Here is a 56,519-nt window from a genome sequence, read left to right on the forward strand (position 1 = left end):
CGGCTTCTTCCAGGGTGCGGCGCATGCGCCATTCCTGTCCGTAGGCGCAGTCACCCGTCACCCAGGCGAGCGGCAAGGGTGAAGCAAGAGCTCGCGGGATCATCGCGCGGGCCAGTTCTCCCTTGGTCGCGAACCCACGGCTGGCAGGGACTTTCGCGGCCCCGCACCGGTCCGTGTCCCCGGTCCAGGACTTGGGCAGGTAGAGGCCCTCGGGGAGTAGCCGAACGGAAATCAGCGGTAGCCGCTGACCCGGATCATGGTCCGGTCGGGATGAGGGCACTGACCCGGTTCTCGTACTCGCAGCCGGTGGTTCTTCATGGTCTTCGCCGCCCGGTACACCGGCAGCGTGCCCTCCGGCAGCTCCACCACCCGCCGCACGAACTCCGCCACCGCCTCCGGGACGTCCTCCACCTTCGGGAAACACCCCATGCGCTGATACGACTTCAGCGTCAGCAGCAGGGCCAGCAGATGCTCATCGCTGTCCGTACGGCCAGCGGCCCACTGAAGCTCATCGCGAGTCGGCGAGAAGAACAGATGCAGCTCATGCGCGGTGATCAGCCGCTTGAACCGCGGATACGCGGTCCGTTCGATCGAGGTCACAACCCACCCCAGGCCCCAGATGACGGTCAACATCACCACCAACGACACTGAGCCGAACGGGTGACGGGCCGGGCCCTCACAGCTTCTAGATCATCCCACGGCCCCTTTTGGGCTCACCTCGGCGATACCCCTTCGCCGAACTCGTCTTCCGAGGACTGGGCAAGCTGCCCGCCGCAGAGATCTGGAGCGAATTGGTGGTTGTGGACCTTGATTTCTACCAGTCGGACTTCATGAAGAAGGCACTGGCGAAAGCGCGCACCGAAGGCCTCGCCAAAGGACACGCAGAAGGCCTCGCCCAAGCGCGAGCCGAAGTACGCGCAGAAGCACGCGCAGAAGCACGCGCCGAAGGCGAAACCCGACAGGCGGTCAAAGACGTCCTCGACGTCCTCGCCCAGCGCGGCATCGACGTCCCGCCGGAGGCACGCGAGCGCATCACCCACTGCGGTGATCCCGAGCTGCTGCACACCTCGCTCCCGCGAACCGTGACCGCGACCTCCCTCGACGAGGTCATCGACTGACAGTTCCGAGGAACGCGCCCAGCCGGGGCGGAGAGCCACCATGCCGGCCCTCCGCCCCGGACGCGAGACCACCAAGACGCCCCGAGGGTTCCCGCGCTCCGCCTGCCGCGCCACAGCCCACCCGGATGAACCCGCGGTGAACTCTGCCCGCAGACTCCGGGACACGGCGCAACCCTCGTCTCCTCTCCCCGGTCCGAAACCACACCGCGAAGGGAGCGGTACCACACGCCACAACGCCACAGAGGAGCAGCACGATGCGCAGCACGCATGTCCCGCCCAGTGCGTCCGGCACCCCCGTGAGACGGAGGGCCGCCACCGCGACGGCCGTCCTGCTGACTCTCGGGGCCACCCTCACCGCAGGTGTCACTCCCGCGACCGCGACCACCCCGGCCGCCCCCGCGTCCACCCCCGCTGTCCACGACGACTTCAACGGCGACGGCTACCCCGACCTCGTCGTCTCCGCCCCCGGCGGCACCGTCAGCGGCCAGAAGGGCGCCGGTTACGTCGCCGTGCTGTACGGCTCGGCGGACGGTCTGTCCACGGCCCGGCGGATCACCTTCAGCTCCAGCACCCCGAACGTCCCGGGCACCGCCCAGACCGACGACGGCTTCGGGCAGACCACCGCCTCCGGCGACCTGGACGGCGACGGCTACGCCGACCTCGTCGTCGGCATGCCGCACAAGGACATCGGGACCACGGCCGACGCCGGCGCGGCCGTCGTGCTGTGGGGCACCGCGACCGGGCTCCAGTCCGCCGGCGCCACCTGGCTCCAGGACACGACGCCCACCGCCAATGGCCACTTCGGCCTGGGACTGGCCACCGGCCGCTTCACGGGGGCCGGTGTCGAGCTGGCGATGCTGACGCGGAGGAACATCTCGACCTACGCCTTCCAAGGCATCGCCGCCGGCCGCCCTTGGCAGGTCACGCCGGTGAGCTGGAGGTGGCACGAGGACTTCACCCCCTTCGGCTTCACCGCCGGGGACTACGACGCGAGCGGCGCGGACGACCTGGTCCTGCTCGGCACGTTCACCGAGACCGAAACGATCGTTCCCATCGAAACCCATGGCTCGTCCAGCTTGCTGTCCGGCGGTCCCGACGGACTGACGTACGGCCACGGATTGCAGGGCGGCCCCGCCGGTTCCTCCGGTGACATCAACGACGACGGCTACACCGACCTCGTCCTCGGCTCGTCCGTCGACTGGCACCACTGGTACGACGACGCGCAGAACAGCGGAAGCGTCAACGTCTTCTTCGGCGGACCCACCGGCCCGGCCAGCCCGGAACCCGACCAGCACTGGACCCAGACCACGGTCGGCACCACCGGTGAGGACACCACAGGCGACCGCTTCGGCGCCGCCGTCTCCGTGGGCGACGTCGACGGCGACGGGTACGCGGACGTCGCCGTCGGCGCCCCGAACAACGACATCAACACGCTCACCGACCCCGGCACCGTATGGGTGATGCGCGGCACCGCCGACGGCCTCACCCCGCGCGGCCTGGCCAGCTTCAGCCAGAGCACCCCGTCCGTGCCCGGCGACAACGAGAGCGGCGACCGCCTGGGCAGCGCCGTGCGCCTCATCGACGCCGACCAGGACGGCACCGCCGAACTGGTCGCCTCCGCCCCCGGCGAGGACACCGGCGACGGCGCCGCCTGGTACTTCCCCGGCACGAGCACCGGCCCCACCGGCAAGGGCTCGTGGAACTTCAACGGCGGATCACTGGGCGCCCCCGTGCCGGACGCCCGCTTCGGCCAGACCCTCGGCGGCACGATCGAGGCCGAGCCCCTCAGGTTCCCGTGACCTTCCCGCAGGTCATGTCCCGCTTCGCCGTCAACGGCTCACTCCGGTCGTAGGGATCAACCTCCGGCCCCGTCGCCGGTGACCCCGTCGCGGACGCGCCGGAGAAGGACGGGTGCAGGTACCCGTCGTACACCTCGCACGCGGTGTTGCCGAAGTCGGCGTAGTACGACTTCGGCAGCAGCCGCCCCTCGGTGGCCTCCCACCGCTCCGGGTCGGCCAGCATCATCGTCACGTCCCGGCGGACGATCGTACGGTCGACGGCCTCGTCGCCCCCGACCCGCTCGACGGCGTAGACGAAGGTGTAGTCGGCGTGCACCTCGACCGAGCCCGGGTCGCCGGCTTCGTACGTCATCTCCCCGCGCACCTTCACCGCGCCCCCGATGACCCTGGCCCCGTCCGGGTCGAACCGGGTGAACAGCGTCAGCGGGTCGTCCTCCCGGCTCGGGTCGCTCAGCGACCGCTCCACCTGGTCCGTCAGGCCGGGACTCTTCGGGTCGAGCAGACCGATCGCCTTCTCCGGGCGCCCACCGCTGAGCACATCCGGGTCGAGGTGGGAGGCGACCAGCAGTTCCTTGGTCATCCGCAGCGCGGACGCCACGTCCGCCTCGCTCATGCCGCCGACCGCCTTCGCCTTCGGCAGCTCGATCCCTTCCGCGCCGTCGGCCCAGCTCAGCGCGGGCGACCCACGGAACGGCTGCTCGCGGGTGGGCAGCCCGGAGTCCGGGGACTTCGCCTCCGTCGTTCCCGTGTCACCGAAGCGGTCCAGCAGCAGCGAGGGCCGTACGGCCACGACGGCCACGGCCGCGGCCAGCACCACGCCGACCACGGCGAGGACACGGCGCCGGCGCGTGCGGCGGCCGTTCATCCCCTGCCACGCGGGGCCGGTACGCCACCCGGGCGGGTCGGCCTGCCGGCCCTTCCCCTGCCGCCGGGCGGCTTCCTCCTCCTCCCGCAGCCGCCGCGCCACCATCCGCGCCCGCGCCGAGGGCTCCTTGGGCGGCGGCGTGCCCCCACCCGGGGAGCCCTCGACGGCGTCCTTCAGGAACGCCTCCAACTCGGCGTCGGACAGGGAGGGTTCGTCACCGGACGAGGTACTCACGGTTCACTCACAGGCAAGAGACGGGACATGTCGCGGGATCAGTTTTCCTCCCGGCACCGACAATGCCCATACCTGTGGGCGACCTGTGATCAAATCGGACCCCGCGCGCCCGACTCGCCTCGCGCGCCCGACTCGCCTCGCTCGCCCGGCTCTCCCCGCTCGCCCTACTTGGACGCGACCCGCCCCACCGGCTCGGCCTCCGCCGCCAGCTCGTCGCACGCCGCCTCCCAGGCACCGTCCCCGGGGACGAGCGCACCGCGCAGGTACGCCGCGGCGAGCCGGGCGATGTCCGCGACCCGCGCCGGGTTCTCGTCCGTCGTCTCCGCGGCGTCGTACCCGGCGATCCCGCCGAGGCCGTGTCCCGCGCCGAACACGGTGAGCAGGGACTTGGGACCGGGAGCGAGGTGGTAGGGGTCGACGTGCCACTCCGGGCCCAGGTCCGTGAAGTGCCGGGAGTCGTCCTCGTCGCCGGCGACGACCAGGGCGGGCGTCGTCATCGTGGAGAAGTCGATGGACCGGAAGACCGGGACCACCTCGGTCATCGGGCCGGTCAGCACGTCCCCGCCCCGGCCGGGCGCGGCCAGCAGCACACCCGCCTTGATGCGGGGTTCGAGCAGGCTCACCACCTGGCCGTCGTCGGGGTCGGTGGCCCGCGCCCCGAGCAGCAGGCTCGCGGTGTGGCCGCCGAGCGAGTGCCCGGCGACGGCGACCTTGCCGTGGTCGAGACGCCCGGCGAGCCCCGGCACCGCGGCCTCCACCGCGTCGAGCCGGTCGAGGACGTGCGTCATGTCCTCGGCGCGGGAGCGCCAGAACAGGGACCCGGAGCCGGGGCCGCCGTGCAGGTGGCTCAGCGTCCGGGAGCTGAGGTGGGTGGGCTGCACGACGGCGAAGCCCTGCGCGGCCCAGGCGTGCGCGAGCGGCGCGTAGCCGTTCAGCGAGGACAGGTGGTTCGAGGGGCCGTGACCGTGCGAGAAGAGGATGACGGGCAGGCCGGCCGCCCCGGTCGCGGGCACGGTGACCCGCACCTGGAGGTCCACAGGACGTCCGGGTACCGGCAGGACGACGGGGCTGTACGAGAGAACAGGGGTCGGTGCGTTCATGACGCGCCCTCCACTAAGCGGAACCATGTTCCGTTACTATACGGAACATGGTTCCGCTTAGTCAACGCACCCGCACCCGCACCCGCACACAGCGAAGGGGCCCGCACGACCGAAGTCGTGCGGGCCCCTCCGTGAGACCAGGCTGGAAGCCCGGATCAGGTCACTTGTTGATCTTGGTGACCTGGCCGGCGCCCACGGTCCGGCCACCCTCGCGGATGGCGAACTTCAGGCCCTCTTCCATGGCGACGGGCTGGATGAGCTCCACCTTCATCTCGGTGTTGTCACCCGGCATGACCATCTCGGTGCCCTCGGGGAGGGTCACCACGCCGGTCACGTCCGTCGTACGGAAGTAGAACTGCGGACGGTAGTTGTTGAAGAACGGCGTGTGGCGGCCACCCTCGTCCTTGGACAGGATGTAGGCCTGCGCCTCGAACTCGGTGTGCGGGGTGACCGAGCCCGGCTTGATGATGACCTGGCCGCGCTCGACGTCCTCGCGCTTGATGCCGCGGAGCAGCAGACCGACGTTCTCACCGGCCTGGCCCTCGTCGAGCAGCTTGCGGAACATCTCGATGCCGGTGACCGTGGTGGTGGTCTTGTCCTGCTTGATGCCGATGATGTCGACGGTCTCGTTGACCTTGAGGACACCACGCTCGATGCGGCCGGTGACGACCGTACCGCGACCGGTGATGGTGAAGACGTCCTCGATCGGCATCAGGAACGGCTTGTCGACGTCGCGCTCGGGCTCCGGGATGGACTCGTCCACGGCCTTCATCAGGTCGAGGACGGACTGGCCCCACTCCTTGTCGCCCTCCAGGGCCTTCAGGGCGGAGACCTTGACGACCGGCAGGTCGTCGCCCGGGAACTCGTACTCGGAGAGGAGCTCACGGACCTCGAGCTCGACGAGCTCCAGGATCTCCTCGTCGTCCACCATGTCGGCCTTGTTCAGGGCGACGACGATGTACGGGACGCCGACCTGGCGGGCCAGGAGCACGTGCTCCTTGGTCTGCGGCATCGGGCCGTCGGTGGCGGCGACCACGAGGATGGCGCCGTCCATCTGCGCCGCACCCGTGATCATGTTCTTGATGTAGTCCGCGTGACCGGGGCAGTCGACGTGGGCGTAGTGACGCGTCTCGGTCTGGTACTCGACGTGCGCGATGGAGATGGTGATACCGCGCTGGCGCTCCTCAGGAGCCTTGTCGATCTGGTCGAAGGCCGAGGCCTCGTTCAGGTCCGGGTACGCGTCGTGCAGCACCTTGGTAATGGCGGCCGTGAGGGTCGTCTTACCGTGGTCGATGTGACCGATGGTGCCGATGTTGACGTGCGGCTTAGTCCGCTCGAACTTCGCCTTCGCCACTGGGGTCCTCCTGTGGAGTGGTTCTGAACGCCTTGCTTCATCGGCGCCAGGTGATCTTTGCTGGATAGCCCGGGCCCGGGGGGCATTCCGCCGGCTGCACGGCGGCTAGCCGATTCGCGGCGGAATGCCCTGATGCAGGCTCCGGAGTCAAGCCTAAAGCGTGGGAACGTGGTCCGTTAAACGGAGCCTCGTTACTCGCCCTTGGCCTTCGCGATGATCTCCTCGGCGACGTTCCGCGGAACCTCGGCGTAGGAGTCGAACTGCATCGAGTAGCTTGCGCGACCCGACGTCTTGCTGCGGAGGTCGCCGACGTAGCCGAACATCTCCGACAGGGGCACGAGACCCTTGACGACGCGGGCACCAGCCCGCTCCTCCATGGCCTGGATCTGGCCACGGCGGGAGTTGATGTCGCCGATGACGTCACCCATGTAGTCCTCGGGCGTGGTGACCTCGACGGCCATCATCGGCTCCAGGAGCACGGGCGAAGCCTTGCGGGCGGCCTCCTTGAAGGCCTGCGAACCGGCGATCTTGAACGCCAGCTCGGAGGAGTCGACCTCGTGGTAGGCACCGTCGAGCAGCGTCACGCGGACACCGGTCATCTCGTAACCGGCGAGGATGCCGAACTGCATGGCCTCCTGCGCGCCGGCGTCCACCGAAGGGATGTACTCCTTCGGCACACGGCCACCGGTGACCTTGTTGACGAACTCGTACGAGGCGTCGCCGCCCTCGATCGGCTCGATCGCGATCTGCACCTTGGCGAACTGGCCGGTACCACCGGTCTGCTTCTTGTGCGTGTAGTCGACGCGCTCGACGGCCTTGCGGATCGTCTCACGGTACGCGACCTGCGGCTTGCCGACGTTGGCCTCGACCTTGAACTCGCGCTTCATCCGGTCGACCAGCACCTCGAGGTGAAGCTCGCCCATACCGCCGATGACGGTCTGGCCGGTCTCCTCGTTGGTGGACACCTGGAAGGAGGGGTCCTCCTCCGCGAGACGCTGGATGGCGACACCCAGCTTCTCCTGGTCGCCCTTGGACTTGGGCTCGATCGCGACCTCGATGACCGGCGCCGGGAAGTCCATGGACTCCAGGATCACCGGGTTCTTCTCGTCGGACAGCGTCTCACCGGTGGTGGTCTGCTTGAGACCCATCACCGCGACGATGTCGCCGGCGCCCACCGCGTCGATCTCCTCACGCTTGTTGGCGTGCATGCGGTAGATCTTGCCGATGCGCTCCTTGCGGCCCTTGACGGAGTTCAGCACGGAGGTGCCGGACTCCAGGCGGCCGGAGTACACGCGGACGAAGGTGAGCTTGCCGAGGTGCGGGTCGCTCATGATCTTGAACGCCAGCGCCGCGAGCGGCTCGTCGTCCGACGGCTTGCGCGCGATGACCTTCTCCGGGTCCTTCACGTCCTGGCCCTCGATGGCCTCGACGTCCAGGGGGGAGGGGAGGTAACGCACGACCGCGTCGAGCAGGGGCTGGACGCCCTTGTTCTTGAACGCGGTGCCGCAGAAGACGGGGGTGACGGTGGTGCCCTCACCCTTGCCGGAGGCGATGGTGATACGGCGGATCGCCGCGTACAGCTGCTCCACGGAGGGCTCCTCGCCCTCCAGGTACAGCTCCATCAGCTCTTCGTCGTTCTCGGCGACGGCCTCCAGAAGCTTGCCGCGGTACTCCTCGGCAGCCTCGGTGTGGGTGTCCGGGATGTCGACGATGTCGTACATCTCGCCCTTGCTGGCCTCGGCGGACCAGACGAAGGCCTTCATCGTGACGAGGTCGACGACGCCCTTGAAGTCCGCCTCCGCACCGATCGGCAGCTGCATGACCAGCGGCTGCGCGCCCAGGCGGTCGGAGATCATGTCGACGCAGCGGTGGAACTCGGCACCCGTGCGGTCGAGCTTGTTGACGAAGCAGATGCGCGGGACGCCGTAGCGGTCCGCCTGACGCCACACCGTCTCGGACTGCGGCTCGACACCGGCGACGCCGTCGAACACCGTCACGGCACCGTCGAGCACACGCAGCGAACGCTCCACCTCGACGGTGAAGTCGACGTGGCCCGGCGTGTCGATGATGTTGATGGTGTGGTCGACGTCTTCCATCGGCCAGTGACAGGTGGTGGCAGCAGAGGTGATCGTGATGCCACGCTCCTGCTCCTGCTCCATCCAGTCCATCGTGGCGGCGCCGTCGTGGACCTCACCGATCTTGTACGACACACCGGTGTAGAACAGGATCCGCTCGGTGGTGGTCGTCTTGCCCGCGTCGATGTGGGCCATGATCCCGATGTTGCGGACCTTGGCCAGGTCAAGTGAAGTGGTAGCCATAAGGCTTCAGTCTTCTCTCGGTCTCGATGTGGGTAGCGACTACCAGCGGTAGTGCGCGAAGGCCTTGTTGGACTCGGCCATCTTGTGCGTGTCCTCGCGCTTCTTGACGGCCGCACCGAGGCCGTTCGAAGCGTCGAGAAGCTCGTTGAGCAGACGCTCGGTCATGGTCTTCTCGCGACGGGCGCGGGAGTAACCGACGAGCCAGCGCAGCGCGAGCGTGTTGGCGCGACCGGGCTTGACCTCGATCGGCACCTGGTACGTGGCGCCACCGACACGGCGGGACTTGACCTCGAGGGTCGGCTTGATGTTCTCCAGCGCGCGCTTCAGCGTGATGATCGGGTCGTTGCCCGTCTTCTCACGCAGACCTTCCATGGCGCCGTAGACGATGCGCTCGGCGGTGGAACGCTTGCCGTTGAGCAGCACCTTGTTGATCAGGGAGGTCACCAGAGGAGAGCCGTAGACCGGGTCGATGATGACCGGACGCTTCGGGGCGGGGCCCTTACGAGGCATTCTTACTTCTCCTTCTTGGCGCCGTAGCGGCTGCGAGCCTGCTTGCGGTTCTTGACACCCTGGGTGTCGAGGGAGCCGCGGATGATCTTGTAGCGAACACCCGGCAGGTCCTTCACACGGCCGCCGCGCACGAGCACGATGGAGTGCTCCTGCAGGTTGTGCCCCTCACCCGGAATGTAAGCGGTGACCTCGATCCCGCTGGTCAGACGCACACGCGCGACCTTACGCAGGGCCGAGTTCGGCTTCTTCGGGGTGGTCGTGAACACACGCGTGCAGACGCCGCGACGCTGAGGGGAACCCTCGAGTGCGGGCGTCTTGTTCTTCTCGACCTTGTCCTGCCGGCCCTTTCGGACCAGCTGCTGGATCGTAGGCACTACTTCTCCGGTCTCTTGTGCCGATGGGTACAGCTAACCTGGAACGTCGCCGACCCACGCGGTCGGGTGTGTCGAATCCGGCGGACTCCCGCCGCGAGGCGAAAAGAGCACAGATTACGGTGGCCGCGCTCGGCCCCCGTACGGTTCACAGGCACGCACAGGAGCCAGGGCACACCCCAGGCACAAGGTCTGAGCGTACCTACCGCATTCGCTGTGGTCAAAACAAATGGGACCGGCCCGCATCCCCGCACGGCCCCTGTCAAGCCCCCGCACCGGAGTTGATCTTCAGGTCCGCCTCGCCGGAGGCCGTCCGCTCCTCCGGAAGGTCACCCCGCCTCCGGGCGTCACCCCGACGAGACCAGCCCCGCCGCGATGAGGAGCGTGACGAAGAACGCCCACCCTGCGACCGACAGCCAGCCCAGCACCAGCCCGGTCATGGCGAGCCCGTCACCGCGCTCCCCGCTGCGCCGCATCTCCCCGCGGGCGGTGTGCCCGAGGATCACCGCGGGGATGCCGGTGAGACCGCCCGTGGCGAACGTGAGCACCCCGCAGACCAGGGCCCCGACCGCCTTGCCGTTGGTGGCCGGCGGGGGCGGCAGGAAGGCCGCCGGCGCCACGGCCCGCCCGACCGGCGCGGGCCCCTGCGGCAGATCCGCGACCAGCAGCGCCAGCTCCCCGACGGTCCGCGCCTCGTAGGCCCGCGCGACCCGCTTCTCGAACTCGGCATGCTCCAGCCTGCCCTCCCCGTACCCGGCCCTGAGCACGTCCACGGCCCGCTCGCGCTCGGCGTGGGAGGCGAGGACGGACGGGGGGTGGGAACCCGTCGGCGGTTGCCATGCGGGGTACGACACGGGCCGGCACCTCCCGGGGCGAGGGTTGGCTTCCATCATGCGCCCGAAGCCGCCCGTCCGGCACCGGTGCGTGCGGTGTGACCGGTTTACCGATCTGCCGTTCATGACAACGACAGGTTCAGTACGTTGAACGGTCGCTGGGGACGGACCGAGGGGGACGGGGGCTCATGACCACGGCAGACCTGATGGGAGAGGCGGGCTTCGACGACCAGGTGCCTTTCCTGGCGCGGCTGGAGAAACAGGACCGCGAGGCGCTCCTCGACCTCGGCCGTGAGCTGCGCTTCCGGCTCCGGGACGTCCTCCTCCACCAGCACGAGCCGTCGTCGTACGTCCTGTTCGTCACCCACGGGTGGACGAAGGTGACCGCCGCCGCCGTCAACGGCTACGTGGCCCTGCTCGCGGTGCGCGGACCCGGCGACATCATCGGGGAGTCCGCCGCGCTCACCGGACGGCCGCGCTCGGCGACGGTGACCGCGCTGGAGCCGGTGCGCGCGGTGGCGGTCGAGCGGACGCGGTTCACCGAGTTCCTCTCCGGCTCGCCCGCCGTGTCGTACGCGCTGCTCGGGCTCACCTCCGACCGGATGCGGGCGGCCGACCAGCGGCGGGTGGAGTTCGCGGCGATGAACGTGCGGGAGCGGCTCGCCGCCCTCCTCCTGGAACTGGCCCGCACCAACGCGCGCTACACGGAGGCGGGGGTCGAACTGCTGGTCCCCCTCACCAAGCAGGAGCTGGCCGGGTCGGTCGGGGCGTCGCGGGAGATGGTGCAGCGGGAGCTGAAGGACCTGCGGTCGCGCGGCGTGGTGGTGACGGGCCGACGGGCGCTGGTGATCGTCCGGATGGACGTCCTGCGACGCATCGCCCGCGCGGACGGCTGAGCCCCGGCCGGGAGCCGGGCGCCTGAGCCGCGGGCCGCTGGGCCTCTCGCCCGCGGCCCGCTGCGCACCGCCGTGAAGCGACCGCCGTGAAGCGACCGCCGTGAGGCGCTGCGCGCCGGCCGTGCAGCGCCGTGCCTCGGCCGCACGGGCACATCGCCCGCCGAACCCTTGCCGTCACGCGTCGCCGGCACCCGGCACCCGCACAGGCGGGCACCCCGTCTCCCCCACTGTGCACACGGTCACAGTTCGAGTGCGTCATCCGCCCTCTTCCCACCGCCACCCGGGACGCCACTCTTCTCACCAGGCGACACTCTCACCGGAAGGCGACCATGGCGGACCCCGTGAGCCGGACGATCCTCCTGCTCGACATCGAGAAGTACAGCGACCGGGACGATGTCGAGCAGGCGTACCTACGGCGCATGCTCTACGACATCACCGACCGCGCGCTCGAACGCGCCGGCATCGACGAGACCCGGCGGCTGCGGGCCGACCGCGGCGACTCGGTGATGGAGCTGATCGACGCGAACGCGTCACTGACCGCGCTGCTGCGGGCCCTGCTCACCGAGGTGCCCGCCGAGTTGCGGGCCGTCAACCGCATGGCGTCGCGCTCCGCCCAGATCCGGCTGCGCGGTGTCGTCGCGTCGGGCTACGTCGCCGTGGACGGACACGACGGGTGGGTCGGCTCCGACCTCAACCACGCCTGCCGGCTCCTCGACGCCCAGTTGCTGCGCGCGGCCCTGCGGGAACGCCGCGACGACTTCGCGCTGTGCGTCTCGGAGAGCGTGTACTCCGGCGTCGTACGGCACGACCACCCCGGCATCCCGGCGGACGACTTCCGCGCGGTGACGGTGGACAGCAAGAACGGCCCCCTGCGGGCCTGGCTGCACGGCCCGGTCCCCGGCGGCGAAGACTCGGCCGCAATCCATGACCACAGTGGCACGGGGGTGGGGGGAGCCCCGGTGCCGGACGGCTCGGGGGAGCGTCCGGCACCGGGGCATCGACCGGCCGCTCCGCCACAGGCCGACGCCCGGCAGCAGACGCCCCCGGCCGCGGCACCCGCGGGCGGTGCCGTCTTCCACTTCACCGGGGGCGCCCCCAGCTTCGGCGGCAGCCTCGTGGGCGGGAATCAGCACGGCGTGTCCGGCGGGCAGGTCTCCGGAGGTGTCCACCTGGGCGGGACGAACGGCCCGGTGACAGAGGGCGCCCCGCGGACTCCGTCCGGAGGTGAACCGGCATGACGGCGCCCCCGCTCCAGGAACCCTCGGCGGACTCCGCGCCGCGGCCGTCCGAGCCCCCGGCCCCGTCTCCCCCGACTTCGACCTCCCCCTCCCCGCCCCCGGGCATCACCGGGAGCGAGGAGCCCCAGGAGCTGACCCAGGAGGCGCGCGCCGCCCAGCGCGAGCTGTTCACCCACGCGCCGGGCTTCATCCTCGGGTCGGCCGCCTCCTTCGGCGGCAGTCTCGTCGGCGGGTCCCAGCACGGCGTGTCCGGCGGCCACGTGACGGGAGACGTCTTCCTCGGCGGCAAGACCGAGGTCCACCACCACGGGCCGGCCACGGACCCGTACGTCTCCGGCCAGATCCCGGGCGAACGGCTGGCCGCCCTGGCCGCGGTGTTCGTCGAGGGCCCCGTCTTCGCGGGTGCCCTGGAACGGCTGCGCCGGGAGCGCGTCCTGGTCCTGTCCGGCGCCCACGCCGGCGGACGGTACGCGGCCGCGCGCATGCTGCTGCACCGACTGGGCGTGCCCGCCGTGCACGCCCTGCCCGCGGAGACGACCCCGGCCGCCCTGCCGGGCCTGCTCGGGCAGCCGGGCGGCTACGTCCTGCGCGACCTGCCGCTGACCCGCAACCGGCCGCTGCGCGACACCCACCTGTACGCGGCCCGCGACCGGCTCGAACAGGCGGACGGATACCTCGTGGTGACCGTCGAGAACTCGCCGTTCCTGCTGGGTGTCACCCCCACCCGGTGGGAGCCTCCCGAGACGGCGGACGTGCTCCGGGCCCATGTGGTCCGGCGGCGCGCGGACGACGCCGACCGGCTGCTGGACCTCACCCCCGTACGCGAGTTCCTCGCCCGGCACGCCCAGGGCCCCCGCCACCCGGCGGAGGCGGCCGAGTTCGCCGAGGCGCTGGCCGCGTACGACGGCAGCGACCGTGCGGAAGCCCGGCTCACGGACTTCGGCCAGGCGGCGGTGGAGAAGCAGTGCCGCGACCGGCTCGGTGACACCGGCACCGATCTGCGCGACAAGGCGTTCCTGATCGCGCTCGCCGTCTTCGACCGTGCCCCGTACGTCCTGGCCGCCGAACTGGCCGACCGGCTGTTCGTCCATTTCCAGCGTCTCCAGCAGCCCGAGGAACCACCGGAGATTCCGGTGTTCGGGCTGTCCGCCGAGACCCGGCTGGAGCGCGCGGGCGCCGAGGGCGAGATGCGGGACGAGGCCACCGAATGGGGGGTGGTTCCGCAGTTCACGGCGTTCTTCCCCCGGGAGGACGCGCCCCGCGCGCTGCTCGCCGAGGTGTGGACGGGGCACCCCTCGGCCCGGCCCGCGCTCGTGGCCTGGCTGAAGGACCTGGCCCGCGACGCGCGTCCCGTCGTCCGCACCCGCGCCGCGGCCGCCGCCGCGCTGCTCGCCCGCGCCGACCTGCCCTCCGCGATCGCCCTGCTCATCGGCGACTGGGCCGTCTCGCCCTCCTTCGGCCCGCGGGTGACCGCGGCGAACGCGCTCACCCTCGCGCAGTTGCTGGACGCCCCGGTCGTCCTGCGGCTCCTCACCCAGTGGTGCACGGACACCCACTGGGCCCGCCGCTGGACCGCCATCCGTGCCTTCGGGCTGCTCGCGCCGCTCCGCCCGGACCTGGCCGCGCCGGCCCTCGCCGCGCTCGCCGGCCGGGCCCGGGCCGACAACAGCAGCCCGGCCGAGAGCGCCAACCTGATCGAGTCGACGGCACTGCTGCTGTCGGTGGGCGCGCGCCGGGGCGAGATGCTCTCCGAACTCGTCCGGCTGCTCCACCACGACACCCCGGCCGTCCGCGCCCTCGCCCTGAACGCGTTCGTGCGCGCCTGTGACAACGCCGAGGAGAGCGCGCTCGTCGAGTGGTACGCCGACACCGGCATGTACGAGGCGGCCACGGCCCGCGACCTGGCCACCCTGTGGCGCACCGCGCTGGGCGACCGCGCCCACACCCGGCAGGCCCTGAGCGCCCTGCGCACCTGGGTGCGGGTGGCCCAGCACCGCGCCGACACGGCACGCGCCCTGGAGCTGCTGCTGCCCGCGCTGGTCGTCACCGCGGCCGACCGCGACCGGCTCTGCCACGAGCTGCGCACCCTGCGCGCCGAGGACGGCGGCCCCCGCCCGCCCGTGGCGGACCACCTGCTCGCGCTGCTGCGACCGGCCGCCGCGACCCCCTGATCCACCAGGACCCGAAGCAACACGAGGAGTTGACCCCATGGCGGACTTCTTCCGTCAGCCGGAGTGGCAGCAGGACGTCGACCGGCACAGCACGCTGAAGGACCCGGTCCTCACGGTCCGGCCGATCTCCCGGTTCGACTACACCGGCCGCCGCCCGGTCATGGCGATCGACCACGCGCTGGTCTTCGCCACCAAGGACGGCGCCTACGACCCGTACATCCCGCCGCACCGCCCGAGCCGCACGGACGCGGCCACCCGCCGTTACGTCTCGGTGTACGAGGTGGACATGGGCAGCCACCCAGTGGTGGCGGAGCTGGAACTGCCCAGCGACGACGACGCCTTCCCGTTCGCCGTCACCGCCGAGCTGACCTGGCGGGTCACCGATCCCGAGGCGTACGTGCGCAGCGGTGAGCGCGACGTGCCCGCGCGGCTGACGCGTGAACTGCAGCAGCTCGCCCGGCCGGTCAGCCGCCGGTTCTCCGTCGAGGACAGCGCCGCCGCCGAGGAGGCCGTCCAGAAGACGGCCGACAGCGACGGCTTCGCGGCGGGCACCGGGCTGGCGGTCGACTGCGTGGTGCGGCTGCGCCCGGACGAGGAGGCGCTGGAGCACCGGCGGCGGCAGCGCTCGCTGCGCTACGAGTCCGAGATGCTCGATCCCGAACACGAGCTACAGCTCCGCAGGGCGCGACAGCAGTACGAGCTGGAGGCCCTGCACCAGCAGCAGCAACAGCAACTGGTGGCCGAGAAGATCAACTTCTACCGCTACCACCTCCAGCACGGCGGCGTCGGCGCCTGGGCCCTCCACCTGGCCCAGCACCCCGGGGACACCCAGCTGGTCATCCACAGCATCCAGCAGGACCAGCTGGTCTTCATCCAGAACCAGTTGCAGCTCATCGGCGGTGACGAGCTGGAGGACTACCAGAAGGCCGAGGCGATCCGGCAGGTGCGCCACGCGGTCGACGACCTGGTCCGCCGCCGGAGCACGGGGTCCGACGGCCGGCAGGCGCTCCCGGCCGGGACGCTCCCGGCCCAGGGCGGGCACGACGGCCGTGCGGCACCGGGCCCGGACGAGCGGCAGACCCCGCGGGCACCCGGGCAGCACCAGCCGCCCGGCCCGGACACACCGCCGCCCGCGGACGCCCCCGCCCCCGCCACGCCCCCGCCGCCGTACGCCGTCGACGGCCCGGCGCCCGGCACGCCCAGCGTGCCCGGCATGCCTCCGGCCGAGCCCGCATGACGACTCCGGACGCGGCGCCCGGGTCTCCGGCCCGGGCCGTGCCGCCGCCCGGCGCGCAGACCGGCGAACGGCTGCTCACCGAGATGCGCGGCGAGATCGCGCGCGCCGACAGCAAGGCGGCCGTCCTCGTGGCGGCGCTCGGCATGACCGCCGGCGTGTTCAGCGGCCTCATGGCCGGCCGGGACTGGAGCCCCGGCTCCCTCTCGGCAGCGGGATCACTCCTGTGGTGGGCCGGAACACTGGCCCTCGGCCTCTCCCTCTTCGCGCTTCTGCTCGCCGTCCTGCCCCGCTTCGGCGGCGACCGCTGGGTGCCCGGCGAACCGCTGTGCTACTTCGACGACGTACGGCAGGCCGCGTACGACGGCACGCTGGCCGGCGCCCTCGCCGACACCGAACGTGACCCCGTGGCCGGGCTGACGGCCGCGCTCACCGACACCAGCCGCATAGCCGCCCGCAAGCACCAGTGGATCCGCGTCGGCCTGATCGCCTTCTGCGCGGGGACGGTCCTGCTGCCCGCCGCGCTCCTGGCCGGCTGACGTCCCCGTCCTGAAGGAACTCCCACCATGCCCCAGCACCCGGACCAGCCCCACCCGCACACCCCGCCGACACCTTCGAACCCGACGACCGCACCGACCTACCCGGAAACCCCGCCGGCCTACCCGGAAGCACCCCCCGCACATCCCCCGACCGCACCGGCGTACGAGGAAGCGCCGCCCCCGTATCCCACGACCGCACCCGCCTACCCGGGAATCCCGCCGGCCTACCCGGAAGCACCCACCGCGCACGCCCCGGCCGCACCGGCATACCCGGAAACGCCCCTCCCACGCCCCCACCACATCGCACCGACGTACCCGGCAGCCCCACCCCCGGACCCCACACCCGCACCCACGTACCCCGAGGCCCCGCCCCCGTACCCGTACACCCCGCCGGCCACCACCGGCTCACCCGCCCCGCGAGCCGACCACGCGGGCGCACCGCCGCAGTACCCGGAGGACACCCGCCCCCAGCACCCCGCCGACGCCCCACCCCGCTACCCCACCGACACGGCGCCCCCGTACCCCACCACCCCGGCACCACCTGCCTACCCGACCACCCCGGCACCACCTGCCTACCCGACCACCTCCGCACCACCTGCCTACCCCACCACCCCCGCACCCCGTACCCCGCACCCCAGCGACACGGCGCCCCCGGCCCACCCGGCCCCCGTGCCACCCCCGCATCCCGCCGGGGCATCCACCGCCCCGCCACCCGAAGCCGCAGCCCCAACCACTCCAGCCCCAGCCCCGGCCCCCGCCCCGGCCACCGCCGAGAAGCCCCCCGCCCCCGACGACCTCGACTACCGCCACGCGGGAGCCCGCGTCCACATCGCCGCCCAGCAACGCGGCGCGGACGCCACGGCCTGGGGGCGCCTGCTCGTGCACGTACCCGGCTTCGTGGCGAGCCTCGCCCTCGTCGCCTCGCTGGCCGTGGCCCTGGCCGGCCCCGTGGTGGGCTGGACGGTCGTGGCCGCCTGGCTGCTCTCCGGAGCCCTCGCCTTCCACCGCCCCACCGAGCGGCTCTTCGCCCGCCACATCATGAAGCTGCGCCCCCCGGAACCGGAGGAACAGGCCCGCCTTGAGGTCGTATGGCACGAGGTCACCGCCCGCGCGGGCATCGAGGCCCACACGTACGAGCTGATGGTGGAGAACCGCGACACCTTGAACGCGTCCGCCATCGCCTGCCACATCGTCGGCGTCACGACCTACGCGCTCGACAACGTCCCCAGCAGCCACCTCGCCGCCGTCCTCGCCCACGAGCTGGGCCACCACACCGGCGGCCACTCCTGGGCGGGCCTGCTCGGCTACTGGTACGCCCTGCCCGGCCGGATCGCCTGGAACGTGACGAGCGTCGCCGCGATCGCCGCGGTGTACATCGCCAGCCGCATCAGCCTGATCGTGGCCACGCTGCTCTGTGTCTGCCTGGCGTCCTGCGCGGTCGGGCTGGCGCTCGCCTACTGGCCGATCGTGCTCTCCCTGCTGCTCGCCCCGTACTTCCTCGCCTACACGGCCCGCAAGAGCGAACTCCGCGCCGACGAACAAGCCGCCGCACTCGGCTTCGCCCCGGAGATGACCGCGGTGCTGCGGCACCTGGAGGCCCAGGAGGCGGCGGAGCGCGCCCGCGCCGCCGAGGCCGAGCGCAAGACCGGGAAACGGCCGGACCAGCCCGGCGCGCTGACCCGTCTGCTGGCCGGCCACCCCGGTCACGAAGAGCGGCTGCACGCCCTGGAAGGGCACCCCTCCGTCGGCCGCTGAGCGGCCCCGCCCACGCCGAAGGGCGGCCACCCCGAAAAACCGGAGTGACCGCCCTTCAGAACCCGCTGCTACTGGTTGTACGGCCCGTAGTCGTAGTCCTCCAGCGGAACGGCCTGGCCGGAGCCCGTGCCGAACGGCGAGTAGTCGATGTCGTCGTAGCCGACGGCCGAGTACATCGCGGCCTTGGCCTCCTCGGTCGGCTCCACCCGGATGTTGCGGTAGCGGGACAGACCCGTACCGGCCGGGATGAGCTTACCGATGATGACGTTCTCCTTGAGGCCGATGAGGCTGTCGGACTTGGCGTTGATCGCCGCGTCCGTCAGGACTCGGGTCGTCTCCTGGAAGGAGGCGGCCGACAGCCAGGACTCCGTCGCCAGCGAGGCCTTGGTGATACCCATCAGCTGCGGACGACCGGAGGCCGGGTGACCGCCCTCCTGGACCACACGACGGTTCTCGGTCTCGAACTTGGAGCGCTCGACCAGCTCGCCGGGCAGCAGCTCGGCGTCGCCGGACTCGATGATCGTCACACGGCGCAGCATCTGCCGGATGATGATTTCGATGTGCTTGTCGTGGATCGACACACCCTGCGAGTTGTAGACCTTCTGCACCTCGCCGACCAGGTGGACCTGGACCGCGCGCTGGCCGAGGATGCGCAGCACGTCGTGCGGGTTGGTGGCACCCACGGTGAGCTTCTGGCCCACCTCGACGTGGTCGCCCTCGCCCACCAGCAGACGGGCACGCTTCGAGATCGGGTACGCCGTCTCGTCGCTGCCGTCGTCCGGGGTGACGACGATCTTCTTGGTCTTCTCGGTCTCCTCGATCCGCACGCGGCCGCTGGCCTCGGAGATCGGGGCGACACCCTTCGGGGTACGGGCCTCGAAGAGCTCGACGACACGCGGCAGACCCTGGGTGATGTCGTCACCGGCCACACCACCGGTGTGGAAGGTACGCATCGTCAGCTGGGTACCGGGCTCACCGATGGACTGAGCGGCGATGATGCCGACCGCCTCACCGATGTCGACCAGCTTGCCGGTGGCCAGCGAGCGGCCGTAGCACATCGCGCAGGTGCCGACGGCGGACTCGCAGGTCAGGACCGAGCGGGTCTTGACCTCCTCGACACCGTGCCTGACCAGCTCGTCGATGAGCACGTCGCCGAGGTCGGTACCGGCCGGGGCCAGCACCTTGCCGTCGACCACGATGTCCTCGGCGAGGCAGCGCGCGTACACGGACGTCTCGACGTCCTCCGCCTTGAGCAGCACGCCGTCCTGACGGTCGGCGATCTTCAGGCGCAGACCGCGGTCGGTGCCGCAGTCCTCCTCGCGGATGATGACGTCCTGGGAGACGTCGACCAGACGACGGGTGAGGTAACCCGAGTCGGCGGTACGCAGGGCGGTGTCCGCCAGACCCTTACGGGCACCGTGCGTGGAGATGAAGTACTCCAGCACGGACAGGCCCTCACGGAACGACGCCTTGATCGGACGCGGGATCGTCTCGTTCTTCGCGTTCGACACCAGACCACGCATACCGGCGATCTGACGCATCTGCATCATGTTGCCTCGTGCACCCGAGTTCACCATCATGAAGATCGGGTTGGTCTTCGGGAAGTTGTCGTTCATCGCCTCGGCGACCTCGTTGGTCGCCTTGGTCCAGATCGCGATGAGCTCCTGCGTGCGCTCGTCCTTGGTGATCAGACCGCGCTCGTACTGCTTCTGGACCTTCTCGTCCTGCGCCTCGTAACCCTTGACGATCTCCTTCTTCGCCTCGGGGACGACGACGTCGGAGATGGCCACGGTGACACCGGAACGGGTCGCCCAGAAGAAGCCGGACGCCTTCAGGTTGTCGAGCGTCGCCGCCACGATGACCTTCGGGTAGCGCTCGGCGAGGTCGTTGACGATCTCGGAGAGCTGCTTCTTGCCGACCTCGTAGTCGACGAACGGGTAGTCCTCGGGCAGCAGCTCGTTGAAGAGCGCCCGGCCCAGCGTGGTGCGCAGCGTGAAGGTGTCACCCTGCTGCCACTCGGGCTCGCCCTCCTCACGGGCCGGCGGGGTCCAGCCGCGCGGCGGGATGGTGCCCACCGGGAAGCGGATGTCGATCTTCGACTGGAGCGACAGCTCGCCCGCGTCGAAGGCCATGATCGCCTCGGCCGCCGAACCGAACGCGCGGCCCTCACCCTTGAGGTCCCGGCCCTCGCCGTCGGTGGTGAGGAAGAACAGACCGAGGACCATGTCCTGGGTCGGCATCGTCACCGGACGGCCGTCGGCGGGCTTCAGGATGTTGTTCGAGGACAGCATCAGGATGCGCGCCTCGGCCTGCGCCTCCGCGGAGAGCGGCAGGTGGACGGCCATCTGGTCACCGTCGAAGTCCGCGTTGAACGCGGTGCAGACGAGCGGGTGGATCTGGATGGCCTTGCCCTCGACCAGCTGCGGCTCGAAGGCCTGGATGCCGAGGCGGTGCAGCGTGGGCGCACGGTTCAGCAGAACCGGGTGCTCCGCGATGACCTCTTCCAGCACGTCGTACACGACCGTGCGGCCGCGCTCGACCATGCGCTTGGCGCTCTTGATGTTCTGCGCGTGGTTCAGGTCGACCAGGCGCTTCATCACGAACGGCTTGAACAGCTCCAGCGCCATCGCCTTCGGCAGACCGCACTGGTGCAGCTTGAGCTGCGGACCGACGACGATCACGGAACGCGCGGAGTAGTCCACACGCTTGCCGAGCAGGTTCTGACGGAAGCGGCCCTGCTTGCCCTTGAGCATGTCGGACAGCGACTTCAGCGGGCGGTTGCCGGGGCCCGTCACCGGGCGGCCGCGGCGGCCGTTGTCGAAGAGCGCGTCGACGGCCTCCTGGAGCATGCGCTTCTCGTTGTTCACGATGATCTCGGGCGCGCCGAGGTCGAGAAGCCGCTTCAGGCGGTTGTTGCGGTTGATGACACGGCGGTACAGGTCGTTCAGGTCGGAGGTCGCGAAGCGGCCACCGTCCAGCTGCACCATCGGACGCAGGTCCGGCGGGATGACCGGCACGCAGTCCAGCACCATGCCCTTGGGGCTGTTGCTGGTCTGCAGGAACGCGGAGACGACCTTGAGGCGCTTGAGCGCGCGGGTCTTCTTCTGGCCCTTGCCGGTGCGGATGATCTCGCGGAGCTTCTCGGCCTCCTCGTCGAGGTCGAAGGACTCCAGGCGCTTCTGCAGCGCGGCGGCGCCCATCGAGCCGTCGAAGTAGGTGCCGAAGCGGTCGCGCAGCTCGCGGTAGAGCAGCTCGTCGCCCTCCAGGTCCTGGACCTTGAGGTTCTTGAACCGGTTCCACACCTCGTCGAGGCGGTCGATCTCGCGCTGCGCGCGGTCGCGCAGCTGCTTCATCTCACGCTCGGCACCCTCGCGCACCTTGCGGCGCACGTCGGCCTTGGCGCCCTCGGCCTCCAGCTCGGCGAGGTCCGTCTCGAGCTTCTTGGCGCGGGCCTCCAGGTCGGCGTCGCGGCGCTGCTCGATCTGCTGGCGCTCGACGGAGACGTGCGCCTCCAGCGAGGGCAGGTCGCGCGTACGGCGCTCCTCGTCCACGTACGTGATCATGTACGCGGCGAAGTAGATGACCTTCTCCAGGTCCTTCGGGGCGAGGTCGAGCAGGTAGCCCAGCCGCGACGGAACACCCTTGAAGTACCAGATGTGCGTGACGGGAGCGGCCAGCTCGATGTGGCCCATCCGCTCACGGCGCACCTTCGCGCGCGTGACCTCGACGCCACAGCGCTCGCAGATGATGCCCTTGAAGCGGACGCGCTTGTACTTGCCGCAGTAGCACTCCCAGTCCCGGGTCGGACCGAAGATCTTCTCGCAGAAGAGCCCGTCCTTTTCCGGCTTGAGGGTGCGGTAGTTGATGGTCTCGGGCTTCTTGACCTCGCCGTGGCTCCACTGACGGATGTCGTCAGCGGTGGCCAGACCGATCCGGAGCTCATCGAAGAAGTTGACGTCGAGCACTATGCGTCAATCCCTCTCAGGGTTGTAAGTCATGGGGTCTGATACGGGGGTCCTGGGGCCGGCCGGGCTCAGTCGAGCCCGGCCGGACTCCCGTCAGACCTCTTCGACGCTGCTCGGCTCGCGCCGGGACAGGTCGATGCCAAGCTCCTCCGCCGCGCGGAAGACGTCCTCGTCGGTGTCGCGCATCTCGATGGACATGCCGTCCGAGGACAGCACCTCCACGTTGAGGCACAGGGACTGCATCTCCTTGATGAGCACCTTGAAGGACTCGGGGATGCCGGGCTCAGGGATGTTCTCGCCCTTGACAATGGCCTCGTAGACCTTCACGCGGCCGGTGACGTCGTCGGACTTGATGGTCAGCAGCTCCTGGAGGGCGTAAGCGGCGCCGTACGCCTCCAGCGCCCACACCTCCATCTCACCGAAGCGCTGGCCACCGAACTGGGCCTTACCACCCAGCGGCTGCTGGGTGATCATGCTGTACGGGCCGGTCGAGCGGGCGTGCAGCTTGTCGTCGACCAGGTGGTGCAGCTTGAGGATGTACATGTAGCCGACCGAGATCGGGTCCGGGAACGGCTCACCGCTGCGGCCGTCGAACAGCCGCGCCTTGCCGGACGGGAGCACCATGCGCTCGCCGTCGCGGTTGGGGATGGTGTGCTGGAGCAGACCCGCCAGCTCGTCCTCGCGCGCGCCGTCGAAGACCGGGGTCGCGACGTTGGTGCCGGGCTGGACGTTGTCGGCGCCGATCGCCTGGAGGCGCTGGGCCCACTCCTCCGCGAGGCCGGAGACGTCCCAGCCGCGGCTGGCGAGCCAGCCGAGGTGGATCTCCAGGACCTGTCCCGGGTTCATCCGGGACGGGACGCCCAGCGGGTTGAGGATGATGTCGACCGGCGTGCCGTCCTCCAGGAACGGCATGTCCTCGATCGGGTTGATCTTGGAGATGACGCCCTTGTTGCCGTGGCGGCCGGCGAGCTTGTCACCGTCGGTGATCTTGCGCTTCTGCGCGACGTAGACGCGCACCAGCTGGTTGACACCGGGGGGAAGCTCGTCGCCCTCCTCGCGGTCGAAGACGCGGACGCCGATGACCTTGCCGGTCTCGCCGTGCGGCACCTTCAGCGAGGTGTCACGGACCTCACGGGCCTTCTCACCGAAGATCGCGCGCAGCAGCCGCTCCTCGGGCGTCAGCTCGGTCTCGCCCTTGGGCGTGACCTTGCCGACCAGGATGTCGCCGGCGATGACCTCGGCGCCGATGCGGATGATGCCGCGCTCGTCGAGGTCGGCGAGGACCTCCTCGGAGACGTTCGGGATGTCCCGGGTGATCTCCTCGGGGCCGAGCTTGGTGTCACGGGCGTCGACCTCGTGCTCCTCGATGTGGATCGAGGAGAGGACGTCGTCCTGCACGAGGCGCTGCGACAGGATGATCGCGTCCTCGTAGTTGTGACCCTCCCACGGCATGAACGCGACCAGCAGGTTCTTGCCGAGCGCCATCTCGCCGTTCTCGGTGGCCGGACCGTCGGCCAGGACCTGGCCGGTGATGATCCGGTCGCCCTCGTCGACGATGACCTTCTGGTTGACCGAGGTGCCCTGGTTGGAGCGGGCGAACTTGGCCAGGCGGTACGTGATGTACGTGCCGTCGTCGTTGGCGGTGGTGATGTAGTCGGCGGAGACCTCCTGGACCACACCCGGCTTCTCGGCCTTGACCACGTCACCGGCGTCGACCGCGGAGCGGTACTCCATGCCGGTGCCGACCAGCGGCGACTCGCTCTTGATGAGCGGCACGGCCTGGCGCATCATGTTCGCGCCCATGAGGGCGCGGTTGGCGTCGTCGTGCTCCAGGAACGGGATCATGGCGGTCGCGACCGACACCATCTGGCGCGGCGAGACGTCCATGTAGTCGACGTCCTCGCCCGTGACGTAGTCGACCTCACCGCCGCGGCGGCGGACCAGGACGCGGGCCTCGGCGAACCGCATGTCGTCGGTGAGCGTGGCGTTGGCCTGCGCGATGACGAAGCGGTCCTCCTCGTCGGCGGTCAGGTAGTCGACCTCGTCGGTGACCTGGCCGTCGACGACCTTGCGGTACGGGGTCTCGACGAAACCGAACGCGTTGACCCGGCCGTAGGAGGCGAGCGAGCCGATCAGACCGATGTTCGGGCCTTCGGGCGTCTCGATCGGGCACATGCGGCCGTAGTGCGAGGGGTGCACGTCACGGACCTCGAAGCCGGCCCGCTCACGGGAGAGACCACCCGGGCCGAGCGCCGACAGACGGCGCTTGTGGGTGAGACCCGACAGCGGGTTGTTCTGGTCCATGAACTGCGACAGCTGGCTGGTGCCGAAGAACTCCTTGATGGAGGCGACGACCGGCCGGATGTTGATCAGCGTCTGCGGCGTGATCGCCTCGACGTCCTGGGTCGTCATGCGCTCCCGCACGACGCGCTCCATACGCGCCAGACCCGTACGGACCTGGTTCTGGATCAGCTCGCCGACGCTGCGCAGACGGCGGTTGCCGAAGTGGTCGATGTCGTCGGTCTCGACGACGACCGGCTGGCCGTTGTCGCCGACCGTCTCGGTCTCGCCGGCGTGCAGCTTGACCAGGTACTTGATCGTCGCGATGACGTCCTCGACGGTCAGGATGCCCGCGTCGAGGGGGGCGTCCGCGCCGAGCTTCTTGTTGACCTTGTAGCGGCCGACCTTGGCGAGGTCGTAGCGCTTCGGGTTGAAGTACAGGTTCTCCAGCAGCGTCTGCGCGGCCTCGCGGGTCGGGGGCTCGCCCGGACGCAGCTTGCGGTAGATGTCGAGCAGCGCGTCGTCCTGGCCCTGGGTGTGGTCCTTCTCCAGGGTGGCGCGCATGGACTCGTACTCGCCGAACTCCTCCAGGATCTGCTCGGTGGTCCAGCCGAGCGCCTTGAGGAGGACGGTCACGGACTGCTTGCGCTTGCGGTCGATGCGCACACCGACCATGTCGCGCTTGTCGATCTCCATCTCCAGCCAGGCACCCCGGGACGGGATGATCTTGGCGGAGAAGATGTCCTTGTCGGACGTCTTGTCGATGGAGGAGTCGAAGTAGACGCCCGGGGACCGGACGAGCTGCGACACCACGACACGCTCGGTGCCGTTGATGACGAAGGTGCCCTTGTTCGTCATGAGCGGGAAGTCGCCCATGAAGACGGTCTGGGACTTGATCTCGCCGGTCTCGTTGTTCGTGAACTCGGCGGTGACGAAGAGCGGGGCGGCGAACGTGAAGTCGCGCTCCTTGCACTCGTCGATGGAGTTCTTCGGCGGCTCGAAGCGGTGGTCGCGGAAGGTCAGCGACATCGACCCGGAGAAGTCCTCGATCGGGGAGATCTCCTCGAAGATCTCCTCCAGGCCGGACTTGGTGGGGACGTCGTGACCCGACTCGAGAGCCTCCTCGACGCGAGCCTTCCACGCGTCGTTGCCGAGCAGCCAGTCGAAGCTCTCGGTTTGCAGCGCGAGAAGGTTCGGAACCTCGAGGGGCTCCTTGATCTTTGCAAAGGAGATGCGCAGCGGGGCGGTGCTGGCAGCGTTGTTCGTATTCGCGGTCGAGGCATTGCGCGAGGCGGCCAAGAGGGGGTCCTTCCGAGGGCTCGGACTCACTACGCGCGTACCGGTCCCTCACCCCACACGGAGACAGGCTTCCCGTTGTGGCCGTTTGGCCAGGTCAGGGGTGGTCCGGTTTCCGTGCTCAAGCGAGGGCATGCCCCTGGTGACGGGCAGGGAGCAGCTAACAGGCAGCGCAAAGGGTCAGTGTAGCCACTTGGCACACTGATGTCCAGTCCCGCTCTACGGAGCGCCTCACTACCCTCATCTCAACGCCTACGGCAAGCCTGCCCTCAACGCACGGTGATACTTCCCTCCGCGCCGCCGATCCATGCCTCGGAACCCGGATCGTTGTGACGACGCGTCCTGAGAATTGCGCGCTGCGTGCGGTTCGTCAAGGCCCCCCTTGCCCGAACCGGGGCGCTCGAAGACACAACGAAGATCACCATACCTCGCACACACACCGTCGCAAGGCAACCACGGCGAGGGCCCGGGAACGACGAAGAGCGACCACCCGGATGGATGATCGCTCTTCGGTGCGTACGCGTTACAGCCCTGGCGGAATGTTTACCGCGCTACGGGCCGCCGACGCGGTCGCGAAGGTCTTACTTGACCTCGACGGAGGCGCCGGCGCCCTTGAGGGACTCGGCGGCCTTCTCGGCGGCGTCCTTGGCGACCTTTTCCAGGACGGGCTTCGGGGCGCCGTCCACCAGGTCCTTGGCCTCCTTCAGACCGAGGGAGGTCAGCTCGCGCACGACCTTGATGACCTGGATCTTCTTGTCGCCGGCACCGGTGAGGATGACGTCGAACTCGTCCTTCTCCTCGGCCTGCTCGGCGGCGGCGCCGCCGGCGGCACCACCCGCGACGACGACCGGCGCGGCAGCGGCGGCGGTGACGTCGAACTTCTCCTCGAACGCCTTCACGAACTCGGAGAGCTGGATCAGGGTCATGTTCTCGAACTCGGCAAGCAGTTCGTCCTGGGTGAGAGCCATGATGGCTTTCCTTCCACTCATTCGGCAGGTGCCGGGTGTACTGGGTGAGGCGGGCGTACGTCGGGCCCGCTGCGACCGTTGCCGCTCAGGCGGCGCGGGTCAGAAAGCGAGCCGAATTACTCGGCACCGCCCTGCTCGTCCTGCTTGGCACGGAGCGCGTCCACGGTGCGGACGAGCTTCGAGGGCAGCGCCTGGAAGACGGAGGCAGCCTGGGACTGCTTCGCCTTGAAGGCACCGGCCAGCTTGGAGAGCAGAACCTCGCGGGACTCGAGGTCCGCAAGCTTCTTGATCTCGTCGGCGGACAGCGCCTTGCCGTCAAGGACACCGCCCTTGATGACGAGATTCGGGTTGTCCTTGGCGAAGTCGCGCAGACCCTTCGCCGACTCCACCGGGTCACCGGTGATGAAGGCGACAGCCGTCGGACCACTGAAGTAGTCGTCCAGCGTCGTGATCCCGGCCTCGTTGGCCGCAATCTTGGTCAGCGTGTTCTTCACCACGGCGTACTGGGCGTTCTCACCGAGCGACCGGCGCAGCGTCTTGAGCTGCGCCACGGTGAGACCGCGGTACTCGGTCAGCACGGCGGCGTTCGAGTTGCGGAACTGGTCCGTCAGCTCGGCAACCGCGGCAGCCTTGTCGGGCCTCGCCATAGAGCCTCGGCCTCCTTCCGGGTGATTCGGACCGCGCGGACCCGAAGGAGGACTGGGGAAAACGAAACGCCCCGGCGCAGGCGCACGGGGCGTAGCTCAACCGGTTTTCTTCCGCACGCGCACGGTACGGATTCCGTCGGGAGCTTCTCCACTGACACCTGCGCGGGTCGTCCGCTGTTCAGCGGATCCTTCGGCCACCGCACCTTCTTGCGAACGTGCGGCAACGACCAGCGGTCTTTGGCTTCTCAAGGAGAGTACGCGACCGGATCGCCGGCAGGCAAATCCGGTCAGCGGACCGTCGTCATGACCTCGGTGGACCGTCGTCATGACCGGAACGGAAGCGGCTCAGACGCCGGAGGGGTCCAGCGCCTCCAGATCGGCCAGGTCCTTCTCGATGTCGTCGAGCTGCTTGTCGAGATCCTCGGTGGAGCCGGTGCCGGTGGAACCGGTCGCGTCGGAGAGGTCGCCGAGCGCGTCGCCCATGCTCTTGAGCATCTTGAACAGGTCGGTGGTCTCACTGGCCGGCGGCACCTCGACCTCGGCCTTGGCGCCGTAGTCCGAGAACTTCATGCTCGTGTCGATGTCACCCTGGGGGGACTCCATCGTCACGTCCATGCGGACCGGCAGGTCGTTCTCGTCGACCCACACCTCGGTGTCGTAGCCCTTGACACCGGACTTCTCGATGTTGTCCAGGAGCTGCTTGCGCTCCGCGGGCTCCAGCACGTCCAGGCTCTCGTTGCTCTCCATCATCTCCTTGACGGTGAGCGTGCCCTTGTAGTGGTCGGCCTCGACGCCGCCGATCTTCTCGGTGCCGACGTGCTTGAGGCTGGGCGACTCCAGCATCATGGCGAGCTGCTCGGCCGGGTTCTGGTTCACGTTCTCCAGGCTCGAGGTCATCTGCTTGGCCAGCGCCTCGTCGCCGGACGCCTCCGCCACGGCGGCCAGGTCGAACTTCATCCAGCGCTTGCCGCCCATGTCCTTGGCGGCCTTGGCCCCCATGTCCATGTACATGACGTTGTCCTGCCAGATCATGCGCATCTGGTCGGGAGCGTTCGCCCCGGCGGCCGCGAACGCGGAGCCCTTCATCGTCATATCCATGACGGTCGGGTCCCAGCCCATCACGCCGCTCATGGTCATGTCGCCGCCCGCCGCGGTCGGCATCGACATGGTCATCTCGATCTTGGCCGACTTGGCCTCGGCGGTCTTCTCGTACGCCGCCGTGATCACCTGGTGCACCGTCCGCTCGGCGGCCCCGTCCTTCTCCGCGCCACAGCCGACGGCACCGCCGGCCAGCACCAGCGCCGCGATTCCGGCGAGGGTGGCCCCGCCCCGCTTACCTATACCGAGCTCCATGATTCCCCCCAAGGAAACAAAAGGAACAGTTTGCTGATCTTTGAAAACTCTGTGAGCTTATCCCAGCGGATCTCCGGCCTCCCCCTCCTCGCCGCCCGCTCCGCTCAACAGTTCGGTCACGTCCCGGGTGTCGTCGGCCGGGGGCTTCTCGGCGCTGACCCGTACGCCGTAGTCGTGGTAGTGGGCGGTCTGGGTCAGCTCGCCGTCCGCCGTGGCCGCCCGCTCCACCTTCTTGACCAGCAGATGCCGGTCGTCTATCCAGACCTCGACGGTCTGGCCGGTGACACCGGCGTCCAGGTCCCGGACCGTGCCCGAGTAGTGCGTGGTACGCCGGCCGCGCACCCGCTCCGCGCCGATCTCCCGCACGTCGTCGGAGGCCAGCAGCAGGTCCAGGGACCGGTCGGGGGTCGCGGCCCGTATCCGCTCCCCCAGTTCCGCTCCGGCGCCGCCCGCCAGGGCGTCCAGGTCGTCGTACGCGTATCTGACCCAGTGCCGGCCGCCCGCCCGCGCGGCGAAGGCGTCGCCCATGCGCGCGTAGTACGCGTCGGGCAGATAGCGGGCCTCCATCGACGCGCTGCCCAGCTGCCGCATGCTGTCGGCCAGGGTGCCGCCGGTGTAGGTCAGGGTGAGGGTGCCGGTGACCCCCTCGGTCCAGCCGAGGACACCGTCCGCGGTCAGGGAGATCGTGGAGCCGATCCGCGTCGTGGACGTCACCCGGGCGGACCGGGCCGCCTCCGTGGCTCGCTCGGCCGCACGCAGCCCGGCGGTCACGGCGGCCGGCACGGAGGCGGCCGGCCGGTCGTCGTCGGCGTCCGACGGGCCGCAGGCCGTCACGCCCGCCACCAGCACCGCGATCACCGCGGCCACCGTGAGCGCGGCCCGCCCCGTCGGCCACCGCACGCCCGTCCCCGCCATCGCCGTCACCCGCCCCCAGCCGTCGCCCCACCCGTCCCGTGTCAGAAAGCTAACGCAGAGCACTGACAACCGGGCCGGAAACAGGGACGGGCCCCGCACCCTGGAAGGGGTGCGGGGCCCGTGAACCGGTGGGGCGAGCCGTCGGCTCAGACCGCGGCCGGGTCCTCCTCGACGAGGAGGTTGCGGGTGCGGTTGGAGTCGACCGGAATGCCGGGGCCCATCGTGGTGCTGATGGCGGCCTTCTTGATGTAGCGGCCCTTGGCGGCGGACGGCTTCAGACGGAGGATCTCCTCCAGGGCCGCGCCGTAGTTCTCCACCAGCTTGGTGTCGTCGAACGACGTCTTGCCGATGATGAAGTGCAGGTTCGCGTGCTTGTCGACACGGAACTCGATCTTGCCGCCCTTGATCTCGGTCACGGCCTTGGCCACGTCCGGGGTCACGGTGCCCGTCTTCGGGTTCGGCATCAGACCACGCGGGCCGAGGACACGGCCGAGGCGGCCGACCTTGCCCATGAGGTCCGGGGTGGCGACGACGGCGTCGAAGTCCAGACGGCCCTTCGCCACCTCGTCGATCAGTTCGTCGGAGCCGACGATGTCGGCGCCCGCGGCGGTCGCGGCCTCGGCACGGTCACCGGTCGCGAAGACCAGGACCCGGGCGGTCTTACCGGTGCCGTGCGGGAGGTTCACGGTGCCACGGACCATCTGGTCGGCCTTGCGCGGGTCGACACCCAGGCGGAAGGCGACCTCGACGGTGCCGTCGAACTTGGTCGTGGAGGTCTCCTTGGCGAGACGGACGGCCTCGAGCGGGGCGTACAGCTTCTCCCGGTCGATCTTGGCGTCCGCAGCGCGGAGAGACTTGCTGCGCTTGCTCACTGTTGCTCCTGTTGGCTCTTGAGGAGTCGTGGTCCGGGCCGAGCAGGCCCTTCCACTACTACTGCTGGGTTACGGGGGTGGAGGTCAGCCCTCGACCGTGACGCCCATGGAACGGGCGGTGCCGGCGATGATCTTCTCGGCGGCGTCCAGGTCGTTGGCGTTGAGGTCGGGCATCTTGGTGGTGGCGATCTCACGGACCTGGTCACGCGTGATCTTCGCGACCTTGGTCTTGTGCGGCTCGCCGGAGCCCTTCTCCACGCCCGCGGCCTTCAGGATCATCTTCGCGGCCGGCGGGGTCTTGGTGACGAAGGTGAAGGAGCGGTCCTCGTAGACCGTGATCTCCACCGGGATGACCCAGCCACGCTGCGACTCGGTCGCGGCGTTGTAGGCCTTGCAGAACTCCATGATGTTCACGCCGTGCTGACCCAGCGCGGGGCCGACCGGCGGAGCCGGGTTCGCGGCACCGGCCTGGATCTGGAGCTTGATGAGCCCCGTGACCTTCTTCTTCTTGGGAGGCATGGCTCTCCGGGTCCTTTCGATTCGGGTCCTGCCCGCGGCCGGGCGACAACTCGGACGCAGGCATACCGCACAACGATAACGGGTATAGATGCGCGGCTGAAAACCGAGCAGGTCAGACGCTCGCCGGAGCGACCGTCTGACCTGCTCGGACGTAGCTGAGCCAGAAGGTCAGTTCTTCTGGATCTGGTCGAAGGAGAGCTCGACCGGCGTCTCACGGCCGAAGATCTCGACGAGGCCCTTGACCTTCTTCGAGTCGGCGTTGATCTCGTTGATCGTGGCCTGCAGCGTGGCGAACGGACCGTCGGTGACGGTGACCGAGTCGCCGACCTCGAAGTCCAGCACCTGGACCTCGACCTTGCGCTGCGGCGCCGGCTTGCCCTCGGCCTCGGCGGCCTCGCGGGCGGCCTTCTCCTCGGCCTCCGGGGCGAGCATCTTGACGATCTCGTCCAGGGTCAGCGGGTACGGGTCGTAGGCGTTGCCGACGAAGCCGGTGACGCCGGGGGTGTTGCGGACGACGCCCCAGGACTCGTTGGTCAGGTCCATGCGGACCAGGACGTAACCCGGCAGCTTGTTCTGGCGGATCGTCTTGCGGTCGCCGTTCTTGATCTGGACGACCTCTTCCTGCGGCACCTCGGCCTGGAAGATGTAGTCCTCGACGTTGAGCGAGACGGCACGCTGCTCCAAGTTGGTCTTCACGCGGTTCTCGTAGCCGGCGTAGGTGTGGATGACGTACCACTCGCCGGGCAGGACGCGCAGTTCCTGGCGGAGCTTCTCGACCGGGTCGATGTCGGGCTCGTCCTCGGCCTCGGCCTCGTCGGCGGCGTCCTCGTCGGAGTCAGCGTCCTGCGCGTCCTCGTCGGACTCGGGGGCCTCGATCTCGTCGGCGGTCTCGTCCGCGGCGGCATCGGCAGCCTGGGCCTCCGGGGAGGCCGCGGTGTCCTCGTTGTCCGCGCCCTCGACGGCGTCGAGCTCGTCCTCGACGGACTCGACCGGCTCGAGGGCGTCGTTCACGTTCGGGTCAGACACGGTGGCTGCTTCTTCCTGGATACATAGGGGTGGAACACGCGAAAGGAGCGCCGGGTACCTCGGCGCTCTTCGCTCGCGGGTCAGCCGAAGACGTACTTGGCGGCGTGGCTGAGCCCATAGTCAATCACGGTGACCAGGCCGATCATGATGACGACGAAGATGATCACCACAGTGGTGTACGTCGTCAGCTGATTGCGACTCGGCCAGACCACCTTGCGGAGTTCCGCGATGATCTGGCGGTAGAAGAGCGCGAGACGCTTCAGGGGGCCTTTCTTGGCACGCTTGCCGCCCTTGCGCTGCTTCTTCTTGGAGTCCGGCGCCTCGTCCTGGGCATCAGGCATGTCGATGGAGCCCACGGCGTCCGTCACTCGTCCTCACCTGATTCCGGGTCGTGGCCGTGCCGCGCCCGGTCTGAGCCGCACGGCGGTGCATTGCTGTACGTACATGCGCACACATCCTGGCGAAGGTGTGTGTAGCAGGGCCGGAGGGACTTGAACCCCCAACCGCTGGTTTTGGAGACCAGTGCTCTACCAATTGAGCTACGACCCTTTGCGTGTCCCCCAACGTACCGCATCCACTCGGATGCTTGGTGTGCACCGGGTGAGCGCGGGCTGCTGGAGGCCGACGAGGTGTGAGTGTACGTGGTTCGGCGCCGGGCGTCGAACAGAAAGCACCAGCAGGGGCCGGATACGGCCCGGGTGACCGAAGATCGCCCTGGCCCGGGGGCGGTTCCGGACTGTTGTTCACAGCTGTGTCCGGACCTGTTCAGTCCGTGAAACCCGCGTGCCGGGCAGGTTTCCGGTCTGGAACGATGGGGCGCATGAGCGCTGCAACCCCTCCCACCGAGCGCCGGGTCTCCGCCCGAGTCGGCGCGATCTCCGAGTCCGCCACCCTCGCCGTCGACGCCAAGGCGAAGGCCCTCAAGGCCGCGGGGCGGCCGGTGATCGGCTTCGGCGCCGGTGAGCCGGACTTCCCGACGCCCGACTACATCGTCGAGGCCGCGGTCGAGGCCTGCAAGAACCCGAAGTACCACCGCTACACCCCGGCCGGCGGACTGCCCGAGCTGAAGGCCGCGATCGCCGCGAAGACCCTGCGCGACTCCGGCTACGAGGTCGACGCCTCCCAGATCCTCGTCACCAACGGCGGCAAGCAGGCCATCTACGAGGCGTTCGCCGCCATCCTCGACCCGGGCGACGAGGTCATCGTCCCGGCGCCGTACTGGACGACGTACCCGGAGTCGATCCGGCTGGCCGGCGGTGTCCCGGTCGAGGTCGTCGCGGACGAGACGACCGGCTACCGGGTCAGCGTCGAGCAGCTGGAGGCGGCCCGCACGGAGAAGACCAAGGTCGTCCTCTTCGTCTCCCCGTCCAACCCGACCGGCGCGGTCTACTCCGAGGCCGAGACCGAGGCCATCGGCCACTGGGCCGTCGAGCACGGCCTGTGGGTGCTGACCGACGAGATCTACGAGCACCTGGTCTACGGCGGCGCCACCGCCGTGTCGCTGCCGGCGGTCGTGCCCGAGCTGCGCGACAAGTGCATCGTGGTCAACGGGGTCGCCAAGACGTACGCGATGACCGGCTGGCGGGTCGGCTGGGTCATCGGCCCCAAGGACGTGGTGAAGGCCGCCGCCAACCTCCAGTCGCACGCCACCTCCAACGTCGCCAACGTCTCGCAGGCCGCCGCGCTGGCCGCCGTCTCCGGCAGCCTGGACGCCGTCGCGACGATGCGCGAGGCGTTCGACCGCCGCCGCAGGACGATCGTGCGGATGCTCAACGAGATCGACGGCGTGCTCTGCCCCGAACCCGAGGGCGCGTTCTACGCCTACCCGTCGGTCAAGGCGCTGATCGGCAAGGAGATCCGCGGCCGCCGCCCGAAGGACACGGTCGAGCTGGCCGCGCTCATCCTGGAGGAGGCCGAGGTCGCGGTGGTGCCCGGCGAGGCCTTCGGCACGCCCGGCTACCTGCGGCTGTCCTACGCGCTGGGCGACGAGGACCTCGTCGAGGGCGTCAGCCGCGTCCAGAAGCTGCTGGCGGAGGCCAGGGACTGACCGCTCCCGCCGCATCGGGGACCACCTGGGAACGTTACGGGGTGGTCCCCGTTCCTTTGTGCGAGCAAGGCCACGTACGGGCAATCGGCTACCGGGACCCGCGCGTCGTACGGCAAGATCCTTGGATGGAGCGTGTACGTGATGTCTCTGAGCTGCCGAAGGCCCATCTGCACCTGCACTTCACCGGTTCGATGCGGCCCGCCACCCTGCTGGAACTCGCCGACAAGCACGGTGTCCGGCTGCCCGACGCCCTGACCGACGCGCTGTCCGGCGGCCATTCGCCGAAGCTGCGGGCGACGGACGAGCGCGGCTGGTTCCGCTTCCAGCGGCTCTACGACGCGGCCCGCTCGTGCCTCAGAGAGCCCGAGGACATCCAGCGGCTGGTGCGGGAGGCCGCCGAGGAGGACCTCAAGGACGGTTCGGGCTGGCTGGAGATCCAGGTCGACCCGACCTCGTACGCGCCGCGCCTGGGCGGACTGATCCCGGCGCTGGAGATCATCCTGGACGCGGTGGACACCACGGTGCGGGAGACCGGGCTCGGGATGCGGGTGCTGGTGGCCGCCAACCGCATGAAGCACCCGCTGGACGCCCGGACGCTGGCCCGCCTCGCGGTGCGCTACGCCGACCGGGGCGTGGTCGGCTTCGGGCTGTCCAACGACGAGCGGCGCGGCATGGCCCGGGACTTCGACCGGGCCTTCGCCATCGCCCGGGACGGCGGGCTGCTCTCCGCGCCGCACGGCGGCGAGCTGACCGGCCCGGCCTCGGTGCGCGACTGCCTGGACGACCTGGCGGCCGACCGGATCGGGCACGGGGTGCGGGCGGCGGAGGACCCCCGGCTGCTGAAGCGGCTGGCCGACCGGCAGATCACCTGCGAGGTCTGCCCGGCGTCCAACGTGGCTCTGGGCGTCTACGAGAAACCGCAGGACGTGCCGCTGCGCACGCTGTTCGACGCGGGGGTGCCGCTGGCGCTGGGCGCGGACGACCCGCTGCTCTTCGGCTCCCGGCTGGCCGCGCAGTACGAGATCGCGCGCCGGTACCACGGCTTCACCGACGCGGAACTGGCCGAGCTGGCCCGGCAGTCGGTGCGTGGCTCGGCCGCCCCCGAGGACATCAAGGCGAAGCTGCTGTCGGACGTGGACGCCTGGATCGCGGCGGTGCCTCCCGGCGACGATTGACGGACGGCAGTCGGGTGCGGACAGGGGAGGTACGCCATGCAACTGACCGTTGTCGGAGCCACCGGCGGTGTGGGCCGGGAGATCGTCCGGCAGGCGCTGGACGCCGGGCACCGGGTCACGGCGGTGGTACGGGACCCTTCCCGGCTGCCGGTGACCGGTGAGCGGCTGGAGGTGTTCCGGGCGGATCTGTCCGATGCCGGGCGGCTGCGTCCCGCGGTCGCCGGACGGGACGCGGTGCTGTCCGGACTCGGCGCCCGCACCCGGAAGGACGCCGGCGTCACGAGCCGGCTGACCCGTACGGTGCTGGCGGCCATGGCGGCGGAGGAGGTGCGGCGCCTGGTGGTGGTGAGCGCCTCACCGCTCGGCCCGGCGGCGGACGGGGACGGCCTCGTGGACCGCGCGCTGCGTGCCCTGCTCTGGAAGGTCCTGGGGGACGTCTACGGCGACCTGCGCCGGATGGAGTCCGACCTGGCCGCAGGCACCGCCGACTGGACGGTCGTACGGCCGCCGCGGCTCTTGGACGAGCCGGGCACCGGCCGGTACCGGAGGGTCGTCGGCGGCAACCCGGCCAAGGGCCGCTCCCTGGCCCGCGCGGACGTGGCCCACGCGATGCTGGCGTCCGTCACGGACCCGGCGACGGTACGGCAGGCGGTCGGGGTCGCCTACTGAGACCGGCCGGTACGGGTCAGAGGCTGACGCCGACGGTCACCGGCTCGTTGACGAGGGTGACCCCGAAGGCGTCCCGGACCCCGGCGACGACCTCGCGGGCCAGGGCGAGCAGGTCCTCCGTGGTGGCCGCGCCCCGGTTGGTGAGGGCGAGGGTGTGCTTGGTGGAGATCCGGGCGGGTCCGGTGCCGTAGCCCTTGGTGAAGCCCGCCTTGTCGATCAGCCAGGCGGCGGAGGTCTTGGTGCGGCCCGTCCCCGCCGGGTAGGCGGGCGGCTCCACGCCGTCGCCGAGCCGTGCCCGCACGCGCGCGTGGAAGGCGGCGAACTCCTCTTCGGTGAGGATCGGGTTGGTGAAGAACGACCCGGCCGACCAGGTGTCGTGGTCCTCGGGGTCGAGGACCATGCCCTTGCCCGCGCGCAGCTTCAGCACGGTCTCGCGGGCGGCCTCCAGGGGGACGCGGTCGCCGGGTTCGACGCCGAGGGCGCGGGCGGTCTCGGCGTACTTGACCGGCCCGGAGAGCCCGCCGGCGTCCTCCAGGGCGAAGCGGACGCGCAGGACGACGTAGCGGTCGGGTTCGGCCTTGAAGCGGCTGTGGCGGTAGGAGAACGCGCACTGATCGGCGGTCAGGGTGACCGCCTCGCGGGAGGCACGGTCGTAGGCGACGACCTCGGTGATGGTCGAGGCGACCTCCTGGCCGTACGCCCCCACGTTCTGGATGGGGGTCGCGCCGGCCGAGCCGGGGATGCCCGCCAGGCATTCGACGCCCGCGAGCCCCGCCTCGACCGTGCGGGCGACGGCGTCGGTCCAGACCTCGCCGGCGGCCAGCTCCAGACGGGTGCCGTCGAGGGCGAAGCCCTTGGTGGCGACGACGAGCGCGGTGCCGTCGAAGCCCTTGTCGCCGATGACCAGATTGGAACCGCCGCCGATCACCAGCAGGGGCGTGCCGGTGTCGTCGGCCTCGCGGACGGCGGCGATCACCTCGGCGTCGGTCGTGGCGGTGACCAGCCGGGTGGCGGGACCGCCCAGCCGGAAGGTGGTCAGCGGGGCGAGGGGGGCGTCGTGGAGTTCCTGCACGCGCCCAAGACTACGAGACGGCACCCACAGCGCGGCGGGCGAGGAACGGGCGGGCCGTCCTCGCCCGTTCCTCGCCTTTCCTCGTCCGCACGCGCGCGTGCGGGTTCGTTCGCGCGGGTTCATTCGAGGCGCTTGAGCGCCTCGTCCCAGTCCACCGGGAGGCTGTCGGCGCTCATCGTCCAGGTGACGAACTTGGCGTCCCTCATCTGCGCGGCCAGCCCGTCGGCCGTCGGCCCGTGGGCGCCCGAGCGGGCGAACGCCTTGAGGGCCTGGGGCGACTCCCAGGCGGACAGGGTCCAGTAGGTCCGCCGGAAGGGCCGGGCCTTCAGGGTGGCGCCGTACGCGCCGGGCGCCCGGCTCACCTGCCGCCACACCCCGGGGGTCCGGACGAGGAAGCGGAGCGCTCCCCACAGGGTGCGGGTCTCGAAGCGGGAGGCGAAGACGTGGACGTCGGCGGCGGCTCGCGGCGGGGGGTTCGGCGTGATCCAGGGAAGGGTGGGCATGACGGGCTCCTTTCGGTGCTGCGGTGCGGGTATCAGCGGGAGACGGCTTCGGCGGCCGGTGCGGGTGCCGATCCGGCGCCGCCGGCGGCCGGGCCCGCGGGACCGGACCGGCGACGTGCCGGGATCAGCAGCGCCGCCACTCCGGCGACCGCGACCGCCGCGGCTCCGGTGACCAGCGCGGGCCGCAGGCCGTCGACGAAGGCCAGCGCGGTCCGGTAGCCGCCCTGGGCGGAGAAGATCGAGCCCATCACGGCGACGCCGAGCGCCCCGCCCACCTCGCGCAGGGCGTTGTTCGCGCCGGAGGCGACGCCCTGTTCACGGGTGCGGACGCTGGACATCACCAGGTGCGAGGCGGGGGCGAAGAACAGGGCCATGCCGATGCCGCTGATGATCAGGCCGGGCAGCTGGACGGCGTAGGACGCGTCCGTGGTGATCACGAGGGCGAGCTGGCCGAGCCCGGCGGCCTGGAGGAAGAGACCCGTGGCGACGACCGGCCGGCCGCCGAAGCGGTCGGCCAGGAGGCCGGCGACGGGTGCGACGAGCATCGGCATGCCGGTCCAGGGCAGCATGCGCAGCCCCGCCTCGGTGGGCGAGTAGCCGAGCACGCCCTGGAGGTACTGACTGAGCAGGAACACCGAACCGAACACGCCGAGGAACATCAGCAGACTCGCCGCGTTGATCCCGGCGAAGGCCCGGGAACGGAACAGCCGCATCGGGAGCACGGGGTTCTTCGCGTGGACGCCGTGGCGGACGAACCCGGCGAGCAGCGCGGCCCCGCCGAGCAGGGAGAGCAGGACCGCGGTGTCGGTCCAGCCGTCGACGGGTCCGCGCACCAGGCCGTAGACGACCCCGAACAGACCGCCGCTCGCGAGCAGGGTGCCGGGTATGTCGAGCCGGGCACCGGTGCCGTGGGACTCGGCGAGCCGCAGACGGGCGAGGGGCAGCAGGGCGACGCCTAGGGGCACGTTCAGCCAGAAGATCCACTGCCAGGAGATGTGCTCCGTCAGGGCGCCGCCGATCAGCGGCCCGGAGGCCACCGCGAGTCCGTTGACGGCACCCCAGATGCCGTACGCCATGCCGCGCCTGGCGGCGGGTACCGCGGCCGTCAGCAGGGTGAGCGTCAGCGGCATCATGACCGCCGCGCCGACGCCCTGGACCGCGCGGGCGGCGATCAGGCCGCCGATGCCGGGCGCCAGGGCCGCGCCGGCGGAGGCGGCGGTGAAGACGGCGGTGCCGACGAGGAAGAGCCTGCGGCGGCCGAAGCGGTCGCCGAGGGCCGCGCCGGTCATCAGGAGGCAGGCGAAGGTGAGCGTGTAGGCGCTCACCGTCCATTCGAGGTCGTGCAGTGCTCCGCCGAGGTCCTCCCGGATGGCGGGCAGGGCGGTGGTGACGACGAGGTTGTCCAGGGCGGCCATGAACCCGGCCACGCTGGTGATGACGAGTGCCCAGACCGCTCCTCCGCGGCGTGGGGTCTGCTGTGACATGACTCCCCCAGAGGTTGCCACTGACTCTTTGGTTAGTAATTGATGACTAACTTTCTTGGTCAAAAGAAAAAGGCGTGAAGCCCTTCCCCGGCCTCACTCCCCGCCCCGCCCCGCGGAGTCACCCGGCTCGTACACGCCTTCCCAGACCCGGTGTCCGGGCGGGAATCCCATGGCCACCAGGGAGTTGATGAGCATCCCCTTCGCCATGAAGTCACCCGTGTCGGCGATGTCCCCGCCGAGCCGCAGGTTGACCGTGTCCCACAGCCGCATCCAGCCGGCCCGCACGACCTCACCGAACTCATGGTCGCCCGCCTGCTCGGCGGCGCCCACGGTGAGGTACATCTGCATCTGCATCAGCAGCCGTTCGGGCCGCTCCACGATGACCTCCGAGTAGGCGTGGCCCATGGCGCGCAAGGCCTCTTCGCCCGTCAGCCCCTGGCCCGCCTCCTCGAAGGTGCGGATGGTCTCCTCGATGCACCGCTCGGCGGCGGCGAGGAAGATCGCCTGCTTGCCGGGGAAGAGCCGGAAGAGGTACGGCTGCGAGACGCCGACCCGCTTGGCGATCGTCTCGGTCGACGTGCCGTAGTAGCCGCCCCGGGCGAACTCGGACATCGCCGCGCGGACGATGCTCTCGCGCCGCTCCTCCGCACTCATCCTGACCATGAAGCCAGGTTAGTACTCAATCACTAACTCCAGCAAGCCGTACGGACAAGCAAGGGGCGCCCTTCGAACGAGGGCGCCCCTTGCTTGTCCTGCTCCCTGAGCCTCAGCCCAGTCGCACGACCGCCCGGCACATCCCCAGCACCTTCTGGCCGGCGCTGGTCGCCGTGAGGTCCACGCGGACGGTGTTGTCGTCGAGCTTGGCGGCGACCTTGGCGCTGACCTCGACCGTGGCACCCTGGCCGTCGTCCGGGACGACGACCGGCTTGGTGAAGCGGACGCCGTACTCGACGACCGCGCCCGGGTCGCCGGTCCAGTCGGTGACCACCCGGATCGCCTCGGCCATGGTGAACATGCCGTGCGCGATGACGTCCGGCAGGCCGACCTCCTTGGCGAACCGCTCGTTCCAGTGGATCGGGTTGAAGTCCCCGGACGCGCCCGCGTACCGGACGAGGGTGTCGCGGGTCACGGGGAAGGACTGCGCCGGCAGCTCGGTGCCGACCTCGACGTCGTCGTACGCGATCTTCGCCGTCATCGGATGCTCACACCTCCTCGGCCGCGCGGGCGACCAGCTTCGTCCAGGCGGTCACGACGTGCTCGCCGGCCTCGTCGTGGACCTCACCGCGGATGTCCAGGATGTCGTTGCCCGCCATGGACTTGACCGACTCGATGGTCGAGGTGACGGTGAGCCGGTCGCCGGCCCGCACGGGGCGGACGTAGGCGAACTTCTGGTCACCGTGCACCACCCGGCTGTAGTCGAGACCGAGCTGCGGGTCCTGGATGACCTCTCCGGCGGCCCGGAAGGTGATGGAGAACACGAAGGTCGGCGGCGCGATCACATCGGGGTGGCCGAGCGCCTTGGCGGCTTCGGGGTCGGTGTACGCCGGGCTCGTGTCCCCCACCGCCTCCGCGAACTCACGGATCTTCTCCCGGCCCACCTCGTAGGGCGCGGTGGGCGGATAGGTCCGCCCCACGAAGGACTGGTCGAGCGCCATGGGCTCGGTACCTCCTGCTGCTGTCTGCGGTTGCCGCTGCGGCGTCCGCCACCTGGACCGGAACGACGCGAGGCCGCCCCCGGACCTCGGGGACGGCCTCGCGTACGAGCCTGAAATTATCGCGTTTCGCGGTGCGCGGTGTGCGCGTTGCAACGCGGGCAGTGCTTCTTCATCTCCAGTCGGTCCGGGTTGTTACGCCGGTTCTTCTTGGTGATGTAGTTCCGCTCCTTGCACTCCACGCAGGCCAGCGTGATCTTCGGGCGGACGTCGGTGGCAGCCACGTGAGTGCTCCTTGACGAACGGATGGGACTGGACTAACGCATAGAAGAGTAGCCGATCGAAGGACCGACCCCGCAATCGGCTACTTAGAGTAGCGGTGACCGGACTTGAACCGGTGACACAGCGATTATGAGCCGCTTGCTCTACCGACTGAGCTACACCGCTGTGATGCGATCGGGTCCCGCCTGACGGCGGGAACCTTTCACACCAGAGCCCCAAAACGGAATCGAACCGTTGACCTTCTCCTTACCATGGAGACGCTCTGCCGACTGAGCTATTGGGGCGAGCGATGAAGACATTACACGGTCGGCCGCCGTTCGCCCAAATCCGTTTCGCGGCTCCTGCCCCGACCCGTCGCCCGCCCGCCCGGGCACGTCCGCGAGGCGTGCGAGAGGCGCCCGAGGCGGGGGCGGAGGGGGCCGAGAGAGGAAGTCGAGGGGGCGACCACATCGGTATGACTATTGCGCTCCTCCGCGTCGCGGGCGGGCCACCGTCCTAGGCTCGACTCACTCTGCGTGATCATGCGTCCCCCACTGCGCAGCCCCGAGCCCAGAGGAGCGCGATGCCCGACAGCCAGCCGCAGCGGCCCTCCCACTCCTCCCGGCCGGGCGCCCCCGACCACGGCGCGCTGCTGCTGTCGGGGGCCCGGCTCACCGACGGCCGGACCGTGGACGTACGGCTGCACGGCGGCCGCATCGAGGCCGTCGGCACGGCGGGCAGCCTCGCGCCGGCCCGCGCGCCCGGCGCCGGCGCCCGTGTGGACCTCACCGGCTACCTCCTCCTGCCGGCGCCCGCCGAGCCCCACGCGCACGCCGCCACCGCCCTGACCGCCGACTCCGGCGGACCGGTCTCCTACGAGCCGCGGGACGTCCAGCGCCGGGCCACCCAGGCGGCGCTGCTGCAACTGGGGCACGGCGCCACGTCGTCGCGGGCACACGTGCGCGTGGGCGGCGTCGCGGGGCTCGGCGCCCTGACCGCCGTACTGCGGGCGCGGCGGGCGCTGCGGGGGCTGGTCGAACTGACGACGGTGGCGATGCCGGGGGTGCTGACCGGGACGGCGGGGGCCGACGGGCTGGCAATGCTGCGGGACGCGCTGAAGATGGGCGCGGGGGTGGTGGGCGGGCGCCCGGACCTGGACCCCGATCCGACGGGGTACGTGGAGGCGGTCCTGGAGGTCGCCGCCGAGCACGGCTGCCCCGTCGACCTGCACACGGACGCCGCCGACCCGGCCCGGCTGGCCCGGCTGGCGGCGATGGCGGGCGGGCTGCGGCCGGGCGTGACCCTGGGGCCCTGCGGCGGACTTGACGCGCTGCCGGCCGAGGCCGCCCACCGGACGGCGGACCAACTGGCGTCGGCCGGGGTGACGGTGGTGTGCCTGCCGCAGGGCGGCTGCGGCGACGCCCGCTGCCGCGCGGCGGCTCCGGTACGGCTGCTGCGGCGGGCCGGGGTGCGGGTGGCGGCCGGCAGCGGCGCGCTGCGCGACGTGGCCAACCCGGTGGGGCGCGGCGACCCGTTGGAGGCGGCGTACCTGCTGGCCTCCCGGCACGGGCTGCGGCCGGAGGAGGCGTACGAGGCGGTGAGCGGGTCGGCGCGGGCGGCGCTGGGCCTGCCCGAGGTACGGGTGGAGGCGGGCTTCCCGGCGGAACTCCTCGCGGTGCGCGGGGACCGGCTCGCGGGGGCGCTCTCGTTGGCGTACAGCCGGATCGTGGTGCACGGGGGGCGCGTGGTGGCGCGGACCAGCGCGGTACGGGAGTACGGCGACTGTACGGCCGCGACGGCCACGGCCGCGGAACTGGGGCTGCCCCGGCAGGGGCACGGGCAGGTGCCCTGACCGGGACGGTCGCGGTCCCGTCGGGCCCGAGGGCGGGGACGGCCGGGGAGCCGTGCGGCGGAGGCGGGCGCCGAGGCGTACGGTCGAAGACATGCGCATTGTCATCGCTGGTGGTCATGGTCAGATCGCGCTGCGGCTGGAGCGGTTGCTCGCCGCGCGCGGGGACGAGGTGGCGGGCATCATCCGCAGGGCCGAGCAGGCCGACGATCTGCGTGAGGCCGGCGCCGAACCGGTCGTCCTGGACCTGGAGTCGGCCTCCGTCGACGAGGTCGCCGAGCGGCTGCGGGGCGCGGACGCGGCGGTCTTCGCGGCGGGCGCGGGCCCGGGCAGCGGGACGGCCCGCAAGGAGACGGTGGACAAGGCGGCGGCAGTGCTGTTCGCGGACGCGGCGGTCCGGGCCGGGGTACGGCGTTTCGTGATCGTGTCGTCCATGGCCGCCGACCCCGAGCACCAGGGCGACGAGGTCTTCGACGTCTACCTGCGCGCCAAGGGCGAGGCCGACGCGTACGTGCGGTCGCTGGACGCACTGGACTGGACGGTCCTGCGCCCGGGCGCTCTCACGGACGACGCCGGTACCGGCCTGGTCCGGCTGGAGGCGCGTACCGGCCGCGGCCCCGTCCCGCGCGACGACGTGGCCGCCGTGCTGGCGGAACTGGTGGACACCCCGGCGACGACCGGCCTGACGCTCGAACTGGTCAGCGGTTCGACGCCGGTGTCGGTGGCGGTGAAGTCGGTGGCCGGCAACTGAGCGCCCCGCTCCGTCCCGGGCGGCCGCTCAGAACAGGGGCAGCTGCCCGGGGAAGTCGGGCACGACGTACCCGTCCAGCGAGGGCTGTACGGCACCGATCTGCGCGTGCCGACGGGAACCGGGACAGGACGTGAGCTCTCCGCTCTCCCGCGCACCGGGCGGATCGTGCCGCGCGTACCGGCCTGCGACGACAGCGATCTCGCGACGGCACTCGGGGCAGAGACGGCGACGGGACGACATGGGGCCAGTGTGCCGCAGCCCTATGACAAAGACCCCCTCCGCACTGCGTTTCCGCAGGTGGAGGGGGTCTTCCCCAGTGTGGCGGCGCCAGGATTCGAACCTGGGAAGGCTGAGCCGGCAGATTTACAGTCTGTGCTGTCTAGATACTCCGAACCGCCAATGAGCTGCCACTTTGCCGTCTGCGTTGCCCAGCATGTCGGCAGTCGTCCGCGCGTCGTCCGCACATGGAAGGTGACTAACGCCCTGGACCACGCGGCGTAGTGCCACCATGACGCCGGACCGCCGGCCTGAGCGTCGCCGCCAGCAACCTGAACAGGCTCACCTGGTCCCTGGCGTGGGTACGGCGAGACACAGTCCAGAAGGCAACGAAGAGGAGCAAGGGCCGGCCCGCGCGCAGCAGGCACATAGCTACCAAGACGTCACTGCCGTGGTAGGCAAGGTCAGGAATCTGCGTTATCACGTTCATTACGGGACTCCATCGCATGTAAAGAACCAAGGACCCTGCAAGTGCGCCAGACTGACCTGCGTCCGGCAACGGATGCTCAGAGCAACACGAACGAAAGCGCTGGTCAGAGCCCTGTCCGGGACATCCGGATCCGGACAGGGCCCGGATGAGGGGATGGAAGACGTTGGGCATGAGCGCTACCTCGCGGGACGACTTCGCGTCCGCGCTCCGGGAATTGCACGTAGCGGCGGGGGGTCCAACGCTGTCGTCCCTGGTACGGAGATCTACTGAAGGACGGGGAGCAGCCACCACATCCCTCAGCTCTTCGTCAATCAGCGACTGGATGAACGCCAAATCCATACCAACCAGATCGGCCGACCTATCCGTACTAGTCACCATTCTGGCTGGTATGGCAGGCCGAAGTGTCAGGCGCGAGATATCTAAACTTGAGTCCCTCCGTCGTTCGGCAGAAGCAGAACAGAAGGAGAAAAGGGCATCGAAGGGCGCAGAGAGTGCTAGCACTACTGCCCTCGGGAAGCCAGTTGAGGAGTACACCGACGCTCACGCTTTAGAAGTGCATCGTCCCATCCAGGTGACCGGGGCCCCAACCGGCCTACCCGAATACATTCCACGATCACATGACGTCGCTCTTCGCGAGGCGCTACACGCAGACCAATCCTCGCTCATAGTGCTGGTTGGAGGATCGTCCACAGGTAAGACGCGTGCCGCCTACGAAGCGGTGAGGAAGATGACTGGCTGGTTGCTCCACCATCCCATTTTCCCCAACAGGGCGACAGCGCTAGTCGAGGCACTCGAGTGCGATTCACTCTCTGCGAACACCATTATTTGGCTCAATGAACTTCAAGAATACCTGATGCGCGACGGAGGCGAGATAGCTTCTTCCGCGCTCAGAAGAGCGTTGTCCGCAGGAACGCGAGTGAAGTTCGTTGCAACCGTCTGGCCACGATACTGGCAAGAGCTCACAGACTTGAATAATCCGTACCCTAGCGGACGAGAACTCCTCATCAACCAGTCAACTCGAATCGACATTGATGCGGCATTCTCGAGCGATCTATTATCAGTCGCAGCAAAGTCAGACGCTCGCATTAGAGCGGCTTTGGATGCAACCCCTACGCGCATAACGCAGTATCTCGCAGCAGGACCTGCATTGCTTGAGTTCTTCAAGGATTGCAGAGATCAAAATCCGGGCACTTGGGCGGTTCTGTGTGCCGCCATGGATGGCCACATACCCCGAGCATCCAATTTCCTCACGGCCGAGTTCCTGGCCGCCGCCGCTCCCGGCTATCTGAGTGACGAAGAGTGGGGTCATACCGACGAGGATTGGTTCGAGCAGGCACTTAGGCATGCTTCTACGGAGCTACGCGGAGCCACAAGGCCCCTTTCGCAAGTGCGCCCTAGGACCAATACTGAGGAACCGATTCATTATCGCCTAGCGGACTATCTTGTACAGCACTCGCAGCAAGAACGCGCGGAAACCCCGTTTCCCCGCAGCTTCTGGGATGCCGTAATCTCCAACATGACGGACCCTGTGACCGCAGCTGAATTTGCCCGTGTCGCCAGCTACCGAGGCATGCACAAGGAAGCAGCCAGGTTGTGGATTCCACTAGCTGTCGACGGTGATCCTGCGGCCCTGACCGGACTACTCGAAGACCCTACTTTTCCCGTCGAAGAAGCAGACGCCCTCGTTACTAGTGCAATAGATACGATCCCGCTGGGCGAGACAAATGAACTCGGCTGGCTGCTGATGGATCTCTACCACTACACCACTCACAAAAAGCGCCTTGTGGATCGCATCAGTCAAGCTCCAGACAAGTTGCGCGTCGGTCGGCCCTTCGACATGTCGGTGATCATAGAGGAGCTCGAAATCTCGGGTCACCATGAGGCCATAGAGGCGTACTCGAAGACGATCGAAGAAAATATCGAGTCCGTAGACATGGAAGATTCCTCGGAGGTCACATCGCTCATCGGAGCACTCCTGGAGTCGGAAAGCCAAGCGGCTAATAAGATCGGAGAGACCCTCGCCAAGAGATACTTCAGCTCACACAAGAGAGACGTGACGAAGCTGATCTACTTCTTGGCACTGATACACCCTCACATTCGTGACGATGAGCTAACGAATGAGGTTCGCGCGGAGATACACGCGAGACTACACGAGGTCAACCTAACTGAGACCATTTCACTACATCCAGCCATTGCGAATCTCTTCAACGCCAAAGAACACACGCTAGCTAACGAGTTACTGACCCGCACTAGCGAGTGCATCAACGAACTCACCTTAGGGCAATCATACGCACCTCTGGAACTTATGCAGTTGCTCAAAATCTTCGGACATCCAAAGGCCGCGAGCAGCCTTGCGCGCAGGATTGCGAACGAGTTTGATCCTGGGATATCAGGTGCCGCGCTGCACGTTCTCAAGCGTTTGCTTGTGGCCGAGTGCGACGATGCCTTTTCCGCTATGGCTAGCCGAATGGCGGAATCAGGCCCGATCCTCCCTATTGGAGATGCAGAGATACTTGGCAATTTCTACAAAGAGATGCACCTACTGGATTTGCACAAAACGTATTCTGAGCGCCTGCGGATATTCCGCCAAGAAGAAGGAGCGGAAACGCTGTAACCCCAGCAGCGCGTCCCCGACCGTGACGCTGGTACGCACCACCTCAGGACGGACAGTGCTCCGCGGGTACCGCTGCGCGCGACCCCTCTGCGACGGCTGGTAGTCATGGGAGGCTTACTGGTGGTGTCGACTGCCCGGCGGAGAGGGAGAGCGAGTGTCGCAGCAGGCCAACCCTCGGGGGACCTTCCTGAAGATTGCCGACTCAGTGAAGAGGCAGATCGAGGACGACCCGAACATGACAGAACTGCCGTCGCTGGCCGAACTCATGCGCGATCACAAGGTTTCGCGCGGGGTCGCCCTGCGCGCGTTCGGAGTGCTGCGCCAGGAAGGCGTGGCCGAACCGGTACGGGGTGAGCGGTGGCGAGTCGTACGTGCGGGGGCGCCAGTCGACCGGCGCCCGCTTGATCAGCGAATTGCGGAGATCATCGCGACTGACGGACTCGAAGCAGGGGAAGCGTTTCCAAGCGCTTCCGTGCTGGCCGAACGGTTCGGGGTATCACGTCCGACCGTGGCCAAGGCGCTGGAGAAGCTGGAAGCCGTCGGCGTGCTGGCGGGTGGAGGACAGGGCAAGGTGCGGACGGTCCGCGCCGTGCCGGCGCGAGAGGGGCGTTCGTAGCTTGTCGACGTTGACGGAGTGGGCCTACCCGCTGGCTGAGTCGCTGCTCGCTGAGCCGCTGCCGCGACGCTGGAAACACTGCCTCGGGGTCGCTGAGCGGGCGCGCACCATCGCGCTCATTCTCGACCAGGACGCGGATCTCTTGGAGGCTGCAGCGGTCCTGCATGACATCGGCTACGCGCCGGACCTCGCCAAGACAGGCTTTCACCCCCTGGACGGTGCGAGGTACCTCCGGGACGTGGCCGCCGCCGACGAGCAGGTCGTCAACCTGGTCGCCCATCACTCGTGCTCGTGGCTTGAGGCGGACGCGCGCGGCTTGCGCGCTGAACTGGACGGTGAGTTCCCCCGTGAGAACGAGCACCTGAACGATGCGCTCTGCTACTGCGATATGAACACCACCCCGGACGGCACCCCGACCAACCCCGTGGACCGAATCAACGAGATCACCGGGCGCTACGGGCCGGACAGCCTGATCGGCAAGTTCATCCGGCGAGCTGAGCCGGAGATCCTGGCGTGCACCTGCCGCGTCCTCGAACGGGTCGCCGCCGCCAAGCGTCAGCCGATGTAGGGCGCCGTGCGCGTCCGGTCCATGGCGTGCTCGATGCGCAGCCGCATCGTGGGATGTACGTCCAGCGTCTCCAGGTCCGCCGGGGCAACCCAGCGGACCTGAGTCGTCTCATTGCTCGTACGAAGGTCACCACCGACCGGCCGGGCCCGGAAGCAAATACTGAACTGCTGACGGACTTCACCGTCGTCGTACTGCATGACGTGTCCGGGGTCCGTGTATAGGCCGGACACGTCGACCACTTCCGCCCTGATGCCGGTCTCTTCCCAGACCTCACGGACCACCGTGTCGCTGATGGACTCCCCCACGTCGTGACCACCGCCGGGCAGTGCCCACCGGCCGTTGTCAGATCGCTGGATCATCAGCACCTGCCCCGCGTCGTTCTGCACGAAGGCGACGACAGACGGCACAACCGAGTTGGCCGGCGGCGCGTCCGGGTCATGCAGGTAGTCGATACGTCCCATGGTCAGGCTCCCGTGATGGTCTTGACGTCCTGGTCGGTGATTGGACGTGCGTTCTCCCAGGTGTGATCGATGCTATTCCCGTACGTGTCGAAGAGGCTTCCGCCGGGGAGTCGTCGCAGGTGCAGCACGGGCGCCATGTAGGCGCCGATGCCGTAGACGTGTGGGTTGACGAGCATCTCGTCATCGGCCCGGTAGATCGAGTTGTACAGCGTCGAGTCGTGCAGCCGGAAACCGACGTCCGGGTGACTCCGCATGAGGGGCCGGTACAGCACGAGTGCGTTGCGAATTTTGCCGTCCATGATGTGGTGGCCTTCATCAATGCCGCGTTGCCGGACAGCCGCACACTCCGGGTCCCCCAGCAGGATGCGCACCCGCACCCCCGCTTCCACCTTCGCCCTCACAAGGGCATGGAAGAGCGGGTCTTCAGACAGGAAGAGACCCGAGTACACGAGAACGTCTAGGTTCCGCTCAGCACGTCCGTACAGCTCTCGCCATAGGCCAGCAGGCACCGTGTGGCGATGCGGGTAGACCGTCGCTATCTCGGCTTTGGTCAGGTCAGCCGCACTGTCGACGGTCCGCCCGTCATCCCACAGCGTGGTCACGTCGACCTTGAGGGCCGCCGCCGTCGCGTACTGGTGACGCAGGTACGGCACCTTGCCCTGGGTAATCCAGCGTTCGACCGTCTTGGGGTTCACCTCGATCGCCTCAGCGAGGCTCTGCACGGTCATGCCACGGGCGAGGAGGGCGGTTCGTAAGCGCTCGTTGGACATCTGCACCCCCGGTGGGACGTCTAGGGACCTCTTGACCGTAGCCAGAAGTCCCAGAGCTGTCCATGAGCGGGGTAACCAACTCCCCTGACCTGCCGCGATTCTGAAGATACGCCAAGACGTCCCGGCGCGAGACAGAAGAGATTGCGCCGCTGTACTTGACGAACCCCCATGCAGTACCTGTAAAACAGGTACTGCATCGCACGGAGGAAAGCCCCCGCTCTCGCAGGGGTGAGTACGAAGGAAGCGGCCGTTAGTTGAGAACTGAACAGTGATCGTGCGGGGCTGACGCGAGAGCGGCGGTCACGGCAGGTGCCCAGGGCGAGGGTCCGGGGGCAAACCGCCGTGGCGAACCGCGGCTCTCCCCCTACGCGCCTGGCAGGCGCCACCCAGTCTCGGGTGTGGGGAAGTACAGCGGGGCCCCAACGCACGTGGCGGCAAGAGTGAGACCGCCCCCGCGACGACCGGGTGATGTCGTCGGCGGCACTGCCAAGCCCACCGGCTCCGGAGACAACCCCTTAACTGGGGTTCCGCCCGGTGTGGGCCGCCCTGCTGGCGTCAGAGCAGTGACGATGACGCACCCGACTTCACCGGCTCGGGACCGGTGCCCCGTGGCAATGGAGCACCGGTGAAAGCCGTGTCCCCGCGAACGCGGGAAGTCGGTCGAACCGACGACATACCAAGACGCCGCCGCTCGGACCGGCCGGCAGCGCCCGCACAGCAAGTCCGGTCCTTCTTCGGTCCCGTAGCGCGTGACGCTGCGGCCGGCTGCCTCTCCCGCCCGTCCGCCCCGCGTGCCGCGCGAGGACGTACGGGCGGGAGCGCGGGGAGCCGGGCGGTTCCGCTTCCATCACCCGAGAGGGGCAGTAATGCCGAAGGTCAAGTTCACCGCTTTCGCCACCGACGCCAAGACGGGCGAGAGGGGCTACGGGACCGGCGAGACGACGATCCCGAACCACATCCCGCGCCAGAACTACACCGCATCGGTGGAGCGGCAGTTGGCCCGCCAGGGCTACAAGAACGCCGACGTTCACCTCACCTCCGTCGAATCCTGACCACCGCGCTTCTGAGCTGCGGCCGGTTGCCTGCGCTGCTCGTCTCGTACGAGCAGCGCTGAGGGGAGCCGGAACATCCCTACTCGCTTCTGGAGTCCCTGTGGCTGTTGTTGAGATCGTTTCGTTCGGCTACCTGCACGACGAGCCGCCCGCCGCGCATCTGACCATCGACCTGCGCGAGCACTTCCGCGACCCGCACGTCAGCCCGGAACTGCGGTACATGACCGCTCACGACGAGCCGGTCCGTACCGCCGTGCTGAGCACCCCCGGGGTCGCCGCGCTGGTCCTGGCGACCGCTCGGGCGGTGGACGCCTACGCGTCGGGCCCCTCCCGGGGACGCATCCGGATCGCTGACGGATGCGCGGGGGGCCGTCACCGCGCCCCGGTGTTCGCCCTCGCGCTGGCTGAGCTGCTGGGCGACGCCGGACACCGGGTCATCGTGCGTCACCGCGACCTGGACAAGGACGTCGTCCAGCGCTGACGCCGACCGCTACCCCCGCGGCACCGCCCCGGCATCTTGCCGTGAAGGGCGCCGGATCGAATCCGGCCCGGGGCACCGGCCGCCGCACGCGGCCCGCCGCGCCACTCGGCTGCGGCGTCAAGTACCGCTCCAACGGCACCCCGTTGACTCCCGGGCAACTCCCGGGACTCGCTGTGGGCCGATCTCCGAGACCAAGGGGAACACCATGAGCGCGCAGACCGCGCAGGGCACGCACCTCTACATCCTGACCCTGGAAAAGCCGGGGCTGGTGTCGGTGACGCTGAACGGCACCCTGACCCCGCATGAGGGCAGTACCGAGCAGGACGTGCTGACGCAGGTGTACGGCAGTGCCACCGAGCAGGACCCGCGTTTGGCGGGCGCCTGCATCACCTTCTGGCTGCTCAAGCCCAACCGCATCTGACCAGGTCCGCGCCTCCTCGGTGCGCTCTGGCCAGTCTGTTTCGCCCCGATGGTCGTAAGACCGGGTTCGACTCCCGGTCGGGGCGCTCCGCCCGCACGGCGTCTGCCGCGCGGGCTCACCCCACAACGGCGCGCACCCCCGGAGCAGCAACTCCGGGGGTGCTGTTCGGGCCGTTTCACCTGCGAGGGAGAACCACGACCCATGAACCACATCGTCACACTTCAGGACGCTGTTACCGCGTTCGCTCCGTGGATGGAGCCGACCGCTGCTGAGCTGGACGAGATCGAGCGGGAGATGCCCGTCGTCCTGACGGACGTCGACCTGCTGGACGCGCACATCACCACCCTGGACCGCACCCCGAGCGAGCTGGACGAGCGGCGTATCCGCCGGGCCCGGCGCCGGGCGCTGGCCGCCCGCGTCGCGCTGGTCAACGGCGCGGCCGGTACGAGCCTGCCCGGGGGTGCGGCATGAGGTACGGCGCGCGGTTGTCCAACAGTTTCCACGGCGAGTGGGAGCTGTACGTCGTCAGTGACCGGATGAGCCTGGACTGGCCCGAGCACTCGTTCGGGCGGACCGGGCCGGTGCCCACGTTGCAGGAACGGGCGGATGCGCTGGCCCTGCTCGGTTACGTCCTCGCGGACGGTGCTGTGTGGGAGTGGCAGGAGTGCTCCACCGGTGTCATGGACCGCGTGGAGCTGCTGGCGTCCGTGGACGTCCGGCGGAAGGACGGTGCGGCATGAGTGCCACCGGAGCGAACCTGACCGCCGCGCACGCTGAGGTGAAGGCGGAGATCGCGCGGACGGACGCGAAGACGGCTCTGCTGCTGGCGTTCGTCGGCGCCGTGCTCGCCGGAGCGTGGACGGTCGCCCGCGACCTCCCCCTGAACACCGCCGCCTACGTCGCCGGCGGCGCGGGTCTGGCGCTGCTGGTCGGTGCGGCCGGTCTGCTGCTCAAGTCGGTGCGGCCGAACCTGTCCGGCCGGCACGGCTTTCCGCTGTGGGCCACGCTCACGGCCGACGAGATCACGGCGGCGGTCGAGAGGGACATGGCCGCCGACATCGCCGGCCTGTCCCGGATCGCGGTCGCCAAGTTCACGTGCCTGCGCCGCGCCATCGACCTGACCGCCGCCGGCGGACTGCTGCTCATCCTCGCCGTCCTGATCACGGCGGGGGGTGCGCTGTGACGGGCACCAGGCTCACGCGCGTCCAGATCGGGGTGTTGTCGGCCGCGTTCGTGCCGATGCTCGGTACCGGGGTGTTCGGCGGGATCGGCACGTACAGCAACATCGGTCACGCCTACGGCCAGGGCACCGCGCTGGGGGCGCTCGCGGCCGGTGAGGGTGCCACCGCCGTGCTCGCTCTGGTCCTGCTGGGACTGACGATGCTGGGCCAGTCCTCGCCCCGGATCGTGCGCGCCGGGCTGTGGGCGCTGCCGGCCGCCGCCGCTGTGATGGGCGCGATGGCCGCCCCCGACCTGGGCCGGACCGTGATCTATGCCCTGACCCCGATGGGCATGTCCGTCTCGGCCGAGGGCATGGCGTTCCTGGCCCGGCGGATCGTGGTGCACACCGATGGCCGGGACGCCGAGAATGAGCGGCGCACCGCCGACCTGGTCCAGGCGCTCGCCTACCACCGTGCCCGTGCCAGCCACCACCCCAGCACCCGCGTTCAGTGGTGGTCCGAGCGGAAGTCGTGGCGTCTGGCCCGCAGGGTCGGGGTCGGGGATGTGGCGCTGGGATCGAGGCTGCTGGACGTGCAGCGGGATCGGGTGACCGCCGGCGCTGATGCCGCCCTCGCCTCGATGTTCGGCGGCGCCGACACCCCGCCCGCCCTCGATCCTGCCTCGGGTGCGAATGCGGAGGAATCTACCGAGACCGTGAGGAAACGGTCTACGGCTGACCTGCCCGAATCGACCCCGGCGCCGATCATGGCGACGCTTGTGCGGCTGCCCGATCCGGTGCCGGTCGACTGCGCGAAGCCGGCCCCCAGCGTCAAGCCGCTTCCGCCGGCCGTCCCGGTGCCGGTCGCCTCGATCGGTGCGCGCACCGTTGCTGCTGAGTCGGCCCCGGTCCGGCGTCGTGCGACGGGTCGGGTGCCCGATTCCGCGAAGCCTGCCCGACGGCCCAAGCGGACTGCGGAGCAGTTGCTCACCGAGGCGCGCAAGGTGACGGCCGAGTGGCCGGATAAGAAGGTGACCGGCGAGGGCATCCGCCGAGAGCTGCGTACGTCCCCGGCCAACGCGCGGATGCTGCGGGACGCGATCCTTGCCGAACGCGCCGCATCGGCGGCTGAGGCCGCCTGATGCCCGCGCTGCCGGTCTACCGGTGGCATCTCGCCCCAGACGGCTACGCCACCCGCCGGCAGCTCCGGGCGCGGGGGCTGCGGCCCGGTGGTCAGGGTGTGGCCGCTCAGCTCGAACGCCCCCGCCGGCGGCGGGGGCCGCTGGTCGCCTACCTCTACCGCGTCGACCTGGCCAAGCCGGTCCGTCCCATGACCCCCGCGCGGTGGGCGGCTCTGGCCAGGGCGAACGCGGCCCGCCGCACCTGCCCGGCCTGCCGGCGCGATGCCGGATACGTCATTCCCCCGACGCTCGGCATGTGCGTGCCGTGCGCCTACCCCGACCCGGACGATTCCGAAGGGAACACCTGATGGGCAACGCCGATCTGCGCCGACTGGACCGCGCGATTGAACAGACCACGAAGAAGCTGGAGGCGGTCCGCCGGGGCGAGTGGTGGCCGCTGAACGGCAGCGAGCGGCGCGCGATGGCGCGTGCTCTGGCCGGCGGCGCCTACCGGGCCGGCCGTGGCCGCAGCACCGACCGCGCCGAGCAGCGCATGGACACCACCGGCACGGCGGCTGAGCTGCGGCTGAACGCTGAGCTGACCGCGCTGCACGGGGAGCGTCAGCGCCTGATCACCGAGGCCGCCCGCGCCAAGGCGGCCCGGAAGTCGTCCGGCTGGTGGTGACCAGCCGATTCGGTACGCACCGGGGTGGCCGCGCTTTCCACGGCCCCGGCCACCCCGGCTCATCTTCCATCCCGCCCCCTGCGGGGGCAGTCAGGAGCACTGCCAGCATGACGGAGAACGTCGTTCACCTCCACAAGGCCACCGACCCCCCGCCCGCCGACGCGGTGACCACGCTGACCGTCGTCCCCGAGACGCCCCCGGCGCCTGCCGTGCCGTTGTGGGTGCGGTCCGGGCGGGCGGTGAAGTCGGCCGTGACACACGAGACGACCAGGGCGGCGGGCCGGGCGGTGGTCCGGCACAGCCTCTACACCCTCAACGGCGGCCGGATCGTGGCCTGCCGGGCATGGGACGGGCGGACCGGGTCCCGCTATGAGCGGATGATCCGCGCGGCGGAAGCCGCGGGGAACCTGGAAGCGGCCGAGGAGTGGGAGGAGCGTCTTCAGCGCTTCCGTGCCGCACGCCACCACCGCCGCATGGACCTGCTCCACTCCCCCGTGGACGCCGCCAAGGGTGTGGCCGTGGGTGCCGGCATGAGCGTCGGCGCCCTGGTCGCCCTCGGCGTCGTCATGGCCATCAGCACCGGCCACGTCAGCGATGTGCTGACCCCGCTGGACGCCACGATCGAGTTCATCGCCCTGCTGATCCGCATCGTTCAGGTCGTGTGGGGCCCGGCGCTCACCCTCGCCCCGTTCCTGGGGCTGCTGGCCCTGTGGTCGGTCGGACGCAAGCAGCACGCCGCACCGGCCTGGGCCCTCCCGGCCAACGTCCGCACCGGGGAAGGAGAGCCGATCACCCCGTCCATCGTCGTCAAGGCCCTGCGCGACCTCGGCGTACCCACCCTGGCCCGCGCCATCAAGGAGATGGGCGACGCCGGCGCCTCCATGCTGTCCCCGATCAAGATCGCGGGATGCGGTGTGGAAGTCGACGTCACCCTCCCGTCCGGGGTGTCGACCGACGAGGTGCAGAAGCGGCGCAAGAAGCTCGCGGAGAACCTCACCCGGCACGAACACGAAGTGTTCATCACCCTCCCCGAGGCGGCCCGCACCGTGCGGCTGTGGATCGCGGACTCCGGGGCGCTGGACGAGCCGATCGGCCCGTCCCCGCTGGCCACGGATGAGACGCTGACCGCCGACTACGCCAAGGGCAAGGCCCCGTGGGGCCAGGACCTGCGCGGCGACGCCGCCACCCTGAGCCTGTACCAGCGCCACCTGCTCATCACCGGCCTGTCCAACCAGGGCAAGACAGCCGCGCTGCGCTCCCTCGCCCTGTGGCTGGCGCTGGACAGGTCGGTTGAGTTCCGGATCGCTGACCTGAAGGGCGCCGGCGACTGGGCCATGTATGACGGGCTGGCCACGGTGCTCATCCAGGGCCCGACCGATGACCACGTCATCGACGCCACCGAGATGCTCGAAGGGGGCGTCTCGGAGATGGAGCGTCGTCTCCAGGCACCTCCCGGGACCGTGTTCCCGCCGCTGATCCTGCTGGTCGATGAGGCACAGGTGGCGTTCATGTGCCCGCTGGTCGACGCCGACAAGCGCCCCTACGGCGGCTCGAAGGCCACCTCCCGGTACTTCATGGCCGCCCGGAAGATCCACAACCAGGGCCGTGCGGTCAACGTGCTGCTGTGGCAGGGCACGCAGGACCCCACCGACCAGAACCTTCCCAAACTCGTACGCGAAGGTGCCCACACCCGTGCCTCGCTCGCGCTGGGCACCGAGTCCCAGGCGCGCATGGCGCTGGGGGACAAGGCAGTCGATGGCGGGGCCGCGCCGAACCTGTTGCGCCCGGGGCTGGACAAAGGCACGGTCGTGGTCGCCTCGGACGGCATCGCCATCCCCACCGGGCAGGCGTCCATCACGGTCCGCACCCACTACATCAGCACCGACGACGCCACCGAGATCGCGGAGCGGGCCAAGCGGCTCCGTGACGGGGTGACCACGCTGACCGTGGTCGACCGGGGCGAGGAGCGGGACCCGCTCGCGGACATCCTGACCGTGTTCGGGGACACGCACAGGCTGCTGACGCAGGACGTGCTCAAGCGGCTGGACGCGCTGAACTCCGAGGCGTACGGCGGCTGGACCCCGGGGGACCTGCGCCGGGTGCTGGAGGGCACCGGAGCCGAGCCGTACAAGTCGGACGGCCGCATGGTCGTCGCCCGCGAACGCCTCACCCGCGCGCTCGCCAACCGCGACAACGACGGTTCCGCTTCCGCTTCCTGACCGCAGG

The 56,519-nt window shown here is 69.6% G+C and carries 54 protein-coding genes, 4 tRNA genes and 1 pseudogene; 26 read left to right on the top strand and 33 right to left on the bottom strand.

Annotated features, from left to right (window positions below):
• A pseudogene (locus ACZ3IG_RS27225) lies at positions 1 to 220 on the bottom strand (transposase); the annotation flags it as partial.
• A gap of 11 nt (positions 221 to 231) precedes the next feature.
• Positions 232 to 633, bottom strand: coding sequence for a DUF4158 domain-containing protein (locus ACZ3IG_RS27230; protein ID WP_467435545.1), 402 nt, complete (start codon positions 631 to 633; stop codon positions 232 to 234).
• A gap of 161 nt (positions 634 to 794) precedes the next feature.
• Here ACZ3IG_RS27230 and ACZ3IG_RS27235 point away from each other — a divergent pair, with 161 nt between their 5' ends.
• Both ACZ3IG_RS27235 and ACZ3IG_RS27240 read left to right on the top strand, forming a co-directional pair.
• Positions 795 to 1,118, top strand: coding sequence for a hypothetical protein (locus ACZ3IG_RS27235; RefSeq protein WP_467435329.1), 324 nt, complete (start codon positions 795 to 797; stop codon positions 1,116 to 1,118).
• A gap of 254 nt (positions 1,119 to 1,372) precedes the next feature.
• The gene (locus tag ACZ3IG_RS27240; protein WP_467435331.1) at positions 1,373 to 2,917 is read left to right on the top strand and encodes an FG-GAP-like repeat-containing protein; all 1,545 of its coding nucleotides are present in this window, start codon (positions 1,373 to 1,375) and stop codon (positions 2,915 to 2,917) included.
• On the opposite strand, the gene ACZ3IG_RS27245 is transcribed toward ACZ3IG_RS27240, so the two are convergent.
• From ACZ3IG_RS27245 to ACZ3IG_RS27275, 7 genes are all read right to left on the bottom strand, one after another.
• A complete protein-coding gene (locus ACZ3IG_RS27245; protein WP_467435332.1) occupies positions 2,904 to 4,016 on the bottom strand; it encodes a hypothetical protein in 1,113 nt (370 codons plus the stop codon). The two genes, ACZ3IG_RS27240 and ACZ3IG_RS27245, sit on opposite strands and share 14 nt — an antisense overlap.
• A 164-nt stretch (positions 4,017 to 4,180) precedes the next feature.
• The gene (locus ACZ3IG_RS27250; RefSeq protein WP_467435333.1) at positions 4,181 to 5,116 is read right to left on the bottom strand and encodes an alpha/beta hydrolase family protein; all 936 of its coding nucleotides are present in this window, start codon (positions 5,114 to 5,116) and stop codon (positions 4,181 to 4,183) included.
• Positions 5,117 to 5,276: 160 nt separating this feature from the next.
• Positions 5,277 to 6,470, bottom strand: coding sequence for an elongation factor Tu (gene tuf / locus ACZ3IG_RS27255; protein WP_215164886.1), 1,194 nt, complete (start codon positions 6,468 to 6,470; stop codon positions 5,277 to 5,279).
• 191 nt (positions 6,471 to 6,661) lie between these two features.
• A complete protein-coding gene (gene fusA, locus ACZ3IG_RS27260) occupies positions 6,662 to 8,788 on the bottom strand; it encodes an elongation factor G (protein ID WP_467435336.1) in 2,127 nt (708 codons plus the stop codon).
• A gap of 39 nt (positions 8,789 to 8,827) precedes the next feature.
• Positions 8,828 to 9,298 (bottom strand): 30S ribosomal protein S7, encoded by a 471-nt coding sequence (gene rpsG, locus ACZ3IG_RS27265; protein ID WP_003992340.1) that lies wholly within the window; start codon positions 9,296 to 9,298, stop codon positions 8,828 to 8,830.
• Positions 9,299 to 9,300: 2 nt separating this feature from the next.
• The gene (rpsL, locus tag ACZ3IG_RS27270) at positions 9,301 to 9,672 is read right to left on the bottom strand and encodes a 30S ribosomal protein S12 (RefSeq protein ID WP_003948652.1); all 372 of its coding nucleotides are present in this window, start codon (positions 9,670 to 9,672) and stop codon (positions 9,301 to 9,303) included.
• A 344-nt stretch (positions 9,673 to 10,016) separates the two neighbouring features.
• Positions 10,017 to 10,523 (bottom strand): DUF1707 and DUF4190 domain-containing protein, encoded by a 507-nt coding sequence (locus tag ACZ3IG_RS27275; RefSeq protein ID WP_467435338.1) that lies wholly within the window; start codon positions 10,521 to 10,523, stop codon positions 10,017 to 10,019.
• Between the two features lie 167 nt (positions 10,524 to 10,690).
• Between ACZ3IG_RS27275 and ACZ3IG_RS27280 the strand changes: the two genes are divergently transcribed.
• The 6 genes from ACZ3IG_RS27280 (at position 10,691) to ACZ3IG_RS27305 (ending at position 18,335) form a co-directional block, all read left to right on the top strand.
• Complete coding sequence (locus ACZ3IG_RS27280; RefSeq protein ID WP_467435340.1) at positions 10,691 to 11,398, top strand: Crp/Fnr family transcriptional regulator; 708 nt, start codon at positions 10,691 to 10,693, stop codon at positions 11,396 to 11,398.
• Between the two features lie 329 nt (positions 11,399 to 11,727).
• Positions 11,728 to 12,636: a hypothetical protein gene (locus tag ACZ3IG_RS27285; RefSeq protein ID WP_467435342.1), complete on the top strand. Its 909-nt coding sequence runs from the start codon at positions 11,728 to 11,730 to the stop codon at positions 12,634 to 12,636.
• Positions 12,633 to 14,807: a hypothetical protein gene (locus ACZ3IG_RS27290; RefSeq protein WP_467435344.1), complete on the top strand. Its 2,175-nt coding sequence runs from the start codon at positions 12,633 to 12,635 to the stop codon at positions 14,805 to 14,807. Before ACZ3IG_RS27285 ends, ACZ3IG_RS27290 begins: the two co-directional genes overlap by 4 nt.
• A 37-nt stretch (positions 14,808 to 14,844) precedes the next feature.
• A complete protein-coding gene (locus ACZ3IG_RS27295; RefSeq protein ID WP_467435345.1) occupies positions 14,845 to 16,044 on the top strand; it encodes a PE-PGRS family protein in 1,200 nt (399 codons plus the stop codon).
• Complete coding sequence (locus ACZ3IG_RS27300; RefSeq protein ID WP_467435347.1) at positions 16,041 to 16,580, top strand: Pycsar system effector family protein; 540 nt, start codon at positions 16,041 to 16,043, stop codon at positions 16,578 to 16,580. Before ACZ3IG_RS27295 ends, ACZ3IG_RS27300 begins: the two co-directional genes overlap by 4 nt.
• Positions 16,581 to 17,249: 669 nt before the next feature.
• Positions 17,250 to 18,335, top strand: a complete 1,086-nt coding sequence (locus tag ACZ3IG_RS27305) for a M48 family metalloprotease (protein ID WP_467435349.1) — start codon at positions 17,250 to 17,252, stop codon at positions 18,333 to 18,335.
• 68 nt (positions 18,336 to 18,403) lie between these two features.
• On the opposite strand, the gene ACZ3IG_RS27310 is transcribed toward ACZ3IG_RS27305, so the two are convergent.
• The 11 genes from ACZ3IG_RS27310 to ACZ3IG_RS27360 all read right to left on the bottom strand — a co-directional run bounded on the left by ACZ3IG_RS27310 (position 18,404) and on the right by ACZ3IG_RS27360 (position 32,725).
• Complete coding sequence (locus ACZ3IG_RS27310; protein WP_467435351.1) at positions 18,404 to 22,300, bottom strand: DNA-directed RNA polymerase subunit beta'; 3,897 nt, start codon at positions 22,298 to 22,300, stop codon at positions 18,404 to 18,406.
• Positions 22,301 to 22,393: 93 nt separating this feature from the next.
• Positions 22,394 to 25,879 carry a DNA-directed RNA polymerase subunit beta gene (gene rpoB / locus ACZ3IG_RS27315; protein WP_467435352.1) on the bottom strand — a complete coding sequence of 1,162 codons (3,486 nt, stop codon included), beginning with the start codon at positions 25,877 to 25,879 and terminating at the stop codon, positions 22,394 to 22,396.
• 578 nt (positions 25,880 to 26,457) lie between these two features.
• Positions 26,458 to 26,847: a 50S ribosomal protein L7/L12 gene (rplL, locus tag ACZ3IG_RS27320; RefSeq protein WP_467435546.1), complete on the bottom strand. Its 390-nt coding sequence runs from the start codon at positions 26,845 to 26,847 to the stop codon at positions 26,458 to 26,460.
• Positions 26,848 to 26,960: 113 nt separating this feature from the next.
• Positions 26,961 to 27,491, bottom strand: coding sequence for a 50S ribosomal protein L10 (gene rplJ, locus ACZ3IG_RS27325; RefSeq protein ID WP_215164921.1), 531 nt, complete (start codon positions 27,489 to 27,491; stop codon positions 26,961 to 26,963).
• Positions 27,492 to 27,836: 345 nt separating this feature from the next.
• Positions 27,837 to 28,844 (bottom strand): SCO4651 family lipoprotein, encoded by a 1,008-nt coding sequence (locus tag ACZ3IG_RS27330; protein WP_467435354.1) that lies wholly within the window; start codon positions 28,842 to 28,844, stop codon positions 27,837 to 27,839.
• A 57-nt stretch (positions 28,845 to 28,901) separates the two neighbouring features.
• Positions 28,902 to 29,759 (bottom strand): SCO4651 family lipoprotein, encoded by an 858-nt coding sequence (locus ACZ3IG_RS27335; RefSeq protein ID WP_467435356.1) that lies wholly within the window; start codon positions 29,757 to 29,759, stop codon positions 28,902 to 28,904.
• A 146-nt stretch (positions 29,760 to 29,905) separates the two neighbouring features.
• The gene (gene rplA, locus ACZ3IG_RS27340; protein WP_403533429.1) at positions 29,906 to 30,631 is read right to left on the bottom strand and encodes a 50S ribosomal protein L1; all 726 of its coding nucleotides are present in this window, start codon (positions 30,629 to 30,631) and stop codon (positions 29,906 to 29,908) included.
• A gap of 84 nt (positions 30,632 to 30,715) precedes the next feature.
• Entirely contained in the window at positions 30,716 to 31,150 is a 435-nt protein-coding gene (gene rplK / locus ACZ3IG_RS27345; RefSeq protein WP_004927359.1) for a 50S ribosomal protein L11, read from the bottom strand.
• Positions 31,151 to 31,318: 168 nt separating this feature from the next.
• Positions 31,319 to 32,176, bottom strand: coding sequence for a transcription termination/antitermination protein NusG (gene nusG, locus ACZ3IG_RS27350; protein WP_467435357.1), 858 nt, complete (start codon positions 32,174 to 32,176; stop codon positions 31,319 to 31,321).
• 80 nt (positions 32,177 to 32,256) lie between these two features.
• Positions 32,257 to 32,544, bottom strand: coding sequence for a preprotein translocase subunit SecE (gene secE / locus ACZ3IG_RS27355; RefSeq protein ID WP_190206132.1), 288 nt, complete (start codon positions 32,542 to 32,544; stop codon positions 32,257 to 32,259).
• Positions 32,545 to 32,652: 108 nt separating this feature from the next.
• Positions 32,653 to 32,725: transfer RNA gene (locus ACZ3IG_RS27360), tRNA-Trp, on the bottom strand.
• 271 nt (positions 32,726 to 32,996) lie between these two features.
• Here ACZ3IG_RS27360 and ACZ3IG_RS27365 point away from each other — a divergent pair.
• From ACZ3IG_RS27365 to ACZ3IG_RS27375, 3 genes are all read left to right on the top strand, one after another.
• Positions 32,997 to 34,223, top strand: coding sequence for a pyridoxal phosphate-dependent aminotransferase (locus ACZ3IG_RS27365; protein WP_467435359.1), 1,227 nt, complete (start codon positions 32,997 to 32,999; stop codon positions 34,221 to 34,223).
• 125 nt (positions 34,224 to 34,348) lie between these two features.
• Complete coding sequence (locus tag ACZ3IG_RS27370; RefSeq protein ID WP_467435360.1) at positions 34,349 to 35,398, top strand: adenosine deaminase; 1,050 nt, start codon at positions 34,349 to 34,351, stop codon at positions 35,396 to 35,398.
• Between the two features lie 36 nt (positions 35,399 to 35,434).
• Positions 35,435 to 36,067 (top strand): NAD(P)-dependent oxidoreductase, encoded by a 633-nt coding sequence (locus ACZ3IG_RS27375; protein ID WP_467435361.1) that lies wholly within the window; start codon positions 35,435 to 35,437, stop codon positions 36,065 to 36,067.
• Between the two features lie 16 nt (positions 36,068 to 36,083).
• On the opposite strand, the gene ACZ3IG_RS27380 is transcribed toward ACZ3IG_RS27375, so the two are convergent.
• The 9 genes from ACZ3IG_RS27380 to ACZ3IG_RS27420 all read right to left on the bottom strand — a co-directional run bounded on the left by ACZ3IG_RS27380 (position 36,084) and on the right by ACZ3IG_RS27420 (position 41,344).
• A complete protein-coding gene (locus tag ACZ3IG_RS27380) occupies positions 36,084 to 37,139 on the bottom strand; it encodes a UDP-N-acetylmuramate dehydrogenase (protein ID WP_467435363.1) in 1,056 nt (351 codons plus the stop codon).
• 119 nt (positions 37,140 to 37,258) lie between these two features.
• Positions 37,259 to 37,642, bottom strand: coding sequence for a DUF3291 domain-containing protein (locus ACZ3IG_RS27385; RefSeq protein ID WP_467435364.1), 384 nt, complete (start codon positions 37,640 to 37,642; stop codon positions 37,259 to 37,261).
• 32 nt (positions 37,643 to 37,674) lie between these two features.
• Positions 37,675 to 39,126 (bottom strand): MFS transporter, encoded by a 1,452-nt coding sequence (locus ACZ3IG_RS27390; protein ID WP_467435365.1) that lies wholly within the window; start codon positions 39,124 to 39,126, stop codon positions 37,675 to 37,677.
• A 93-nt stretch (positions 39,127 to 39,219) separates the two neighbouring features.
• A complete protein-coding gene (locus tag ACZ3IG_RS27395) occupies positions 39,220 to 39,789 on the bottom strand; it encodes a TetR/AcrR family transcriptional regulator (protein WP_467435367.1) in 570 nt (189 codons plus the stop codon).
• A 103-nt stretch (positions 39,790 to 39,892) separates the two neighbouring features.
• On the bottom strand, positions 39,893 to 40,321 hold the full coding sequence (locus ACZ3IG_RS27400) for a MaoC family dehydratase (RefSeq protein WP_467435368.1): 429 nt from the start codon (positions 40,319 to 40,321) through the stop codon (positions 39,893 to 39,895).
• A 7-nt stretch (positions 40,322 to 40,328) separates the two neighbouring features.
• Positions 40,329 to 40,781, bottom strand: a complete 453-nt coding sequence (locus ACZ3IG_RS27405; RefSeq protein ID WP_467435369.1) for an FAS1-like dehydratase domain-containing protein — start codon at positions 40,779 to 40,781, stop codon at positions 40,329 to 40,331.
• 116 nt (positions 40,782 to 40,897) lie between these two features.
• Positions 40,898 to 41,062, bottom strand: coding sequence for a 50S ribosomal protein L33 (gene rpmG / locus ACZ3IG_RS27410; RefSeq protein ID WP_003948671.1), 165 nt, complete (start codon positions 41,060 to 41,062; stop codon positions 40,898 to 40,900).
• Between the two features lie 90 nt (positions 41,063 to 41,152).
• Positions 41,153 to 41,225 (bottom strand) — tRNA-Met (locus ACZ3IG_RS27415).
• A gap of 46 nt (positions 41,226 to 41,271) precedes the next feature.
• Positions 41,272 to 41,344, bottom strand: a tRNA-Thr gene (locus tag ACZ3IG_RS27420).
• 278 nt (positions 41,345 to 41,622) lie between these two features.
• Here ACZ3IG_RS27420 and ACZ3IG_RS27425 point away from each other — a divergent pair.
• Both ACZ3IG_RS27425 and ACZ3IG_RS27430 read left to right on the top strand, forming a co-directional pair.
• Positions 41,623 to 42,891: an amidohydrolase family protein gene (locus ACZ3IG_RS27425; protein ID WP_467435370.1), complete on the top strand. Its 1,269-nt coding sequence runs from the start codon at positions 41,623 to 41,625 to the stop codon at positions 42,889 to 42,891.
• A gap of 91 nt (positions 42,892 to 42,982) precedes the next feature.
• Positions 42,983 to 43,639, top strand: a complete 657-nt coding sequence (locus ACZ3IG_RS27430) for an NAD(P)H-binding protein (protein ID WP_467435371.1) — start codon at positions 42,983 to 42,985, stop codon at positions 43,637 to 43,639.
• Between the two features lie 27 nt (positions 43,640 to 43,666).
• Here ACZ3IG_RS27430 and ACZ3IG_RS27435 read toward each other — a convergent pair whose 3' ends face one another.
• Positions 43,667 to 43,879, bottom strand: a complete 213-nt coding sequence (locus ACZ3IG_RS27435) for a hypothetical protein (RefSeq protein WP_467435372.1) — start codon at positions 43,877 to 43,879, stop codon at positions 43,667 to 43,669.
• A gap of 79 nt (positions 43,880 to 43,958) precedes the next feature.
• Positions 43,959 to 44,048 (bottom strand) — tRNA-Tyr (locus ACZ3IG_RS27440).
• Positions 44,049 to 44,733: 685 nt separating this feature from the next.
• Here ACZ3IG_RS27440 and ACZ3IG_RS27445 point away from each other — a divergent pair.
• From ACZ3IG_RS27445 to ACZ3IG_RS27455, 3 genes are all read left to right on the top strand, one after another.
• A complete protein-coding gene (locus ACZ3IG_RS27445; protein WP_467435373.1) occupies positions 44,734 to 46,959 on the top strand; it encodes a hypothetical protein in 2,226 nt (741 codons plus the stop codon).
• A 154-nt stretch (positions 46,960 to 47,113) separates the two neighbouring features.
• Positions 47,114 to 47,575, top strand: coding sequence for a GntR family transcriptional regulator (locus ACZ3IG_RS27450; protein WP_467435374.1), 462 nt, complete (start codon positions 47,114 to 47,116; stop codon positions 47,573 to 47,575).
• 1 nt (position 47,576) lies between these two features.
• Positions 47,577 to 48,143: an HD domain-containing protein gene (locus ACZ3IG_RS27455; RefSeq protein ID WP_467435375.1), complete on the top strand. Its 567-nt coding sequence runs from the start codon at positions 47,577 to 47,579 to the stop codon at positions 48,141 to 48,143.
• Here ACZ3IG_RS27455 and ACZ3IG_RS27460 read toward each other — a convergent pair.
• Both ACZ3IG_RS27460 and ACZ3IG_RS27465 read right to left on the bottom strand, forming a co-directional pair.
• Complete coding sequence (locus ACZ3IG_RS27460; RefSeq protein WP_142168879.1) at positions 48,131 to 48,604, bottom strand: NUDIX domain-containing protein; 474 nt, start codon at positions 48,602 to 48,604, stop codon at positions 48,131 to 48,133. The genes ACZ3IG_RS27455 and ACZ3IG_RS27460 overlap by 13 nt on opposite strands.
• 2 nt (positions 48,605 to 48,606) lie before the next feature.
• Positions 48,607 to 49,374, bottom strand: a complete 768-nt coding sequence (locus ACZ3IG_RS27465; protein WP_467435376.1) for an XRE family transcriptional regulator — start codon at positions 49,372 to 49,374, stop codon at positions 48,607 to 48,609.
• 866 nt (positions 49,375 to 50,240) lie between these two features.
• Here ACZ3IG_RS27465 and ACZ3IG_RS27470 point away from each other — a divergent pair.
• From ACZ3IG_RS27470 to ACZ3IG_RS27515, 10 genes are all read left to right on the top strand, one after another.
• Positions 50,241 to 50,426 (top strand): hypothetical protein, encoded by a 186-nt coding sequence (locus ACZ3IG_RS27470; protein WP_467435377.1) that lies wholly within the window; start codon positions 50,241 to 50,243, stop codon positions 50,424 to 50,426.
• 100 nt (positions 50,427 to 50,526) lie between these two features.
• Positions 50,527 to 50,907, top strand: a complete 381-nt coding sequence (locus ACZ3IG_RS27475; protein WP_467435378.1) for a RapZ C-terminal domain-containing protein — start codon at positions 50,527 to 50,529, stop codon at positions 50,905 to 50,907.
• A gap of 205 nt (positions 50,908 to 51,112) precedes the next feature.
• Complete coding sequence (locus ACZ3IG_RS27480; protein ID WP_467435379.1) at positions 51,113 to 51,328, top strand: hypothetical protein; 216 nt, start codon at positions 51,113 to 51,115, stop codon at positions 51,326 to 51,328.
• A gap of 201 nt (positions 51,329 to 51,529) precedes the next feature.
• A complete protein-coding gene (locus tag ACZ3IG_RS27485; RefSeq protein ID WP_467435380.1) occupies positions 51,530 to 51,799 on the top strand; it encodes a DUF6284 family protein in 270 nt (89 codons plus the stop codon).
• A gap of 14 nt (positions 51,800 to 51,813) precedes the next feature.
• Positions 51,814 to 52,068: a DUF6303 family protein gene (locus ACZ3IG_RS27490; RefSeq protein ID WP_467435381.1), complete on the top strand. Its 255-nt coding sequence runs from the start codon at positions 51,814 to 51,816 to the stop codon at positions 52,066 to 52,068.
• The gene (locus ACZ3IG_RS27495) at positions 52,065 to 52,511 is read left to right on the top strand and encodes a Pycsar system effector family protein (RefSeq protein ID WP_467435383.1); all 447 of its coding nucleotides are present in this window, start codon (positions 52,065 to 52,067) and stop codon (positions 52,509 to 52,511) included. Before ACZ3IG_RS27490 ends, ACZ3IG_RS27495 begins: the two co-directional genes overlap by 4 nt.
• 56 nt (positions 52,512 to 52,567) lie before the next feature.
• The gene (locus tag ACZ3IG_RS27500) at positions 52,568 to 53,629 is read left to right on the top strand and encodes a conjugal transfer protein (protein WP_467435548.1); all 1,062 of its coding nucleotides are present in this window, start codon (positions 52,568 to 52,570) and stop codon (positions 53,627 to 53,629) included.
• The gene (locus tag ACZ3IG_RS27505) at positions 53,629 to 53,976 is read left to right on the top strand and encodes an RRQRL motif-containing zinc-binding protein (protein ID WP_467435384.1); all 348 of its coding nucleotides are present in this window, start codon (positions 53,629 to 53,631) and stop codon (positions 53,974 to 53,976) included. The genes ACZ3IG_RS27500 and ACZ3IG_RS27505 overlap by 1 nt, the downstream gene beginning before the upstream one ends.
• Positions 53,976 to 54,293, top strand: a complete 318-nt coding sequence (locus ACZ3IG_RS27510) for a hypothetical protein (protein ID WP_467435385.1) — start codon at positions 53,976 to 53,978, stop codon at positions 54,291 to 54,293. Before ACZ3IG_RS27505 ends, ACZ3IG_RS27510 begins: the two co-directional genes overlap by 1 nt.
• Before the next feature lie 107 nt (positions 54,294 to 54,400).
• A complete protein-coding gene (locus ACZ3IG_RS27515; RefSeq protein WP_467435387.1) occupies positions 54,401 to 56,512 on the top strand; it encodes an FtsK/SpoIIIE domain-containing protein in 2,112 nt (703 codons plus the stop codon).
• Positions 56,513 to 56,519 lie beyond the last annotated feature (7 nt).

Source organism: Streptomyces sp. NPDC016677 (assembly GCF_055562815.1).

Coding starts and splice junctions, on each gene's coding strand:
- ACZ3IG_RS27230 (WP_467435545.1), bottom strand. CDS start 633: ATGTTGACCGTCATCTGGGGCCTGGGGTGGGTTGTGACCTCGATCGAA.
- ACZ3IG_RS27240 (WP_467435331.1), top strand. CDS start 1,373: ATGCGCAGCACGCATGTCCCGCCCAGTGCGTCCGGCACCCCCGTGAGA.
- ACZ3IG_RS27250 (WP_467435333.1), bottom strand. CDS start 5,116: ATGAACGCACCGACCCCTGTTCTCTCGTACAGCCCCGTCGTCCTGCCG.
- fusA (WP_467435336.1), bottom strand. CDS start 8,788: ATGGCTACCACTTCACTTGACCTGGCCAAGGTCCGCAACATCGGGATC.
- rpsG (WP_003992340.1), bottom strand. CDS start 9,298: ATGCCTCGTAAGGGCCCCGCCCCGAAGCGTCCGGTCATCATCGACCCG.
- ACZ3IG_RS27280 (WP_467435340.1), top strand. CDS start 10,691: ATGACCACGGCAGACCTGATGGGAGAGGCGGGCTTCGACGACCAGGTG.
- ACZ3IG_RS27285 (WP_467435342.1), top strand. CDS start 11,728: ATGGCGGACCCCGTGAGCCGGACGATCCTCCTGCTCGACATCGAGAAG.
- ACZ3IG_RS27290 (WP_467435344.1), top strand. CDS start 12,633: ATGACGGCGCCCCCGCTCCAGGAACCCTCGGCGGACTCCGCGCCGCGG.
- ACZ3IG_RS27295 (WP_467435345.1), top strand. CDS start 14,845: ATGGCGGACTTCTTCCGTCAGCCGGAGTGGCAGCAGGACGTCGACCGG.
- ACZ3IG_RS27300 (WP_467435347.1), top strand. CDS start 16,041: ATGACGACTCCGGACGCGGCGCCCGGGTCTCCGGCCCGGGCCGTGCCG.
- rplJ (WP_215164921.1), bottom strand. CDS start 27,491: ATGGCGAGGCCCGACAAGGCTGCCGCGGTTGCCGAGCTGACGGACCAG.
- ACZ3IG_RS27330 (WP_467435354.1), bottom strand. CDS start 28,844: ATGGAGCTCGGTATAGGTAAGCGGGGCGGGGCCACCCTCGCCGGAATC.
- ACZ3IG_RS27335 (WP_467435356.1), bottom strand. CDS start 29,759: ATGGCGGGGACGGGCGTGCGGTGGCCGACGGGGCGGGCCGCGCTCACG.
- rplK (WP_004927359.1), bottom strand. CDS start 31,150: ATGCCTCCCAAGAAGAAGAAGGTCACGGGGCTCATCAAGCTCCAGATC.
- ACZ3IG_RS27365 (WP_467435359.1), top strand. CDS start 32,997: ATGAGCGCTGCAACCCCTCCCACCGAGCGCCGGGTCTCCGCCCGAGTC.
- ACZ3IG_RS27370 (WP_467435360.1), top strand. CDS start 34,349: ATGGAGCGTGTACGTGATGTCTCTGAGCTGCCGAAGGCCCATCTGCAC.
- ACZ3IG_RS27375 (WP_467435361.1), top strand. CDS start 35,435: ATGCAACTGACCGTTGTCGGAGCCACCGGCGGTGTGGGCCGGGAGATC.
- ACZ3IG_RS27385 (WP_467435364.1), bottom strand. CDS start 37,642: ATGCCCACCCTTCCCTGGATCACGCCGAACCCCCCGCCGCGAGCCGCC.
- ACZ3IG_RS27390 (WP_467435365.1), bottom strand. CDS start 39,126: ATGTCACAGCAGACCCCACGCCGCGGAGGAGCGGTCTGGGCACTCGTC.
- ACZ3IG_RS27395 (WP_467435367.1), bottom strand. CDS start 39,789: ATGGTCAGGATGAGTGCGGAGGAGCGGCGCGAGAGCATCGTCCGCGCG.
- ACZ3IG_RS27400 (WP_467435368.1), bottom strand. CDS start 40,321: ATGACGGCGAAGATCGCGTACGACGACGTCGAGGTCGGCACCGAGCTG.
- ACZ3IG_RS27405 (WP_467435369.1), bottom strand. CDS start 40,781: ATGGCGCTCGACCAGTCCTTCGTGGGGCGGACCTATCCGCCCACCGCG.
- ACZ3IG_RS27425 (WP_467435370.1), top strand. CDS start 41,623: ATGCCCGACAGCCAGCCGCAGCGGCCCTCCCACTCCTCCCGGCCGGGC.
- ACZ3IG_RS27430 (WP_467435371.1), top strand. CDS start 42,983: ATGCGCATTGTCATCGCTGGTGGTCATGGTCAGATCGCGCTGCGGCTG.
- ACZ3IG_RS27435 (WP_467435372.1), bottom strand. CDS start 43,879: ATGTCGTCCCGTCGCCGTCTCTGCCCCGAGTGCCGTCGCGAGATCGCT.
- ACZ3IG_RS27445 (WP_467435373.1), top strand. CDS start 44,734: ATGGCAGGCCGAAGTGTCAGGCGCGAGATATCTAAACTTGAGTCCCTC.
- ACZ3IG_RS27460 (WP_142168879.1), bottom strand. CDS start 48,604: ATGGGACGTATCGACTACCTGCATGACCCGGACGCGCCGCCGGCCAAC.
- ACZ3IG_RS27465 (WP_467435376.1), bottom strand. CDS start 49,374: ATGTCCAACGAGCGCTTACGAACCGCCCTCCTCGCCCGTGGCATGACC.
- ACZ3IG_RS27470 (WP_467435377.1), top strand. CDS start 50,241: ATGCCGAAGGTCAAGTTCACCGCTTTCGCCACCGACGCCAAGACGGGC.
- ACZ3IG_RS27480 (WP_467435379.1), top strand. CDS start 51,113: ATGAGCGCGCAGACCGCGCAGGGCACGCACCTCTACATCCTGACCCTG.
- ACZ3IG_RS27485 (WP_467435380.1), top strand. CDS start 51,530: ATGAACCACATCGTCACACTTCAGGACGCTGTTACCGCGTTCGCTCCG.
- ACZ3IG_RS27495 (WP_467435383.1), top strand. CDS start 52,065: ATGAGTGCCACCGGAGCGAACCTGACCGCCGCGCACGCTGAGGTGAAG.
- ACZ3IG_RS27500 (WP_467435548.1), top strand. CDS start 52,568: ATGCTCGGTACCGGGGTGTTCGGCGGGATCGGCACGTACAGCAACATC.
- ACZ3IG_RS27505 (WP_467435384.1), top strand. CDS start 53,629: ATGCCCGCGCTGCCGGTCTACCGGTGGCATCTCGCCCCAGACGGCTAC.
- ACZ3IG_RS27510 (WP_467435385.1), top strand. CDS start 53,976: ATGGGCAACGCCGATCTGCGCCGACTGGACCGCGCGATTGAACAGACC.
- ACZ3IG_RS27515 (WP_467435387.1), top strand. CDS start 54,401: ATGACGGAGAACGTCGTTCACCTCCACAAGGCCACCGACCCCCCGCCC.